This window comes from Vibrio penaeicida (genome assembly GCF_002933855.1).
Taxonomy (GTDB): Bacteria; Pseudomonadota; Gammaproteobacteria; order Enterobacterales; family Vibrionaceae; genus Vibrio; species Vibrio penaeicida_A.
In genome coordinates this window covers 1,058-58,607 of the sequence record NZ_BFAQ01000008.1, presented here as the reverse complement: position 1 = coordinate 58,607, position 57,550 = coordinate 1,058, and the positions used below count along the sequence as shown (strand labels likewise).

Annotated in this window: 56 protein-coding genes and 2 pseudogenes (1 of these 58 only partly in view); 27 read left to right on the top strand and 31 right to left on the bottom strand. The window is 43.8% G+C overall.

The window, feature by feature from the left end:
• Positions 1-63 carry the beginning of a TIM barrel protein gene (locus tag VPNCDNU1_RS02135; RefSeq protein WP_104398829.1) on the bottom strand. Its footprint begins 828 nt before the window's first position, so only the first 63 of its 891 coding nucleotides appear in the window; it begins with the start codon at positions 61-63; its stop codon lies beyond the left edge, outside the window.
• A gap of 237 nt (positions 64-300) precedes the next feature.
• Here VPNCDNU1_RS02135 and iolD point away from each other — a divergent pair, with 237 nt between their 5' ends.
• The 6 genes from iolD (at position 301) to VPNCDNU1_RS02105 (ending at position 7,411) form a co-directional block, all read left to right on the top strand.
• Positions 301-2,157 (top strand): 3D-(3,5/4)-trihydroxycyclohexane-1,2-dione acylhydrolase (decyclizing), encoded by a 1,857-nt coding sequence (iolD, locus tag VPNCDNU1_RS02130; protein WP_104398828.1) that lies wholly within the window; start codon positions 301-303, stop codon positions 2,155-2,157.
• Positions 2,158-2,167: 10 nt separating this feature from the next.
• Positions 2,168-3,349 (top strand): Gfo/Idh/MocA family protein, encoded by a 1,182-nt coding sequence (locus VPNCDNU1_RS02125; protein WP_104398827.1) that lies wholly within the window; start codon positions 2,168-2,170, stop codon positions 3,347-3,349.
• Entirely contained in the window at positions 3,336-4,430 is a 1,095-nt protein-coding gene (iolC, locus tag VPNCDNU1_RS02120) for a 5-dehydro-2-deoxygluconokinase (RefSeq protein ID WP_237324069.1), read from the top strand. The genes VPNCDNU1_RS02125 and iolC overlap by 14 nt, the downstream gene beginning before the upstream one ends.
• Entirely contained in the window at positions 4,423-5,280 is an 858-nt protein-coding gene (locus tag VPNCDNU1_RS02115) for a 5-deoxy-glucuronate isomerase (protein ID WP_104398825.1), read from the top strand. The genes iolC and VPNCDNU1_RS02115 overlap by 8 nt, the downstream gene beginning before the upstream one ends.
• 17 nt (positions 5,281-5,297) lie before the next feature.
• Entirely contained in the window at positions 5,298-6,128 is an 831-nt protein-coding gene (locus VPNCDNU1_RS02110) for a class II fructose-bisphosphate aldolase (RefSeq protein WP_104398824.1), read from the top strand.
• Positions 6,129-6,250: 122 nt separating this feature from the next.
• A complete protein-coding gene (locus tag VPNCDNU1_RS02105; protein ID WP_104398823.1) occupies positions 6,251-7,411 on the top strand; it encodes a Gfo/Idh/MocA family protein in 1,161 nt (386 codons plus the stop codon).
• 102 nt (positions 7,412-7,513) lie between these two features.
• Here VPNCDNU1_RS02105 and VPNCDNU1_RS02100 read toward each other — a convergent pair whose 3' ends face one another.
• Complete coding sequence (locus VPNCDNU1_RS02100) at positions 7,514-7,729, bottom strand: helix-turn-helix domain-containing protein (RefSeq protein WP_101112259.1); 216 nt, start codon at positions 7,727-7,729, stop codon at positions 7,514-7,516.
• Between the two features lie 9 nt (positions 7,730-7,738).
• Entirely contained in the window at positions 7,739-8,287 is a 549-nt protein-coding gene (locus VPNCDNU1_RS02095) for a DUF2975 domain-containing protein (RefSeq protein ID WP_104398822.1), read from the bottom strand.
• Positions 8,288-8,537: 250 nt separating this feature from the next.
• On the opposite strand from VPNCDNU1_RS02095, the gene VPNCDNU1_RS02090 reads away from it, so the two are divergent.
• Positions 8,538-9,749, top strand: coding sequence for a hypothetical protein (locus VPNCDNU1_RS02090; RefSeq protein WP_104398821.1), 1,212 nt, complete (start codon positions 8,538-8,540; stop codon positions 9,747-9,749).
• A 195-nt stretch (positions 9,750-9,944) separates the two neighbouring features.
• Here VPNCDNU1_RS02090 and VPNCDNU1_RS02085 read toward each other — a convergent pair whose 3' ends face one another.
• Positions 9,945-10,550 (bottom strand): HD-GYP domain-containing protein, encoded by a 606-nt coding sequence (locus tag VPNCDNU1_RS02085; protein ID WP_104398820.1) that lies wholly within the window; start codon positions 10,548-10,550, stop codon positions 9,945-9,947.
• Positions 10,551-10,998: 448 nt separating this feature from the next.
• Here VPNCDNU1_RS02085 and VPNCDNU1_RS02080 point away from each other — a divergent pair, with 448 nt between their 5' ends.
• Positions 10,999-11,814 carry a MurR/RpiR family transcriptional regulator gene (locus VPNCDNU1_RS02080; RefSeq protein ID WP_104398819.1) on the top strand — a complete coding sequence of 272 codons (816 nt, stop codon included), beginning with the start codon at positions 10,999-11,001 and terminating at the stop codon, positions 11,812-11,814.
• Between the two features lie 20 nt (positions 11,815-11,834).
• Here the strand turns inward: VPNCDNU1_RS02080 and iolG are convergent, their stop codons facing one another.
• Both iolG and iolB read right to left on the bottom strand, forming a co-directional pair.
• Positions 11,835-12,821, bottom strand: coding sequence for an inositol 2-dehydrogenase (gene iolG / locus VPNCDNU1_RS02075; RefSeq protein WP_104398818.1), 987 nt, complete (start codon positions 12,819-12,821; stop codon positions 11,835-11,837).
• Positions 12,822-12,824: 3 nt separating this feature from the next.
• Positions 12,825-13,649: a 5-deoxy-glucuronate isomerase gene (gene iolB / locus VPNCDNU1_RS02070; protein WP_104398971.1), complete on the bottom strand. Its 825-nt coding sequence runs from the start codon at positions 13,647-13,649 to the stop codon at positions 12,825-12,827.
• A gap of 267 nt (positions 13,650-13,916) precedes the next feature.
• Between iolB and VPNCDNU1_RS02065 the strand changes: the two genes are divergently transcribed.
• The 4 genes from VPNCDNU1_RS02065 (at position 13,917) to VPNCDNU1_RS02050 (ending at position 17,575) form a co-directional block, all read left to right on the top strand.
• Complete coding sequence (locus VPNCDNU1_RS02065; protein WP_104398817.1) at positions 13,917-15,089, top strand: phytanoyl-CoA dioxygenase family protein; 1,173 nt, start codon at positions 13,917-13,919, stop codon at positions 15,087-15,089.
• Between the two features lie 160 nt (positions 15,090-15,249).
• Entirely contained in the window at positions 15,250-16,131 is an 882-nt protein-coding gene (locus VPNCDNU1_RS02060; RefSeq protein ID WP_104398970.1) for a DMT family transporter, read from the top strand.
• Between the two features lie 180 nt (positions 16,132-16,311).
• On the top strand, positions 16,312-16,989 hold the full coding sequence (locus VPNCDNU1_RS02055) for a spondin domain-containing protein (protein WP_104398816.1): 678 nt from the start codon (positions 16,312-16,314) through the stop codon (positions 16,987-16,989).
• A 121-nt stretch (positions 16,990-17,110) separates the two neighbouring features.
• Positions 17,111-17,575, top strand: coding sequence for a DUF302 domain-containing protein (locus VPNCDNU1_RS02050; RefSeq protein ID WP_104398815.1), 465 nt, complete (start codon positions 17,111-17,113; stop codon positions 17,573-17,575).
• Positions 17,576-17,674: 99 nt separating this feature from the next.
• On the opposite strand, the gene VPNCDNU1_RS02045 is transcribed toward VPNCDNU1_RS02050, so the two are convergent.
• The 5 genes from VPNCDNU1_RS02045 to VPNCDNU1_RS02025 form a co-directional block, all read right to left on the bottom strand.
• The gene (locus tag VPNCDNU1_RS02045) at positions 17,675-18,622 is read right to left on the bottom strand and encodes a polysaccharide deacetylase family protein (RefSeq protein WP_167404700.1); all 948 of its coding nucleotides are present in this window, start codon (positions 18,620-18,622) and stop codon (positions 17,675-17,677) included.
• Positions 18,623-18,806: 184 nt separating this feature from the next.
• Complete coding sequence (locus tag VPNCDNU1_RS02040; protein WP_104398813.1) at positions 18,807-19,331, bottom strand: lipocalin family protein; 525 nt, start codon at positions 19,329-19,331, stop codon at positions 18,807-18,809.
• Between the two features lie 72 nt (positions 19,332-19,403).
• Positions 19,404-19,865, bottom strand: coding sequence for an OsmC family protein (locus VPNCDNU1_RS02035; protein WP_104398812.1), 462 nt, complete (start codon positions 19,863-19,865; stop codon positions 19,404-19,406).
• 144 nt (positions 19,866-20,009) lie between these two features.
• On the bottom strand, positions 20,010-20,357 hold the full coding sequence (locus VPNCDNU1_RS02030) for a hypothetical protein (RefSeq protein ID WP_104398811.1): 348 nt from the start codon (positions 20,355-20,357) through the stop codon (positions 20,010-20,012).
• 214 nt (positions 20,358-20,571) lie between these two features.
• The gene (locus VPNCDNU1_RS02025) at positions 20,572-20,874 is read right to left on the bottom strand and encodes a Dabb family protein (RefSeq protein ID WP_104398810.1); all 303 of its coding nucleotides are present in this window, start codon (positions 20,872-20,874) and stop codon (positions 20,572-20,574) included.
• Between the two features lie 252 nt (positions 20,875-21,126).
• Between VPNCDNU1_RS02025 and VPNCDNU1_RS02020 the strand changes: the two genes are divergently transcribed.
• Positions 21,127-21,882 (top strand): 3-hydroxybutyrate dehydrogenase, encoded by a 756-nt coding sequence (locus tag VPNCDNU1_RS02020; RefSeq protein WP_104398809.1) that lies wholly within the window; start codon positions 21,127-21,129, stop codon positions 21,880-21,882.
• 16 nt (positions 21,883-21,898) lie between these two features.
• Here the strand turns inward: VPNCDNU1_RS02020 and VPNCDNU1_RS02015 are convergent, their stop codons facing one another.
• A complete protein-coding gene (locus VPNCDNU1_RS02015; protein WP_104398808.1) occupies positions 21,899-22,363 on the bottom strand; it encodes a GNAT family N-acetyltransferase in 465 nt (154 codons plus the stop codon).
• Positions 22,364-22,444: 81 nt separating this feature from the next.
• Positions 22,445-23,362: a permease gene (locus VPNCDNU1_RS02010; RefSeq protein WP_104398807.1), complete on the bottom strand. Its 918-nt coding sequence runs from the start codon at positions 23,360-23,362 to the stop codon at positions 22,445-22,447.
• Positions 23,363-23,468: 106 nt separating this feature from the next.
• Here VPNCDNU1_RS02010 and VPNCDNU1_RS02005 point away from each other — a divergent pair, with 106 nt between their 5' ends.
• Positions 23,469-23,765, top strand: a complete 297-nt coding sequence (locus VPNCDNU1_RS02005; protein ID WP_101112231.1) for an ArsR/SmtB family transcription factor — start codon at positions 23,469-23,471, stop codon at positions 23,763-23,765.
• A 110-nt stretch (positions 23,766-23,875) separates the two neighbouring features.
• Here VPNCDNU1_RS02005 and VPNCDNU1_RS02000 read toward each other — a convergent pair whose 3' ends face one another.
• From VPNCDNU1_RS02000 to VPNCDNU1_RS01980, 5 genes are all read right to left on the bottom strand, one after another.
• On the bottom strand, positions 23,876-24,877 hold the full coding sequence (locus tag VPNCDNU1_RS02000; RefSeq protein ID WP_104398806.1) for a FecCD family ABC transporter permease: 1,002 nt from the start codon (positions 24,875-24,877) through the stop codon (positions 23,876-23,878).
• A gap of 6 nt (positions 24,878-24,883) precedes the next feature.
• The gene (locus VPNCDNU1_RS01995) at positions 24,884-25,837 is read right to left on the bottom strand and encodes an ABC transporter substrate-binding protein (protein WP_104398805.1); all 954 of its coding nucleotides are present in this window, start codon (positions 25,835-25,837) and stop codon (positions 24,884-24,886) included.
• Entirely contained in the window at positions 25,837-26,649 is an 813-nt protein-coding gene (locus VPNCDNU1_RS01990) for an ABC transporter ATP-binding protein (protein WP_104398804.1), read from the bottom strand. The genes VPNCDNU1_RS01995 and VPNCDNU1_RS01990 overlap by 1 nt, the downstream gene beginning before the upstream one ends.
• 277 nt (positions 26,650-26,926) lie before the next feature.
• Positions 26,927-27,427, bottom strand: coding sequence for an SLATT domain-containing protein (locus VPNCDNU1_RS01985; RefSeq protein WP_104398803.1), 501 nt, complete (start codon positions 27,425-27,427; stop codon positions 26,927-26,929).
• 443 nt (positions 27,428-27,870) lie between these two features.
• Positions 27,871-28,422, bottom strand: a complete 552-nt coding sequence (locus tag VPNCDNU1_RS01980; protein WP_201797103.1) for a GNAT family N-acetyltransferase — start codon at positions 28,420-28,422, stop codon at positions 27,871-27,873.
• A gap of 505 nt (positions 28,423-28,927) precedes the next feature.
• On the opposite strand from VPNCDNU1_RS01980, the gene xthA reads away from it, so the two are divergent.
• Positions 28,928-29,734: an exodeoxyribonuclease III gene (gene xthA, locus VPNCDNU1_RS01975; protein ID WP_104398802.1), complete on the top strand. Its 807-nt coding sequence runs from the start codon at positions 28,928-28,930 to the stop codon at positions 29,732-29,734.
• Between the two features lie 73 nt (positions 29,735-29,807).
• On the opposite strand, the gene nhaA is transcribed toward xthA, so the two are convergent.
• The 5 genes from nhaA to VPNCDNU1_RS01950 form a co-directional block, all read right to left on the bottom strand.
• On the bottom strand, positions 29,808-30,977 hold the full coding sequence (gene nhaA, locus VPNCDNU1_RS01970) for a Na+/H+ antiporter NhaA (RefSeq protein WP_104398801.1): 1,170 nt from the start codon (positions 30,975-30,977) through the stop codon (positions 29,808-29,810).
• 327 nt (positions 30,978-31,304) lie between these two features.
• Positions 31,305-32,423 carry a lipocalin-like domain-containing protein gene (locus tag VPNCDNU1_RS01965; protein WP_104398800.1) on the bottom strand — a complete coding sequence of 373 codons (1,119 nt, stop codon included), beginning with the start codon at positions 32,421-32,423 and terminating at the stop codon, positions 31,305-31,307.
• Between the two features lies 1 nt (position 32,424).
• Positions 32,425-34,878, bottom strand: coding sequence for an ABC transporter permease (locus VPNCDNU1_RS01960; protein WP_104398799.1), 2,454 nt, complete (start codon positions 34,876-34,878; stop codon positions 32,425-32,427).
• Positions 34,859-35,530, bottom strand: a complete 672-nt coding sequence (locus VPNCDNU1_RS01955) for an ABC transporter ATP-binding protein (RefSeq protein ID WP_101112216.1) — start codon at positions 35,528-35,530, stop codon at positions 34,859-34,861. Before VPNCDNU1_RS01955 ends, VPNCDNU1_RS01960 begins: the two co-directional genes overlap by 20 nt.
• Positions 35,531-35,658: 128 nt before the next feature.
• On the bottom strand, positions 35,659-37,038 hold the full coding sequence (locus VPNCDNU1_RS01950) for an MATE family efflux transporter (protein ID WP_174715123.1): 1,380 nt from the start codon (positions 37,036-37,038) through the stop codon (positions 35,659-35,661).
• A 253-nt stretch (positions 37,039-37,291) separates the two neighbouring features.
• On the opposite strand from VPNCDNU1_RS01950, the gene VPNCDNU1_RS01945 reads away from it, so the two are divergent.
• The gene (locus VPNCDNU1_RS01945) at positions 37,292-38,743 is read left to right on the top strand and encodes a DUF2867 domain-containing protein (RefSeq protein WP_104398798.1); all 1,452 of its coding nucleotides are present in this window, start codon (positions 37,292-37,294) and stop codon (positions 38,741-38,743) included.
• A 251-nt stretch (positions 38,744-38,994) separates the two neighbouring features.
• On the opposite strand, the gene VPNCDNU1_RS01940 is transcribed toward VPNCDNU1_RS01945, so the two are convergent.
• The 3 genes from VPNCDNU1_RS01940 to rsuA form a co-directional block, all read right to left on the bottom strand.
• Entirely contained in the window at positions 38,995-39,654 is a 660-nt protein-coding gene (locus tag VPNCDNU1_RS01940; protein ID WP_104398797.1) for a DUF2913 family protein, read from the bottom strand.
• A complete protein-coding gene (locus VPNCDNU1_RS01935) occupies positions 39,654-40,844 on the bottom strand; it encodes a Bcr/CflA family multidrug efflux MFS transporter (RefSeq protein ID WP_104398796.1) in 1,191 nt (396 codons plus the stop codon). Before VPNCDNU1_RS01935 ends, VPNCDNU1_RS01940 begins: the two co-directional genes overlap by 1 nt.
• A 111-nt stretch (positions 40,845-40,955) precedes the next feature.
• Positions 40,956-41,651, bottom strand: a complete 696-nt coding sequence (gene rsuA / locus VPNCDNU1_RS01930; RefSeq protein WP_104398795.1) for a 16S rRNA pseudouridine(516) synthase RsuA — start codon at positions 41,649-41,651, stop codon at positions 40,956-40,958.
• A 71-nt stretch (positions 41,652-41,722) separates the two neighbouring features.
• Between rsuA and VPNCDNU1_RS01925 the strand changes: the two genes are divergently transcribed.
• Positions 41,723-43,459 carry a DEAD/DEAH box helicase gene (locus VPNCDNU1_RS01925; RefSeq protein ID WP_104398794.1) on the top strand — a complete coding sequence of 579 codons (1,737 nt, stop codon included), beginning with the start codon at positions 41,723-41,725 and terminating at the stop codon, positions 43,457-43,459.
• A 44-nt stretch (positions 43,460-43,503) separates the two neighbouring features.
• On the opposite strand, the gene VPNCDNU1_RS01920 is transcribed toward VPNCDNU1_RS01925, so the two are convergent.
• Entirely contained in the window at positions 43,504-43,875 is a 372-nt protein-coding gene (locus VPNCDNU1_RS01920; protein ID WP_104398793.1) for a YybH family protein, read from the bottom strand.
• A gap of 107 nt (positions 43,876-43,982) precedes the next feature.
• Between VPNCDNU1_RS01920 and VPNCDNU1_RS01915 the strand changes: the two genes are divergently transcribed.
• The 5 genes from VPNCDNU1_RS01915 to VPNCDNU1_RS01895 all read left to right on the top strand — a co-directional run bounded on the left by VPNCDNU1_RS01915 (position 43,983) and on the right by VPNCDNU1_RS01895 (position 47,917).
• Positions 43,983-44,876 (top strand): LysR family transcriptional regulator, encoded by an 894-nt coding sequence (locus VPNCDNU1_RS01915; RefSeq protein ID WP_104398792.1) that lies wholly within the window; start codon positions 43,983-43,985, stop codon positions 44,874-44,876.
• 257 nt (positions 44,877-45,133) lie between these two features.
• Complete coding sequence (locus VPNCDNU1_RS01910) at positions 45,134-45,316, top strand: hypothetical protein (protein ID WP_104398791.1); 183 nt, start codon at positions 45,134-45,136, stop codon at positions 45,314-45,316.
• Between the two features lie 198 nt (positions 45,317-45,514).
• A complete protein-coding gene (locus tag VPNCDNU1_RS01905) occupies positions 45,515-45,913 on the top strand; it encodes a PepSY domain-containing protein (RefSeq protein ID WP_104398790.1) in 399 nt (132 codons plus the stop codon).
• Positions 45,914-45,918: 5 nt separating this feature from the next.
• A complete protein-coding gene (locus VPNCDNU1_RS01900) occupies positions 45,919-46,578 on the top strand; it encodes a response regulator transcription factor (protein WP_104398789.1) in 660 nt (219 codons plus the stop codon).
• Entirely contained in the window at positions 46,568-47,917 is a 1,350-nt protein-coding gene (locus tag VPNCDNU1_RS01895; RefSeq protein ID WP_104398788.1) for an ATP-binding protein, read from the top strand. The genes VPNCDNU1_RS01900 and VPNCDNU1_RS01895 overlap by 11 nt, the downstream gene beginning before the upstream one ends.
• Here VPNCDNU1_RS01895 and VPNCDNU1_RS01890 read toward each other — a convergent pair.
• Positions 47,914-48,369, bottom strand: a complete 456-nt coding sequence (locus tag VPNCDNU1_RS01890; RefSeq protein WP_104398787.1) for an Lrp/AsnC family transcriptional regulator — start codon at positions 48,367-48,369, stop codon at positions 47,914-47,916. The two genes, VPNCDNU1_RS01895 and VPNCDNU1_RS01890, sit on opposite strands and share 4 nt — an antisense overlap.
• 134 nt (positions 48,370-48,503) lie before the next feature.
• Here VPNCDNU1_RS01890 and VPNCDNU1_RS01885 point away from each other — a divergent pair, with 134 nt between their 5' ends.
• The 4 genes and pseudogenes from VPNCDNU1_RS01885 to VPNCDNU1_RS29380 all read left to right on the top strand — a co-directional run bounded on the left by VPNCDNU1_RS01885 (position 48,504) and on the right by VPNCDNU1_RS29380 (position 53,951).
• On the top strand, positions 48,504-50,315 hold the full coding sequence (locus tag VPNCDNU1_RS01885; RefSeq protein ID WP_104398786.1) for a trans-sulfuration enzyme family protein: 1,812 nt from the start codon (positions 48,504-48,506) through the stop codon (positions 50,313-50,315).
• Between the two features lie 342 nt (positions 50,316-50,657).
• Positions 50,658-51,038 (top strand): annotated as a pseudogene (locus VPNCDNU1_RS29390) (hypothetical protein); the annotation flags it as partial.
• Positions 51,039-51,335: 297 nt separating this feature from the next.
• Positions 51,336-52,388 (top strand): annotated as a pseudogene (locus VPNCDNU1_RS29385) (M4 family metallopeptidase); the annotation flags it as partial.
• A gap of 3 nt (positions 52,389-52,391) precedes the next feature.
• Positions 52,392-53,951 carry a GlyGly-CTERM sorting domain-containing protein gene (locus tag VPNCDNU1_RS29380; RefSeq protein ID WP_442758989.1) on the top strand — a complete coding sequence of 520 codons (1,560 nt, stop codon included), beginning with the start codon at positions 52,392-52,394 and terminating at the stop codon, positions 53,949-53,951.
• Positions 53,952-54,001: 50 nt separating this feature from the next.
• Here VPNCDNU1_RS29380 and VPNCDNU1_RS01875 read toward each other — a convergent pair whose 3' ends face one another.
• Positions 54,002-55,291, bottom strand: coding sequence for an LssY C-terminal domain-containing protein (locus VPNCDNU1_RS01875; RefSeq protein WP_237324068.1), 1,290 nt, complete (start codon positions 55,289-55,291; stop codon positions 54,002-54,004).
• A 5-nt stretch (positions 55,292-55,296) separates the two neighbouring features.
• Positions 55,297-56,022 carry a glycosyltransferase family 2 protein gene (locus VPNCDNU1_RS01870; protein ID WP_104398783.1) on the bottom strand — a complete coding sequence of 242 codons (726 nt, stop codon included), beginning with the start codon at positions 56,020-56,022 and terminating at the stop codon, positions 55,297-55,299.
• A 274-nt stretch (positions 56,023-56,296) separates the two neighbouring features.
• Here VPNCDNU1_RS01870 and rplY point away from each other — a divergent pair, with 274 nt between their 5' ends.
• Entirely contained in the window at positions 56,297-56,575 is a 279-nt protein-coding gene (gene rplY, locus VPNCDNU1_RS01865) for a 50S ribosomal protein L25 (protein ID WP_104398782.1), read from the top strand.
• A 135-nt stretch (positions 56,576-56,710) separates the two neighbouring features.
• On the opposite strand, the gene VPNCDNU1_RS29040 is transcribed toward rplY, so the two are convergent.
• Positions 56,711-57,550 (bottom strand): chitinase (locus VPNCDNU1_RS29040; RefSeq protein ID WP_237324067.1); only part of this gene is annotated, 840 nt, incomplete at its 5' end.

The window sequence follows — 57,550 nt, the reverse complement described above, 5'->3', positions numbered from 1 at the left end:
ATCAGGATTATCTGGAAATTCTATTCCCCATGAACACGGGGCATTTGCAAGTTTCAATTCCACAATGTCACTCTCTATACAAAATTCACATTCGATTAACAATTGAGTCACAATAATGGAAATGTTTTCATTATGTCAATACAGACAGAGCAAATATTAATCATATTTGTTTGCTTAGATCTCAAATACGCATAAATTGAGCTCATTTCGATCAAAGAATCAACAAATGTATTGAAAACATTTTCAGGGCGAGGTTATTATTTGGTCAATACGAATAGTGAGTAGACAAGGAGTGTACAAATGACAACGGTAAGACTCACAACAGCTCAAGCGCTCGTTCGCTACTTAGCAGCGCAATACATAGAAGTTGATGGTAAAGAAGAATCCTTATTTGGGTGCGCGTTCGCTATTTTCGGCCATGGGAACGTGACCTGTTTGGGGCAACAACTCTTAGAGAATCAAAATGTGTTTCCCACTTGGCGCGGACAGAATGAACAGTCGATGGCGCTGGCGGCGATAGCCTATGCACGTGCTAACAAGAGAAAACGCATTGGTATTGCTACATCGTCGGTCGGACCGGGTGCCACGAACATGATTACCGCCGCTGGCGTTGCTCACACCAACCGACTCCCACTATTGCTTCTATCAGGCGACACCTTTAACTCGCGCTTACCAGACCCGGTACTGCAACAAACGGAGCATTTTAACAACCCGACCCTCACGGTTAACGACGCATTCAAACCTGTGACTCGTTACTGGGATCGCATTACGAGCCCCGCACAATTAGTCGCTTCTCTTCCACAGGCGATGGCAACTTTGCTGGATCCTAGTGATTGTGGCCCCGTATTTTTGGCTCTACCACAAGACGTTCAAGGAGATGCGTGGGATTTCCCATCGGTCTTTTTCGAAAAGAAAGTACATCGAATTCGACGTCCTCAACCTGAGTTTGAAGACTTGGAAGCTGCAGCAACCCTTATTAAACAAAGCAAACAACCTGTAATAGTGGCAGGAGGCGGCGTTTTTTACAGCGAAGCCCAACAAGAGCTTCAAGAGTTTGCAGAAAAGTACGATATCCCCGTAATTGAAACCATCGCGGGTCGAACACTTTTACCTGCCTCGCACCCCTTAAATTGTGGACCAATTGGTGCAACAGGCTCCGACAGTGCAAATAACATCGCAGAACAAGCAGATTTAGTTTTAGCCATTGGCACACGATTACAAGATTTCACTACAGGATCTTGGACCGTTTTTCGCGGTGAGAGCATGAAACTGATCAGTGTTAACACGTGCCGTTTCGATGTCATTAAGCACCTTTCATGCCCGATTCAAGCCGATGCCAAAGCGGCACTAGAACAACTAAACCCCATGTTAACTCATTGGAAAGTAGATAAAACATGGTCTCTCTTCACTCGTCAAGAGAGACAGAAATGGTTGGATATTGTGGCAGAACGTACCCGACCTTCAGAAACAGCAACACCATCCTATGCGCAGGTTATCGGTAAAGTGAATCAGCTGGCTTCGCCTGACGATAGGGTCATAACCGCAGCAGGTGGTTTACCTGCAGAACTCAATATGAACTGGCAAGCGAGCCAGCCAGGTCAATTGGATATCGAGTTTGGTTTCTCTTGTATGGGGTACGAAGTGGCGGCCGGTTGGGGTGCCAAAATGGCGCTAGGTAACAGTGATGCCATTGTTTTAGTCGGTGATGGTTCTTACCTAATGCTCAATTCAGACATCTACAGCTCGGTTTTAACTGGTCACAAAATGATTGTGATTGTCTGTGATAACGGAGGGTTTGCGGTCATCAATAAGCTTCAAAACAACACAGGTAACGAAAGCTTCAACAATCTATTGAAAGACTGCACTTCGATCAGAGAAGAGTCAGAGCTTCCTAGAGTGGACTTTGTAAAGCATGCACAGGGGTTAGGAGCAATTGCGGAAAAGGTCGATAACCTCACGCACTTTGAAGACGCGTTTAATCGTGCAAAAGAAGCAAGCCAAACTTACGTTCTTGTGGTTGATATCGACCCAACCCTCTGGTCGTCGGTTGATGCGTGGTGGGAAGTCGGACTGCCAGAAGTAACCGATCGAGAAGAAGTTGTTAAAGCAAAAGAAACTTGGGATGAAGGTCGACGTCACCAACGTCGAGGCATTTAGGAGTAGCCAGATGTTTAATGAAGAAAAACACTTTGATACCCCCATTCGTTGGGGGCTCATTGGGGGTGGGCGAGGCAGTGAAATTGGTCATTCGCATCGTGCAGCAGCCGCTCGGGATCGTCTGTTTCAATTTGTCGCCGGTGCATTAGATATCGACCACCAGCGCTGCATAGACTTTGGTACCAACCTGGGCTTAGCAAAAGACCGATGCTACGCCAACTATAAGGTGATGTTCGAGGAAGAAGCCAAAAAAGAAAATGGTATTCAAGCCGTCTCCATTGCGACACCAAACGCAACGCATTACGAAATAGCCAAAGCCGCATTAGAAGCTGGGTTGCACGTAATTTGTGAAAAACCGGTGACTTTTCATGCCACTGAAGCGGAAGAGCTCAAGGCGATAGCCCATCAAAATCATCGCATGTTGGCAGTCATGTATGGCTATACCGGCCACGTGATGGTTCAGCAAGCGCGTGAGATGGTGCAAAGAGGTGATATCGGTGCGGTTCGTGTTATTCAAATGCAGTTTGCTCATGGGTATCACAACGTAGAAGTAGAAAAGAATTCCCCCGGAGCGAAGTGGCGCATGAACCCTGAAGTTTCAGGACCAAGCTTTATCATTGGAGATTGCGGCACTCATGTTTTTTACCTAGCAGAGCTGATCACTGGATTGAAGGTGACGTCTCTTTTATGCGCTAGGCAATCATTTATTGAATCGCGCTCGCCGCTCGAAGATAACGCGCACGTCATCATGAATTTCGACAATGGTGCGACAGGCACTATGTGGGCAAGTGCAATTAACGCCGGCTCGATGCATCAGCAAAAAATCCGCATTGTTGGTGAAAAAGCCAGTATCGAATGGTGGGATGAATACCCGAACCAACTGCGCTATGAGATTCAAGGGCAACCTTCACAAGTCATGGAGCGTGGAATGCCCTACCTTCACAATGACGCCGCTGGCGTGAACAGTTCGCGCATTGGCGGCGGGCATGGTGAAGGGTTCTTTGAATCGTGGGCTAACCTTTACCACCGTTATGCTGTAGCTATAGATGCTTTTGAACGTAAAGATACCGACTTCCTTTCCACCCATTGGTACCCAGATATTGAGGCGGGGATCAGTGGCGTCAAGTTTGTCGAATCCTGCGTAGAGTCTGCCGACAAAGGCGCAATATGGGTGAATTATGATGACAAATAATACCAACACCCAGACTGAAATACAGTTAAGTGATTGGGGCGAGCATTATGATCGCCCTATCGACGCACTCTGCCTTGGTCGAGCTGGAATGGATCTCTATGCCAATGACTTCGGAGCAACTTTAGGAAGCACATCAACCTTCCATAAAGCTGTAGGCGGATCCCCTGCGAATATTGCTTTTTCACTATCTAAACTTGGGGCGCATTCTTCGGTTTTAAGTTGCGTCTCAGAAGATGGTGTTGGGCATTACGTAAAAGACGCGCTAAATGCACACGCCATCGGCACAACGTATCTGTTTACCGTTCAGGGAGAATATCGAACCAGTCTTGCGTTGGCAGAGTTTGATCCTAAACCTGAAGTGGTTATATACCGAAACTTAGCTGCAGACCTCGCCCTGAATTTTGATCACGTCGATGCCGTTGATTTCTCAGCCATTCGAACTTTGGTTGTATCTGGCACGGCGCTATCCCAATCCCCTTCCCGTGAATCGACTTTACGAGCGATGAAATTAGCCAGCGCCCATGGTTGCAAAGTCGTGCTTGATTTAGATTATCGAGCTTATTCGTGGCAAAGCGCAGAGGAAGCCGCCGATTGTTATCAAAAAGCCTCGGCAATGAGCGATCTCGTTATCGGGAACGAAGAAGAATATCAAGTCATGCAAGGCAGTGCCCTTCATCATAAAGACAGCGAAGAGATGGCACTTATTGCAGCCCAGATTTTATGCAAACAAGCTGAATTAGTGGTTGCGAAAGCAGGTGAAAATGGATGCAAGTTTTTTGGTACAGATAACAGCCAGAATCTCACTAGCGCGGCCCAAGGCATATTTAACGTTATTGCGAAAAAGCCTTATGGAGCGGGAGACGCTTTTGCTGGCGCATTGATATTTGGGCTATTGCATGGGCAACCACTGCAAGACTGCATCGCCATGGGCAGTGCAAACGCCGCCATTAATGTAACTGGGAATACCTGTTCTGACGCGATGTCGACGTTGCCTAAACTGCTTGAATTCATGCAATCACAAGATCACCCATTTTCCCCTCAATTTTCACTGCTAACCAACAAGGAGTCGTGTCATGGGTAAGCATATTCCACCGTTTGATAACAAAAACGAACCAATTATTGATATTAATGATGACACAACCCCGTTGTGTTACTTCAACCCTGTTTCGCTAAAACAAGGCGAATCCTACCAATACAGCTTAGATAACTATGAAAGTGTGGTGGTGTTAGCGGGAGGAACCTGCGACATCTCGGTAAACGAGAAGCCGTTTCCGGGTATAGGAAAGCGAAATTCGGTTTGGGAAGGCGACCCTTCCGCAGTCTATGTACCCGTAGGTTCAACAGCCAACATTACCTGTGTTTCCGACTCTGCTGATGTATTGATTGCTGGTGGATATTACGGTGATGAAGATCGCCCAGAACTCGCGCCTTTTGCTGTCACGCCTGACGACGTAGACAAAGTGCAATATGGCAGCGACGACACAAAAACTCACCGAAAAATAAAACACATTCTTGGACAAAAAAACGCCGATAATCGAGGACGATTGCTCGTAAGCGAACTCTTCACCGTCGGTGCTGGTGGCTGGTCAGGGTTTCCGCCACACAAACACGATGAAGATAGACTGCCAACTGAAAGCCGTTATGAAGAAGTTTATCAATTCCGCTTCAACCCTGGGCATGGCTTTGGTGCGCAATTTTTATATGAGCACCACGACGATCAGGGACCTGTTTATCATGTTAAAACAGGCAGTGTTATCGCGATTGATAAAGGCTATCACCCAAGTGTGGCAGCTCCGGGTTACGAAATGTATTACTTCACTATTATCGTGGGCGAAACCAGCAAATCTTTGATTCAATTTTTCGACCCTAACCACGAATACCAAGTGGAAACCATTCCAGGTATTAAAGACATGGTCGCGAAGTTCAAATAAAAGGGAGAGAAAATAAAATGCTCGTATCACTCAATGAGATACTTCCTCATGCGGCCGACAGTTCAGGCGCTATCGCCTGCTGTAATGTTTTCGGAATCGAAGAAGCTATGGCGATTGTTCAGGGGGCGGAGGCTATAAACCGCCCCGTTATCCTCGCCGTTAATAAAGACATGGTGGATCTTGCTGGTGTCGAAGTGATGGCAGGAATGCTGGTTCCTATCGCCAAGAAAAGCCAAGTTCCCGTCGTTGTTCATCTTGATCATTGCTACGAAGAGTCGATCGTGTATCAAGCGATGTATGCAGGATTCAGCTCCGTTATGTTTGATGGCTCTCAATTGCCTTTTTCAGAGAATCTGGTGCGCACTCGTCAAGTAGCGCAAGTGGCTAAGTCACTGGGTGTATCTTTAGAAGGAGAGCTGGGATCCGTACCTTACGAAGAAGGTCGAGACCATATTCAATCAATTCTCACCTCGGCGAAAGAAGCTTGGCAATACGCCAAAGAAAGTGGCGTCGACGCGTTAGCGGTATCCGTTGGAAACGTACACCGTAAAACACGAGCGGACAGCCCTATTGATTTTGAGCGTTTGCAAGAAATTGAAGAAGACATGCCAATTCCTTTAGTGATCCACGGTACATCGGGAATTCACTCTGACGACCTACAAAAGCTCAAAAGGACCCGAGTGGCCAAATTTAATGTAGGAACCACGCTTAGGATGGCAATGGGGAACAAAGTTCGTGCTTTGATGGAAGGAAATTCAAATTTCGATAGAAGCCGATTTGCTCTGGCTGCAATGCCTACACTTCAAGAAGAGGTCGTGCGTGTTTTGTCACTTCTTGCTCCAGATTAATTTCTTCTTGCACTAGATTAAACTCTTTTGCACCAGACTAAACTCATTTTGCACCAGACTAATCTCTTTTGTACGAGACTGGGGTGCACAGGCCTTTCTCCTATCAAATAAAAGGAAAGAACATGAGCCTCTCGATACAAAAACTTGGGCGAAGGTTAAGACTTGCTGTAATCGGCGGAGGTCCTGATTCGTTTATCGGGTCTATTCACCGAAGCGCCGCCACAATGCACGAAGAATTTGACGTGGTAGCCGGCGTTTTTTCTTCGAATCCAGACCGTTCTGTAAAAGCAGCGGAATCTTTGGGCGTTCGAGGATACGCGTCACCTGATGCGTTATTTTCTCAGGAAAAAAATAGAACAGATGGCGCAGATGTAATTGCAATCATGACGCCCAACAACACCCATTACGCCTTGTCTATTCAAGCTCTAGAAATGGGTTTTCATGTAATGTGTGAGAAACCACTCACAATGAACGAAGAAGAAGCGAACCATCTTGTTGCAAAAGCCAAGCAAAGTAAGAAGTGTTATTGCGTTGCTTACGGCTACACGGGCTATGCTTTGGTGCGTCAGGCACGCGCCATGATAAAGAATGGTGTCATTGGCGACATAAAAATGCTTCAAAGCAACTATATTCAAGGGCATTTGGCTGAGCTAACGCCCAGCGAGCTTGATGGGTCTAATTGGCACATGAAACCTGAGTTAGCAGGTCCTTCATTGATACTGGGCGATATTGCCACCCACAGCTATCACTTGCTTAATTATGTGTCAGGAATGATCCCCGAAAAAATCAGTGCTGACGTCACCGCTTTGGTGGATGGGCGTCAAGCAGACGATTATTGTGGAGTGCAATTGCGATATTCAAATCGTGCGCGAGGTCAGCTATTTGTCACCCAAGCTGCCGCAGGTGGCGTGCATGGTTTGAGTTTCAAGATCTATGGTACAAAAGGGGGCATAGAGTGGAATCAAGAACAGCCCAATGAGTTACTTGTTAGACCGTTAGATGCACCTGCATATGTATTAACCAAAGGTGGAAAGGGGCTACTACCTGAAGCAGAAAGGGTATCTCATGTTGCTATCGGGCACCCTGAGGGCTACCGAGAAGCATTTGCTAATTTGTATTTTGATTTGGCGAATCACATTGTGGCACTGGAATCAGGAGAGGAACCTAACCCGCTGTGCCTTGAATATCCTCGTGTGGAAGAAGGTGCTGAAGGTATGGCTTTTGTGTTTGCGGCATTAAACTCAAGAGATTCAGACAGCCAATGGGTTGCGCTAACCTCCTAAGATGTTTGTCGCGCTGAATGGCGTATACCCATTCAGACACTAAAGGCGTGAATATCCCTTCACGCCTTTATTCTTGTCCCACCTTCCTGCGACCTTAGAAAATCACTCTGATTGTTCTGCTTGATACTCCAAGATATCACCCGGTTGGCATTCGAGTACTTCACACAACTTTTCTAACGTTGAAAAACGTACGGCTTTTGCTTTGCCATTCTTTAAGACCGACAAATTGGCTTCGGTAATCCCAACTTCTTGAGCCAGCGTTTTTAAGCGCATTTTCCTTTTGGCCATCATTACATCTAAATTAATACAAATCGTCATGATAAGCCCTTAAATGGTGTGGCGGTTTTCGTCTGCAAGTACATGACCTTCTTTCATTACCCAAGAAATGATCACTACGATAAAGCCAAACATAAGCGTCAGCAAATCTATACCTTGGAAAGTAACAGAAAGCATCCGTTCACCGGGAGGATTGTTAAATGACAGAATCACTGACGTTACTGCGCCATAGATGACCGAGCCACCTACCCAGTAAAACAGACTGTAGCCTAGCTTTTGGTAATAATTGGCATTTTCCAACGAAAAAATTTCATCACGCTCGTAGTTCTTGAACAGCCGAATTAACAGCGTCAGCGCATACATAATAATGCTGCACAACAATAAACTCGCAACCATTGCGAACAGCCGAGTGCTAAGCGACAAAGGCAGAGAGGTGAAGTCGTTAGCTTTGAAACTCATTTCAATGATGCCCATTGAGGTTAAAAAATCATACGTCGTATCCACCGTTAGCCAGTAGTAACACACCAAAACAGGTGTAAGTGCAAACAAACATTGAAATAGAATTCGCACGCGGCGGCTTTGATTTTGGATCTTAGACATTAGGTCACTCTCATCTGATTGGATAAGTGCATACTAAATTGTAGAAAACCGAAGATCAATATTAAATTATCGTAAAACGATAATTTAATATTCTTTAAGAATGATAAATACAGGAAAGAGAATTAGAATCCCCGTCCTTACATTCGCTTACCCAACATTCGATCAATTCATGAAATGCTAAGGTCTGCTGATATAAATAACCACTTAGCCAAAACTTCGCGTCTAACGAAGTACACTACGGGATACAAAAATGAAACGTTTCGTTTTCACTGCTGTGCTTGCAACGTCTATCACGTTTAATTTAACTGCCTGTAATAGCACAAGTAATACCTCAGCCGATTTCGTTCCTCTTTCTGAAGAAACAAAAAGCTTAGGAATTGAAGATGTACCCGACACACTTTCAAAGACCTACAGCGTTGAAATGAAATTCAATCGTTATACAAAAGTACTTGCGCCAAATGGAAAGGCAATACACCTGATCGCGCAAGACAAACTATCGGACAATCAAATTGTTCGTGCGCGATCAGTGTTAGAACATTACTTAACCCCTCTTCCCAATTCACAGTTCGGATCAGACAAAACCCAAGTCGCCAACAAAATGGCAGATAACAACGCCATACTTTTGCTCCTCAATGGCGAGGACGATGGCTCTAACCCTGCTACAGAACTCGATGGTCAACCCTTGTACCAAAATGAAATCCAAGTTGAAGGACACAAATGGTATATCAATCAAAATTACGATCACCGCGACGCGACATTTGAAGAAATTCTGCACTTGGTACACGACTACGGAATTGGCGTGGATCAAGTTGAGGTTTTCATGGGGTCACTGCCAGAGTTTCAAGCGAAAGTCCGACAAGCACAATCCCATGCGTTAGCCCATCAATTATGGGGTGGCGGAGCGGAATATAGACGCTGGATAAAAGAGCTCACGGAAGAAAATAGCTTGTCGCAAGAATATCTCGCTTCAGTTATCGATTCTTACTACGGCTTATGGGGGGCTTGGTCGAAAAGCAATACGCATGGAATGTGGGGGATTTATACCGCCAAAAGTCGTAAAGAAATTGCTCTGGAAGACACCCTTGGTGCTGAATTAATGAACAATAAATTCTTCCACTCTTATCTCACATACAATGCTCGAATTGATGAAAGTTTTGCAGGAGATTTTAGTTTACGTTTTAACGAATCCGTTCCCTATACTCACCATTCTCAATACCTTAAAAGCATTACATTAACGGGGTCGAACCCTTCGAATGTTATCGTCAATTCTATGGACAATGACATCACTGGAAACGAAGCAACAAACAAAGTGTTCTTTTCAGGACACGCTTCAGCTTACACAATCGAAAAGCATAGCGACGGATCCATTATCGTTAAAGACAAGCAACAACGCCGAGATGGTACAAATTACTTAAGTCATGTAGAAAAACTCGTCTTCAAAGACAAAACAATCATTCTTTAAGACAAATTAAGTAGGGATAGCTCGATCCGGCATGAGCTCTCCCCCTTTATACTCGTATTCTCATTATGCCCAAAGGTCTCTAGAGCTATAGCATTTATAGAGCTACAGCAATGCAGGTATGCCATGTAACTGCTCAACCGAACATGGAAATGTGATGATAAAATCTGAAATTCAGCTAATAAATAACCACGGAAACTATTTGTCCGTTTTAAACTCGCTATTCTCTATTATTACACTGAATATATTAAAGACATCGGGGTCATACTTTAAGCCCGTTTCTTGACGTAATATTTCCATAATTTCATCATGAGTTCGGGCGAAATGGTAAACCCGAGTGATCGACATCGCCTCATAGCTATCCGCTATACTGATAATTCGAGATGAAATAGGAATATCATCCCCAGCCAAACCATCGGGATAGCCATTTCCATTATAATGTTCATGATGGTGACGGATAAGTTTGGCGACATACTCAGCTCCTTTTAGCTCGGTGGAAGCCAGTATTTTCTCGCCAATTTCAGAGTGCGTTTTCATGATCTCCCACTCTTCTTTTTTGAATTTTCCCGGTTTCATTAGCACGTCATCAGGAATGCCTATCTTTCCAATATCATGGAACGCCGCAGCGATGCACAAAGCATTGAGCTCTTTGCCACTCAGACCATACTGACGCCCAAGCTCTGAAGACAATTTTTGAACGCGACCTGAATGCAGATATGTCGAAAAGTCACGGTATTTGAGGGAGACCGATAATGCCTTAGTGTACATTTGCAAAGTAGCAAGAATTTCATTCTCTAAGCCCATAAAGTGACCACCCTAAGAATGTTATACTTTTTGTGAAGGCTCCTATCGTCTACAGCTACTAAAAAGAAGCATGAAAAAGCAAACTCGTAAATAATCCTATTAAAAGTGAGGAATTAAGCAGTTGTCGCTTTTTGATTTATTCATCAATTAGCTTATCTTCCCCAAAAAAAATGACCGGATAGATTTGTCATTGTTGGTTCAAAGTCACAAATTTAAGTCGAGCTACCGACTCGCGGTTAAATTTTACGTTTGTATTGATGCCTTGTTTGAAAGCCGGTTAATTCTCGCTGAACCCAGCACCTTGTGATCATTTAGGTATAAAGATATTTGGGTATAGAGGCAGCTCTCACGAATCTGACACGTAATATTGAAATGTTTATTCCAAATGAAGTAATCTCGAAATAAAGAAGGGCGTTTTCCTTCTCATTTTCACTTATCTGGACGCTACATGAAACCCGTAACAACACTAAATGAGTTGCAAGATCGTATCCGAAAAGAATACGGCAGTTTAAGCAAACGTCTTCAACAAGTGGGTCAGTATCTACTGGATAACCCTGATAATGTGGCATTTGATACGGTTGCCGTTATCGCTAACAATGCAGATGTTCCCCCTTCAACACTCATTCGATTTGCGAGCGCATTGGGCTTCAATGGTTTCAATGAAATAAAGCAGTTGTATCGCCAAAATATGGTGGAAGAAACCAGCAATTATTCCGATAGAGTTAAGCTTGTAAAAGCCATGTCTCCCGACGAAGCTAAGCCAAGCACACCGATTTCCCGTTTGCATTCCTTCGCGCACGCTAATGCTCACGCACTGGAGCAGCTGGCGAACAAGATCGAAGAAGAGGATTTGAATCAGGCAGTCAAACTGCTGGACAAAGCAGAGTGCGTTTATGTTGTAGGAATGCGCCGCTCGTTTAGCGTGGCATCGTACTTTGTGTACGCCCTTCGCCATTTAGGTAAGCGTGTCATATTGATTGATGGATTAGGTGGGATGTATAACGAACAGCTTGCCATGGTGACAGAAAAGGATGCCGTTATATCGATAAGCTTTACCCCTTACGCTCAGGAAACACATGATTGGGTAAGCTCTGCCAAACAGAAAGGAGCAAAACAGGTCACCATTACAGATAGCCAAGTCAGCCCCATTGCAGAGATTTCCGATGTCAGCTTCGTAGTAAACGAAGCCAATGTAGACGGATTTAGAGCTCAGTCTGCAACACTGTGTTTAGCACAAACCATTGCCGTTTCATTGGCTTCGTAGTATTTACCTTAACGACTCTCTTATAGCGAAACAGGCTGCCCTGACCGCATGGATTCGGTGGCAGCTTCAGCAATCACTAAGGCAATCTCACCGTCGTATCCACTGCATAAAGGCGCTGTCTTTCTTTCGAGTACATCCACAAAGTGCTGCCATTCAATTTGATAGGCTTTTTCATATCTTTCTAGAAAAAAGGGCTGAGGCTTCGCTGATTGCACGCCAGACTCATCCCACTGCTGAACTAAATTTTCCGGCAAATTTACAACGTTTAATACGCCTTCGCTTCCGTGTAATTCTACTCGTTGATCGTAGCTGTAACCCGACCGACGGCTGTTGATGATTGTTGCAGTAGCACCTGAAGGGAAAGAGAGAACCGTTACCGCCGTGTCGATATCACCTGCTTTTCCGATCTCTTCATCCACCATACAACTGCCATGGGCCATCACAGAAATGGGATCCTCTCCCAGTATGAATCGCGCCATATCAAAATCGTGAATTGCCATGTCTCGAAACAAACCGCCAGAGACTTTGACATACTCAACTGGCGGTGGAGCGGGATCGCGAGACGTAATCACTAACGACTCAGCTTTACCTATCGCCCCCTTAGCATACTGTTGCTGGAGTGCAGAAAAATGAGGATCGTAGCGGCGATTGAACCCCACCAATATCGGTACTTGATGGGTAGAAACAGTCGCAAGACATTGACGTACTCGCGCTAGGCTTAAATCAATTGGCTTTTCACAAAAAATAGCTTTGTTCGATTTCGCTGCAAGTTCAATCAAATCAGCATGGGTATCCGTTGCCGAGCCAATACAAACCGCGTGAATACTCGGATTTTCCATCGCATCCTGTATCGACATAACTTGCGCGTCGTATTTCTCTGCCAACATACGAGCGCCCTTTTCATAAGGATCGATAATCGCCGTAAAGTTAGTTTTTGGGTGTGAAGAAATGTTGGCAGCATGCACCTGACCAATGCGTCCAGCACCAAATAGAGCAATATTAAACATGTTTTAGTCCATCTTTTTATATTCGTCAGTATTGACCCACTGATGGTCTTTTTCCCATGTAAACAACCACTGTCTTACTGGGCCAGCCATCACGTTTAAATAGTAGCTGTCGTAACCGGCTACGGTCGCGACAGGGTGATAACCTTTGGGTACCTGAACGACATCGCGGTCATACACCGCCATAGATTCATCTAAGGTACGGTCATCGGTGTACACTCGCTGAAAACAAAACCCTTGCTCCGGATTTAACCGGTGGTAATACGTTTCTTCCAGCAAAGTTTCATTCGGTGGATTATCTTGATCGTGCTTATGACTAGGATAGGAACTGGTGCACCCTTCTTCGGTATACACTTCAACGACCAACAGGCTATCTGCTGGCTTATCGTCTGGTAAAATGTTATGCACAAACCTTTGGTTTCGCCCATTGCCTCGATGCTCCGCATCGATGTCGTTTGGGGAAATCAACCGGGATGGATACGTCCTTTTACTGGGTGCGCGGCATATAGCCAATTCCAAATCGCTTTGGGCTTCGAACGAACACGCCTCTCCAGTGGAAACGTAAACCGCATAAGGTTTTATCTTGTCGAATGGCGACATTCTCTCGCCAATCTCTCCTAAGCTTTCTCCAGCTAATGTCGCCTTTGCCTTGCCGGAAACCAGTACAATACAAACTTCCTGCCCTTCCGCGGCTTCAAAGCTTTGAGCTTGACCAGTAGTGAGCTGAACAACTTCAAACCCAATGTAAGTCCAACCTGCCGATTTAGGCGTAATGTGCTGGATACGATTCTGTTCGTCCCGAATTTTCCGTTTAGAAAGTAAATCAGACATCCATTTGTTCTCCACATTGCTGCACAACTTGATGGTTATGTGCTGGGTTGATCTTGTTGGAAATAAATATTTCACACAAAGAACAAATGAAACAGTTAATTCAAAAAGTGGTTTCCAAAAGTGTGATGATTGGCTAGAATTTAACCGCACATTTGCATAAGAACGCGGAATAACATCTGGCGAAAAATCGAAAATCAATGGGTTGCAGATACCCATCGGACACATCAAAACAACGGTAAGACACTACTTAGGGAAAAGGAGAACCCAATGTACTCGAACTCTAAATTTCCAATGTTTGCGAACAAAGACAACATCAGTTTAGAAGACTTTGTTGCCAGTCGTGTTCCCTCTTCAGAATTTGCACTGAAATGGCCATCTGAAGTGCATCAAGGCATTGTCATTTACGATGCCCATCAAATTGATTCTGAAAACTGGGAAACGATTAAAGATGAGTTAGCAAGTGTATTTCTGATGGGAGGCGGTATCGCGGTCATTAAGAACTTTTTCTCAGATACCCAAATCGTCGATACAATGAGCCATGTTTTTAATGACATTTTGGCATCGGAGCTAGGATTTGGTGAAGGCGATCATTTCGCCCAAGCAGGAGCGACAGCCAACGGGCGTATCTGGAATGTGTTTCAAAAAAGTGCTTTGGCGAACCCAGACGTATTCATCAATTACTACAAAAACCCGTTACTCAAGTTGGTTTCTGAATCGTGGCTTGGTGAAAACTATCAAGTCACCGCACAGGTAAATATTGTTCGTCCAGGCGGCCGCGCACAACAATCTCACCGTGATTACCATCTTGGTTTTCAACACGCAGACACATTAAGCCAGTATCCCGTTCATGCCCAGCAAATGTCGGCTTTGCTGACTCTACAAGGTGCTATTGCGCACAGTGATATGCCACTAGAAAGCGGTCCGACCAAACTTTTACCTTACTCCCAACATTACCCATTAGGGTATATCTCGTGCAGAGAACCAGTGTTTCAACAATACTTTGAAGATCACTGCGTGCAATTGCCGTTATCCAAAGGCGATGCCCTCTTTTTTAATCCTGCCGTCGTGCATGCAGCAGGACAAAACGACACGCAAGATATCCAACGCTGCGCTAACTTACTTCAAATTTCTTCTGCGTTTGCAAAACCGATGGAAACGGTAGATTTAGCAAAGGTATCGTCAACACTCTACGATTACCTCAGTGCACATTGGCAATCAGGAACACTGACCGAAATAGAAAGAGACGCCATTCTTACTGCATCTTCGGATGGATACTCTTTTCCCACCAATTTAGACACGGACGCTCCAATCGGCGAATTGGCTCCACAAACGATGAAGCAGTTGCTCAAATCGATATTAGATTCTAGAGGCTCAAAGCAAGAGTACTACGACGCATTGACGGCTCAATTAGAAAGGCGCAAAGCAGAACCCGAGAGGTGATAAGCAACGACACCAAAAGCGCTTGATTTGGCGTTAGCTTTAAATTCAGCCTTCATAAAATTCATTCAGTTTTTTTGAATAAGTTTGTCGTGTTACAAGCGTTGGCTTAATGATGAATAAAACGTATGATTTACAAACACAATTTTTATTCACCACTTTTATGCAAACTCAACAACATAACCCTTTACGCGGTGCGTCTTGGATGCTTACCGCCGGAATGGCTTTCGCTATTGTGAATAGCCTTGCGCAAGTCGCAAGCATTAACTTTGGCGTTCCTTCCACCACCGTTGCTCTGCTCCAATACGGAATTGCGCTACTGGTGATTCTTCCTTACCTAAGAACACTAGGTATACGCCAATCACTCAAAACTCAACATTTTGGGTGGCATGCGATGCGTGTTTTCCTATCGGTTATTGGTATCCAACTTTGGTTGTGGGCACTGGCCTACCCCGTTCCTATTTGGCAGGGTATCGCTCTGCTTATGACATCACCACTTTTCGCTACTGTAGGATCGGGCTTGTTCCTAAAAGAGAAAGTAGGTGCTGCTCGCTGGTTTGCGACATTAGCCGGTTTTGCCGGTGCAATGATAATTTTAGAACCGTGGGCAGACGACTTTAGCTGGGCAACCTTATTACCGGTAGGCGCTGCATTCTTTTGGGCATGCTATTCCATTATGGTGAAAAAGCTGTCGGTGAACGATCCACCGTCCACCATGGTGGTGTACCTTCTTCTGCTGATCACGCCTTTTAACCTGTTGTTGGCGCTACCCGACTTTTCAATGCCGAGCACATGGAATTTATGGGCAGTGTTAATTGCCGCAGGAGCGATGACAGCGCTAGCTCAATGGGCGATTGTTAAAGCTTACGCAGTCGCTGATGCCTCGTTTGTACAACCATTTGATCACGCCAAACTGCCTTTAAATGTGTTGGCAGGCTGGATGGTATTTGGCTGGGTTCCTCCAGGTCGGCTATGGCTTGGCGCGGCTATAATTATTGGTGCAGTCGCATTTATCACGCACTGGGAAACCAAAAAATCGAACTAGCGTTTTGCTTTGAGTGCTCTGTGATTGCAGTTGGGTGTACTTGCGATTAAACGTGCTCGCGCTTAAGAATGATAGCGCGAGCATCTTTTGTGATGCATTTGTGAGCTTTCTGTGAGTTATTCGAGCAAAGGCTGAGCGTATAGTCGTTATGACTTTAATAACGACACGCGAGGTTTTCGCATGAAAAACACAACCAAAACACTCATCTCTTTAGCACTGTTTAGCCTTTCTCCTTCATTGCTGGCCAACTCTTATTACTACCATCAAGAAAGAGTTTACGAAGTCACCGTAACTAACCTGACCAAAGGCATTTCATTTACACCTTTCCTTGGTGCGACCCATTTACCAAGACACCAGCTTTTTAAACTTGGGGAACCGGTCTCTGATAACGTTGAACGCGTAGCTGAAGGCGGTGATATCGCACCATTGCAAGCTCAACTTGATGACTCTAACTATGTCTCCTCTACCTCTTCTTCTGAGGGCTTGCTCAACAACGGTCAAAGTGTGTCGTTTGAATTAACTTCAACTCGACCACATAGCCGATTAAGCCTTATTTCCATGCTGCTCCCTACCAACGACACCATGGTATCACTTCGCGGAAAGCGACTGCCTAGATACATTGGTAAGTCGGTGACCTACCAAATGCACGCATACGACGCTGGCACCGAAGCCAACGATGAGTTATGCGCTAATATTCCTGGCCCTCAATGTGGTGGGTCGCCATTCTCTGCTGCAGCTGACAGTGATGAAGGCTATGTTTACCCGAGTCCAGGCATTCATGGAGAAGCCGACCTGGCACAATCTGCCTATGATTGGCAAGGCGCTGTCGCCAAAGTAAGAATTAAGCGAATTCAATAGGTTGAACCTTGGCAGAGCGTAAGCTCTGCCTTACTCTTCTAAATGATTGTTCTCTCTGAATGGGGAATTGGAGGAACGTCAATTCACTCAAAATATTGACCTGACTTCCAGAGGAATCACAATGAAAAAAACCATCGCTATGGGCGTGTTCTCTTACCTTTTGTCCTACTCAGCCATTGCTGACAATGGTCTTGTAACCATCAAAAGCAATCACAATGTCGATCAAACGACTCAAAATCTTGTTGCTATTTTAGAGAAAAAAGGCATGACCGTTTTCACCCAAATCAAACATGATGAAGGTGCAAAGAAAGTAGGAATAGAACTCAGGCCCACTCGACTAGTTATTTTTGGTAATCCAAAAGTTGGTACACCACTTATGAAGTGCAACCAAACTGTTGCTATCGATTTGCCACAAAAAATGCTCATTTGGCAAGACGAAGCAGGAGACAACTGGTTGGCATACAATAGCCCCGATTACCTCAACACTCGCCATGGCTTGGACATGAATTCAGAGAACAAATGCGCAAAAGTTATCGGCAAAGTAAAACAAGCACTAAGCAATTTTGCTAAAGCAGCAACTCAGTAATTACAAGCTCTCAAGTTATCGGTAAAAAACAATACGCCCATTGATTCAATTCAATGGGCGTATTGCATATAAGGTTCTGTTCACTTATCAATGAAAAGGCTACTTTAAGCAGTCACTCTCTTCCGTCATCAATCGTTTTAACTCTCGATAATCCGTAAATTTAATGTTGTTCTCTTTTATTGCTTTATTAAGCGAACCATCGGTCCAAACGCGATATTCATCAAACCGAAATTCAGCGTCTCTGAATTGCTGCTTGGCACTGTCGGTTCGAAGTGCAGGATGAATCGCGACGTGATGAAGGGCTGGCTTGGCATCTTCAAACATCTCTTGATATTGGGCTTGGCTTAACCCTTCATCCATTAACCTATCTGTTGGGTTGTAATACATCCAAAAAACATCTGGAGAGAAATATCCTTTCCATTGCAGAGTCGCCGTGCGGCTCCGTTGTTCACGCTGACTCATCCAGTGGTGCTGAACAATAATAGGCAGTTTGTAGTGCTTAGCGATGCTAAGGGTGACATCCCAGAAATCTTCTCGATATGCCCAATACAGCATGTGAAAGTCTAGGTGAGTTACATTGAGCCCCATTGCGAGTGCAAGGTCGATTTGCGCTTCTAATTCCTTACGCACTTCTTTGATGTTGGCGTACTCTGCGAGCTCATCTCCCGTTGGCCACATGAAACCTTTTTTGTTGTATAGCGAAGGGACCTCTTCTTGACTGAGTAATGGCGTCCAACTATTGGCTTCTTGCCACTCGTTGGTCAGTGTTAGGTGCAACCCAACTGGTACTTTATTGCTGATAGCATAACGTGCAGAGAAATTGAAATTTGGTGTTGGAACCATTAAAGAAAAGGTTTGAACAATGTCTTGCTCATACATTTCAAACACAGCCTTATCCATATCGGGATGCATCCCAATGTCGTCAGCGTTAATCACAAAAACTGTGTCTTGCGAATCGAAACCGAGGCACTGATTTATTTTGCTGGCATCGGAGCACCCACTCAGCAATAGTGCTGCTCCTAACGCACTGACCCATAACTTAGCCATTTTTCGCCTATACATATTCTGGTTTGAACAAAAATATGCCACAAATTCAATATGTGTAGTTTGACTTGTGTTTCGATTTTATGAGCTTATTGAGCGGCTTGAATAGAACATCCGAGCCATCTCGCATTTATACCCAAATCAACAGACCCAAGGTATAAATGCTTTGAGACTGCATTAGATAGGTCTATTTGAAAGGTTGCTGATTCACGAATATCAGCTCATTGGTGTTAAAACCTTTTGCTTTAGAGATCTCTACAAACTTGTCCTTAATCTCTTGGCTGACTTCAGGTGTACGAGACAGCAACCAAAGGTAGGAGTTATCTGGTCCTGAAACGAAAGCGTAGTCGTAGCCTTCTTTTTCCAGTTCAAATACCACGTAAGAACCGTAAAACGGACCAAAGAATGAGACCTTCAAGTAACCTTGATCATCGCCTTCTACAAAGTACGCCTTACCTTCCGCTTGGCTCCACTCGTTGTCTTCAAGAGAATAACCACGATTGATAACGCGAATACCGCCATCGTCGCGCCAAGAATATTCCGCCGTTACCTGCTCTAATCCACGCTCAAACGAATGATCCAATCTCGCGATTTCATACCATTTCCCTAAATATCGCTCTCCAGCAAATTCTTGCACTGGTTGTACTTTGTCTGGCATACCTAAACAGCCACTCAAAAATAATATGGATAAAGCCATTCCGATAATTTTCATTGATTCCCCGACACTGTATTGGAAAATAAATAACCTCAAGGCTGAGGCTACATATAAAAATAGCCTTAGTTTTTACGAATGGATTTCGATTTTGGATTTCACTGAATTCGCAATAAAGCAGTTTTTGTGAGCCATGGCGTGCAGCTTTTGAAGTTGTTCTGGAGTTGGGATTTTATCGCCGGAAAAAGCCACAATTGGGTTTAATGACACGTTACTGATCCACCGCTTTCCGTCTTCACCTTCCGACAATGTCCCGAACGCTTTGTCTTCGTAATGCTCCACTACATACCTCCGCTTAGCGGCAATCGCTAAAAATGCCATCATATGGCAGCTCGAAAGCGTCGCGACGTACGCCTCTTCTGGATCAACAGCCGATTCATCTGACAATGGAGGAGGAATAACTAAGGGAGAAGAAGACGCTTGTAGGGATATTCCACCATCGAATTCCCAAGAATGTGTGCGGCAAAATTGGCTATCAGTAAACGTTTGACTTTCCAGTTTTTGCCAACGGATTGTTGCGTGATGAATCGTCATTCTTGTGAGTACACCTTGAGAAAAAACAAAGTGTACCCAAACTCTTGGATGGTTTCGCGGAGATTCTTAACGATTTAGGCGGCCGACTATATTTACCAAGCAAAATCGGTAGGCACAATACAGATTGAGGACGAACACCCTTTCTTAATCATTCTCGTATATGATGCAATCATTGGCCTCGCGGCGGGCACAATCGTTTCTTTTTTCATTCAGTACCTTATCTTCAATATCCATCGCTTCCCAATCATTGTCAGCTGGAGAACGTCCTCGGTCAGTAAAGGTGATAAGCGGCTCGTCAGTTTCATCACTTTTCCATATGGAATCTTCGTATTCAAAGCCACTTTCTTTCTTCGCATCTTCATTGCAGTTGGCACTGGAAAAAGCATGCGAATTTCGGTCACAAGAATCATAGAGAATGGAATTAGCGTGAACAAGTGAAGGTATTTGACTGCTGAGCACCAGCAGTAAGGCAGCAAAAAGATTTCGATTCATTCGATTAATTAAAATTATCAATACAACGTAGGGAATGCATTTTATAAACAACCACGTTTTGGTCAATGTTTTTTAACGTTACTGTCTTCGCGGTTCAAAAATGAAAGTTTCCCTGAAAATTCTTGCGCCCATAAAGGAACTTTTTTGAGGGCTGAGCTGGTAATGTAACAATACCAAGCTCCACCTCTTTACTCATACAGGAAGGGTCAATGGTTTAACATTGTGGAATGTAATCAAGCACAATAATGTCTTCTAAGATTGGGTGAAATTGAGCCTTTAAAGATTCATGCTCTGGGTGTTTTAAATAGTTCTGACGCCCCTCTTCATCTGCAAACGTCATAAAAATACAGTGCGTATAATTTTTGTTTTTTCCTTCTGGGCTATCATTTTTACCCCACTCAACAGACGCGACACCTTTCACTGCATTGGGTATCTCCAAAAATAACCCAAGCAATGATTGGATCTGGTCCTGTTGTGCTGATTCTTTAAACTCTACAAGCAGTAGATGCCTTATCATTGTGTTCCCCTTCAATTCGCTTAATTTCTATACATCATACTGATCACTGAAAAGGTTTCCGCGCACCAAATTGGGTTCTGCGAACTTCATTCCATGCAATGATGATAAAGTCCCAAAATTCTGAACCTGTATCGACAGCAAAGTCTCACGTACCAATTTCAATTACACTGTAATTTCGGTTAGTTTTTGTTCTACAAACGTATCAAATTAATCTACGGCCGGGTTATTCAACAACAGAAAAGGAGAAACTGAATGGATAAAGTGGCAATCGTGACAGGTGGAGCAAGCGGCATAGGATACGCCATTGCGAAATCTTTAGCTTCCGAGGGCATCCGAGTGGCTATCGCTGATTTGAATGAGAGCGAAGGCAAACAAGCGGCTTCTGAACTTGGGTGCGAGTTTTTCTGTGCCGATCTCTCTCAGGAGTCGAACAACAAAGCGCTTGTCGAACAAGTCCTTTCCAAGCTTGGTAGAATCGACATTTTAGTGAACAACACAGGGTTTCAGCATGTCAGCCCAATAGAGACTTTCCCTGAAAACGTGTTATCTAAAATGCTTTCTGTAATGCTCACCTCCCCTTTTCTGCTCACTAAGTACTGCTGGGCACCAATGAAAGCTAATCATTGGGGAAGAATTATCAATATTGCCTCTATTCATGGTCAAGTTGCTTCGCCGTATAAAGCCGCCTACGTGACCGCAAAACACGGGTTGGTTGGGCTGACTAAATCTTCCGCACTAGAAGGCGGCGAATGTGGCATTACCGCGAACGCTATTTGCCCCGCGTATGTCAAAACACCTCTAGTTGAAAAACAAATTGCAGACCAAGCTGCTAACCATAATTTGGATTACGACTCCGTAGTACAAGAGATCATGCTGAAAAACGCCGCCATTAAAAGAATGATAGAGCCCGAGGAGGTCGGTGCCATGGTGAAGTATTTGGTCAGTGATGCAGGCAGATCCATAACAGGATCAAGTTTATCCATCGATTTAGGGTGGACAGCGCAATAAATGGATTGGGTAGGAACTACTGTAGCTTTTTTCCTAAGCACACGGAAACCGCCCTTCCAACGTATTTCCCGTAAGCTGGAATATCGTGGTATCCGTGTTTTTTGTAGAAAGAAACCGCTCTTGTATTTACTCGCCTCGTAGACAGCAAAGCCGAACGATACCCTTTGCTGAGTGCGTATGACTCCAGTTCACTCAGCAGCAATGACCCTAGCCCTGGTTTCGCGGAGTACATACGTTTTATTTCGCAGGCGGATTCTGAATGATAACGAAATCCGCCGCATACTGTGGGTTCACCATTTAAATAACCCACCAGATACCCATCTTTTTCCGAGTTAAACGCTTCTGCTTTGAACGAACTCTCACCGCTATCACTCGTAATAGAAGTTAGGCTCTTGTTTAGTTCCTTCACTAAAAATAGAAAATCGCGATCGTCCGGAGCGACATGTTTGAAGCGAAGTCTTTCTGGTGTTCCAGTATTCATTATGCTTCCATCCGTTTAAACACTTGATTGTACACAGTTCGCCTTTCTCAGGATGTTCTGAAACTAAAAGTCCACTGATAGCTAAAACAGAACATTGTGGAGCAGCCCTGCACCGATAGCCATAGACAAAATTACAGCGATAAAAGAGACAACCAGAGTATTTTTAAACATCGATTTTAACAAAATGACTTCCGTTAGGCTGGCACCTGCACTCCCGATTATTAACGCCATTACCGCGCCAAGCCCCATGCCTTTGGCAGCAAGTGCGGCACTGAGTGGAATCACCGCTTCAGCACGGATGTAGAGCGGAATGCCAATGACAGCCGCAACGGGAATAGCCAAAGGGTTATCCTTACTCGCAACACTCGCGATGAATTCTGTTGGCATAAAGCCGTAGATAATCGAACCAATGGCAATACCACCAATCAAGAAGGGTAAAACCTTTTTAAAATCGTTCCAAGTACTATGCCAAACCTTAACCCATTTGCTTTCTGGTTTCTTGCCCTCACTGCACGTTGCTCCACACCCTTTTGCAATTGGTGCATCATAAACTTCAGGCTTGATGTACTTTTCAAATCCAAGTTTTTCGAGGGAATACCCCGCTAACACAGATACCCCCATGGCTACTGAGAAATACAATATTGTGACTTGATAACCAAATGTGATCGCAAACAATCCAATAATGATGGGGTTCAATAACGGGCTAGCAAATAGAAATACCATCATGGTTCCAAAGCCTGCTCTTGCTCTTAATAGCCCCTTCAAGAATGGGATCGTTGAGCAAGAGCAGAAAGGAGTGACTGCGCCTAGAAACGCGGCTACCACATAACCTTTGCCATTTTTGCTACTCAATATGCTCTGGATTTTTTTTGGCGGAATATACAGTTGAATAACACCCACCACATAGCTAATGGCTAGAAACAGTATGGTTAGCTCAACCGCTAGAAAAGCGAACATGGATAACGTGTCTTGCAGAGCGAGTGTATTTGTATCGAACATAATAAAAATCTCTATATTTCTAGAATATTCGAAATATATTCTTTACCAATAGAATGATCAAGATATTTCTAGTAATATCGAAATATAAAATTAGAGAGGAAACTAAATGGACATCGAAATCGTCGCGAAGTCTCTGAAAGAGTTAGGTCACCCAACAAGGCTGACTATTTACAAAAGTGTTGTGAAAGCCGGATTTAGAGGTATCGCTGTTGGAGGGCTGCAAGAAAGCCTCGCTATTCCAGGATCGACACTATCACATCATATATCGGGGTTGGTTTCAGCAGGTTTACTGACACAGCGCCGAGAAGGGAGAACGCTTTTTTGTGTCGCTGAATATGAAAAGCTTCGAGGTGTGATCAGCTTCTTGCTCGACGAGTGCTGCGCCGACGAAGAAGAAGAGTGATGCATGATGGAAAGGGAACACAAATAGAAGCTTAGCCCTTCAAAAAAAGGCACCTCAAACCTAAGGCACCTCAAACCTAAGGTACCCCAAAAAATAGGGTACCCAGCCTGTTACACAGTTTTCTTCCACACGAGATACAACACAAATACCCCACCAAGCGCGGCGGTAATAATACCAACGGGCAGTTCTTGTGGCGCTAAAATGGTTCGGCTTACAACATCACCAGTGGTCAGCATCACTGCTCCCCATAGCGCTACCAATGGCAATAATCTACGGTGGGTCATGCCGGAAAAAGGCCGTACCAAGTGTGGCACCATCAAGCCAATAAAACCTACGACCCCTGTAAGTGCAACAATGGATGCCGTGCAAAAGGCACTGCATATAAAAATTTCACTTCTTAACCTGTGAACATTAATGCCTAGCGAGTGGGTTGTTTGATCGCCCACTAGCAGCGTATCTAAATCTCGGTAGCGTTTAAGAATCAACGCTGTCACGCCAAGTACGCCAACGAGTGCAAAGAATAAGTTGTCCCAGCGCGCTAATCCTAGCCCGCCCATGGTCCAAAAAAGAATCGAACTGGCTGCTCTTTGATCCCCTGAGTAGATGAGAAAGCTTGTCACCGCACCAAATAGAAATGAAATGGCGAGACCACAAAGAACTAAGTTGTCATTTCCGCGCTTCTTTTGAATGGAGAACAGAATGATCACCGCCGATGCCGATACAATGCCTCCGGCAAACGCTGCTATAGGCAAAGACCAAGTCCCTAGTGCATCGCCAAGACGGGTTATCACTAATACTGCCCCGGCAGAAGCACCTGAAGACAAACCAAATAAAAATGGGTCTGCTAAGTCATTTCTTGTGGCAGTTTGCAACAATGCACCTACCAACGCTAACCCCGCTCCACCAATTACGGCAAGCAGCGCTCTTGGTAATCGTAAATCCATCAGTATCCGGCTGGTCATGGATATGTCATCGTCGCCAAACGAACGTAATCCAATAAACAACTCGTCCATAGAAAGCGTTGTGGAACCGAGCACGAGACTTAATGTAAATACCACCAGAAGAGCTGCTCCACCGAGCAGCCACATAACTGAGTAAGAATACACCTTCATTTAGCGCTAGTTATTTGGAAACAACGCACGTGACAGTTTTTCAATGGCATCTATATTGGCAGGACCTGGGGTAAGCTGTTCATAGCGAAGCTTTACATACCGCTTGTCTTTAACCGCTTTTGTGTGCTGCATGAGTGGATGTTGCTCTAAGAAATTTTTCAAAGCATCCGCACCGCTCGCGCTTTGGTAATCCAAAAGAATGATCACGTCAGGGTTTTCTTTAGCAACATGTTCCCACGACGTCGTTGACCAGCTGGTTTCCATATTGTCTGTGACGTTATTTCCTCCGGCAACCCGAATAAGTGCATTTGGCATGGCATATTTTCCGGCGGTAAAGGGTTTATCTTCACCAGAGTCATACAAAAACACTTTAGGTTTAGCTGCATTAGGGTTCTGATTTTTTGATACAGCCGCTATTCTCTTTTGCCATTCACTGACTAACGATTTGGCCTTTTCTTGTCGATCAAATATCACTCCCAACTTCATGACATCATCATACAATAAGTTCATGTTCGCGCTCTGCTCTAACTTATTGGTATGGATACAACTCTCAGACAGGATTAAGGTGTTAGTGCCATAAGGCGTTAAAGTCTTCGGCGTCACCTCCCCACCAACTTTCATGCCGTAATTCCAACCCGCAAAGAAGAAATCCGCTTTGGAGGTAATTAGAGTTTCTAATGAAGGGTATTTGGGCGCCAGTTCTTTAATACTTCCCAGCTTTTCTTCAAAGCTCGGGGACATCTTGTACCACCCTGAGATACCCGTTACACCAGCCATACTCTCTTGTAATCCCAGAGAAAACGCCATCTCCGTCATATTGATATCGTGAAATACAGCTCGACTAGGGCGTTCTTTAATCACGAGCGGGGTTCCACAGTTATCAACGGTAACTGGGTATTGAGTATTTGCAGCTTGCGCCCAAACAGGTAAAAGAACCGTCAGAATGACAGACCATTTCATTAAGCAACTCCTAAAGATGATTGTACACGTGAGCCAGCCGCTTCAAAGTGGTGAACGACATTGGTCAAATGCGGGTGGTTAAAAGTTAAAACACGCAGCCCAAAAACAGGGGTAATGTGCTTGTCTTGTAAGATTTCTTCAGCGGTATCGCACTTCACTATTTTTTGCTCTGACATCAAAATCACTTTATCGGCAAAAGGGGCGACCAATGGCAAATCATGCAATACAGCGATTGATGCCATGTTTCTGTTTTTTATCAATTCCAGTAGTTCTAATCGGGCTAGAGGATCGAGATGATTGGTTGGCTCGTCAAGCAGCATTAACTTGGGTTCTTGAGCAAATGCTCTCGCTATGTTTGCTCGCTGCTGTTCTCCACCTGACAACGCGCCCATCGGGCGGTCGGCTTTGTCGCTGAGATTGACGTCTTGAATGGCATTTTCCACAGCTCTCTCATGGGTACTTTTAGAACAGCAAAAGGTATGGGGAACCCGACCCAGCCAAACATATTCTCGGACCGTAAGTCTTGGATCAACATGATCGTTTTGCGCAACAACAGCAATGGATTTGGCTTTTTGTTGCGGTGACATCTCACTAACAGGGACGCCCTCTACAAACAGGCGACCTTCTAAGGGTTCATATTCCCCTGATATTGCTTTCAGCAAGCTCGACTTACCGCAGCCATTTGGACCAATAATAGCCACACACTCACCCTGAGAGACGGTAAAAGTGGCTTGTGTTAACACCTTCCACCCTAACGAGCTTTTGGCACATAACTTTTCTACATCGAGGATGAGCGTAGACTGTGTGGACATTGTGAAACCATAATTTAAAGATATGTTATAACATAACACAATTATAGATATACATGTCAATAGCTTGCACGTTAGTTGACCTCAGCTTTGGACAAGAAACAGCATAACCCATCGAATTAACTGAAAGTTGTACTTTATGTCCTTTCTAGTTAGAGGTTTTTGTTGGTAACAAGGCGAATTAACGCGTCAATAGCGAGCCTATTGCAAGTGAATTCAACGCAGTTAGCAGCACAAACAGCGACTAGAAAGATGTTCTGTTATCCAAAGCTGAGGTTAGTTATAAGCGCGTCATTAATCTTGCTGCCTCGTTTTCTGTATGCGTTTCTTTTTTGGCTTTACTCCAGCGATGGCTAAGAGCATGGGGGGCATCTGATGCTATCTCATCTTCTTTCTGCCGAATGGCATCAATATGCGTACCTAAGTCTTTCATAGGCGCACGAAAATCAACCACGTACTCAATCCGTTTTTTTAACGCACCATAGCGTCTTGCAACTTGCCGATGGGTGTCTGCTTTTTCTGAAAGCCTTAAAAAGGTTTGTAAATAAGCAAACAAAGCGGCCGACGTCCCAACGACTGGTGATAACCAAATGGGCTGGACATCACTGGCGAAAATCAAAACAGAAGATGCCGTCGTTAATACAATCAATACAACACCGAGCAGCAAATGATAGCGCCCATAGGAAATTGCCGTGTAGCTATGAGCCAGTTGAGCCCTTTTGCACCTAGCCCGCCATTTGATCAATGTTGCCATTTGACCTTCATTTAAATTCTTCGCCATAACGCCACCTGAACCATTCCGAGCATTCAGCTTCCTTGCCCACAACAACTCCATTGCAACTGGTTTTGAGATAAAAACCCTGATACGTATTTATTTTTCATCAAACTAGGAAAGGAGAACAGCGACAATCATCAAATCATAATAAAATCAATATATTAAAACATCATCATGCATAAAGCCCATTCGATTAATTCAACTATTTAACGCATCAAATCCCATATTATTAATGAGAAATATACTGTATATACAAACAGTATTCCACTGGTGATTTTCGCTGTTTATTCACGGTGTGAACACTTTCAAAGTACAGAAAAGACAAAGTTCCCTCTGTAAGGAGATAGAGATAGTGGTATACAAAAGGTAAAAATAAACACGGTTAAGTGCACAAAATGGAGACAAAGAAGAGGTACGTGGAAGGACAATAACTATAGAAGTTGTTGATCTTAGCTATCGATATCGGGGAAAACATAAATATCGCGGCTTAAATCATCAGGGAATTTCTCTCTCCTAGATTTTACGCCACCTAACCGCTTAACTAAGGATTTCGCGGGCTTGTTGGCATCATTCATATAGGTCTCGACTTCTTGCCAGCCAAACTCGCGGTAGGCATACGAGATAACGGCAAGAGACGCTTCTACCGCGTAACCTTGTCCTCTTGAACTTGGCAACAACCACCAAGTTAGCTCTCTAGGCCAACCCAACCCTTGCCAAAATCCACAAACTCCAACGATTTTCCCTGAACCTTTTTCTTTGATAGCCCAAACGCCAAAACCATCCACGTACCAACCACCAATATCGCTTTTAAGGCGAACCCATGCCATTGAACGTGAAATAGGTCCTCCATACGCCTCTGACGCGACGCGATCGGTATAAAATGCCTCATAGGCTTCAAAGCAGCTTTCATCTGGTCCGACTAAAAGCAACCTATCGGTTTCAATTTCTGGGATCATGGCTTGTAACTTTGAGTAGGTTAGAGTGTGGAGATGAGTATTCATAAAAAAATCACCTACATATCGCTATGTAGGTGAAAAATGTACCACAAATTAAGGTTGCTTATACACCCCTGCAGGTGTGTACGGCAAGGCAGATACTATTAGACAAAACATCGTCACTCAACCCCTTTGATAGCACTTAATTCCATATAAAATCGACATTACCGTACATTGTCAAAAATCTAAGCATTTATGCAGCATGATATCAAAGATACAAAACTAAAACGTTGACAGATCACATCGTTTAACATTACGGAGTTCTGTATGATTTTCATACAATCAATTAGATTTTATGAACAAACGCAGACGAAATGAGCTCCAGTAGAGTTAAAGCTGTATTGGAGAAAACGTCTAAATTTAGGACATTTGAATTCAGGTGAGAGTGTCGAGGTAGAGATGCCGAAATAAACATGTTTAAATTAGCGTAGAAATGAGGGTTCGTTGTAGCGAAGCCTATGAAAATAGATACCTTATGTCGCACAAGGTCTCACTAGAGGATAGAAAAATAATGAAAGTGATCAGCTTCAACATAAATGGTCTTCGAGCTCGCCTTCACCAACTGCAAGCATTAATAGACAAGCATCAGCCAGATGTCATCGGTCTTCAGGAAATCAAAGTTCATGATGATGCGTTTCCTTTGGAAGACGTGGAAGCGATGGGATACAAAGTTTACTACCATGGTCAAAAAGCGCATTACGGTGTCGCTATGCTGTGCAAACAAGAGCCACTTGAAGTCAGAAAGGGCTTCCCAACGGATAATGACGATCATCAAAAGCGCATGATCATGGCAACCTTTAAAGATGAAAATGGTGAAAAAGTCACAGTGCTCAATGGCTACTTCCCACAAGGTGATAATGTCGAACACGAAACAAAATTCCCGTATAAAGAACAATTCTACAAAGACTTGATGACCTATCTTAATGATCACCATACAAATGAAGAACAGGTCATTGTTATGGGCGACATCAACATTAGCCCTATTGATTTGGATATCGGCATCGGTGAACCGAATCGTAAGCGATGGCTAAAAACGGGAAAATGTTCTTTCCAACCTATCGAACGTGAGTGGCTACAAACGTTATTAGATTGGGGCTTTGAAGACACATTCCGTAACTTGCACCCTGATGTCGAGGATAAGTACTCTTGGTTTGACTACCGCTCTCGCGGGTTTGATGATAACCGAGGTCTGAGGATTGACGTGGTATTAGCTACTCCTAGCCTAGCGAAAAAGTGCGTTGAAGCCGATATTGATTACGAGTTGCGTGGAATTGAAAAACCATCTGATCACGCGCCTATTTGGTCTGTTTTCAAATAAAAATTTGAATCGATAGACACTAAAAAACCCCGCTATCTCTAGCGGGGTTTTTATTTGATTGAAACGGTTTTAATTAGTGCTGTACTTCTTCTACAGGTACAGGCTCTTTAGGTAACGAGAAGTGAAGCAGCAAGTAGCCTAGTATTGCTGAAGTCGTCGACCCCATCAGGATACCCAAGCGAGAATACGTATCAAATTCTGCGCTAACATTAACAAACGCCAATCCAGATATGAATATCGACATGGTAAAACCAATACCACACAGTACCGAAACTGCAAATATGTGTTTCATGTTGATACCTTCTGGTAACTTAGCCACGCCCATCTTCACGGCAACCCAGCTGAAGCTGAAGATACCAAGAGGTTTACCGACCAATAGCCCCATCGCAATACCCAGCGGTAGCATTGAGGTTAAGCCTGACATGGATACGCCTGCCAACGAGATACCTGCATTTGCAAAAGCAAAGACTGGCAAAATAAAGAACGCGACATAAGAGTGCAGTGCATGTTCAACGTGCTTGAGAGGCGACCGCTCCCCTTTGTTGCCGTTAAGCGGAATAGCGAAGCCTATTACTACACCAGCCAACGTTGCGTGCACACCAGATTTCAATACCGCTACCCACAGAATAAAGCCGACTATGAGGTACCATCGAATCTTACTGACGTGTCGACTGTTCATAAAGAACAAGACGGCAGTGGCAACAAAGCCTATCAAAAGCGCAGTGGTCGAAAGATCGCCAGTATAAAACAGCGCGATAATTACAACGACACCTAAGTCATCGATAATAGCTAACGCAAGTAGGAATACTTTTAGGCTTACCGGTACGCGCTTTCCAAGAAGCGCCATAATACCTAAGGCAAATGCGATGTCGGTTGCCGCAGGGATCGCCCATCCTTGCATTGCTGTTGGGTCACCGCTATTGAATGCGATATAGACAAGTGCAGGTGCAAGCATTCCGCCAACAGCTGCAATAGCTGGGAAGATTGCGGTTTCTTTGGATTTTAAAGCGCCTTCTAGTAGTTCACGCTTAACTTCTAGACCAATGAGAAGGAAGAAGACAGCCATCAAGCCATCATTGATCCAGTGAGAAATGGACATGCCCAATACATAGGTGTGTAACCCTGCTTGGTACATTTCATTGAGTGGGGAGTTCGCGACGAACATAGCAATTGCAGCCGCAATTACTAGGATGATACCACCCGCGGATTCCATTTTAAAAAAGTGTTTAATGACATCATTCATGATATCGCCCTTTCATCTACTTTGTTAATAGAATGCTAACAAACAATAATTCAAAGTTTATAGTGTGATGTCGCTTGGGAAAAATCGCTTGTTTGGAGCTCAAACATCGGTTTTTCCGAAACTTATCAAGTTTTAATCAGAGTATTCCTTACTGTTATTTAGACTAAGTTTATTATGACTTCCCTTATTGTATAGCCGTTCACAGTTTATAACGCTAAACGTTGCAACTAATTTAGTATTTATACCCACAAAAAAACCGCGCTACAAGAACACGGTTTTTTAAATATTTCATAATGAGAGTGATTACTAATTTCTAAACTTAAGTCATCAATACCCTGTCAATTGCATTAAACCTACTGCTTCGTGGCTGCCCGTAGCCACAATAGGACCTTCCCAATAAGGAATAGCGAATGGCAACCATTGTTCGGATTTCATTACTCGAGTAGTCAGGTTAATGTTGTACTTTGGTACGTTGATAACCCATTGCAAAGGCAATTTACGTCCATTCCTCAATTTAGCTGTGCCAATCGGAACGATCTCGACATCTTCGCCCTTTAGAATGACAACATCTCCCTTTCTGTCTGCAATGGTTCCGAAAGTATAAGAGGGTTGCCTTACGTGTCGATATTGATTAACCATTAATGTTCGTCCATCTGTCAGACGCAGTGAGAATTGGTCCCAGCCTTGTTGCCCTTCAGCAAGTAAACCACTGCCCCACTCTTTGTTAAACCACGCTTCCCCTTGTACACGGTAAGTTTTACCACCTAGAACAAGTTCACCTTTGGTGCGAATAAACGGTGCAGCTACGCTGAATGAAGCGACAGGAAGAAGATCATGCTTAATCTGATAACCGAAATCGCCATTCACCACATATGGACCAATGGTAGAACTATGGAGGTTAACCTTAAACTCATCGGTTTCTATGTTCAGAGTACTAGGAAAAGGCGCATTGCTGGTTGTGCTCCAACGCCAGTTATCGATCCATAAGCCAAATGGCGCGTCTTGCACACCTGCTTGCCCGATCCCGCCACGAGCGACCCTCTGCTCTTTAATGCTTGTTTGGTTAGATGTAATAACAACATGCGACAAGTACGTCTGTGGGCTTTGCCAGCCGCCTATTTCACGCTCATCGCTAGCTATTCGGAAAAAGCTCCACTGAATACCATAGTGTTCATCATTCTCATCTTGGACATTAGCAAAAAAGTGCCACCACTCATGCTGAAAATCAGGGTGTTCCTTGAAATCTTCAGGTATTGCCACTGGGTCATCTGGCAACACTGGTTCAAATACCGCGTCTTTGCTACCAATCAACACCGTATTGACTTCATTTTCATGCTCCCCTGTTACAGAGCCATAAAAAGAGTCATAGAAAATCCACGATATGCCGCTCAGAGCAACAATAGAGAATAGAACTGGAAATATCTTAGATTTGGATGGACGACTCATACTATAACGCGTCCCGCAGTGACTTCATTGGGGTTTTCCGAACCATATTAAAGACGGGCCAAGCGCCGGCAATAATGAGCGCACCAAATGACCAAGCGAACGTTGTTCCATACTCCCAAGGGATCACTTCCAGCTGCATGGTCCATCCGAAAGATTGTTTAAGGACAACATCGATCATGAGATCAGCCAGTACTAACCCTAATGGAATGGCGATCATCGCTGAGAAAATACCTATCACCAGAAGCTGTAAGCCACCCAATAGAACGAGTTCCTTAGCGGATAAGCCAAAACACCTGAGCAATGCAAAGTGCCGCTGACGAGAAGTTTCACCGGCTAGCGTAGAGAAGAACAATCCGAATACAGCGATAACGAGCGTAATATTGCCTAAGGTTCCTGCGATGCCAAAGGTACGGTCAAACACTTTCAACGCTTGATCATGCACTTTATTGTTATCGTAGATCCGCTCAGGTGAGAGCTTAAATTCTTGATTAAGTTTTCGAAGCAACTGGCTAGAGGCGAAACCATCTTTCAGAATAATACCCAATCCGGCTTCACCTTGATTAGCAAAATGTGTCAGCCAGTTTCTATGTGACAACATCACTTGGTTATAGGGGTTACCGTAATCGTAATAAACGCCAACAACTTGCCAATTGCCATCTAAGGGGGCTGGTAACGCAATGTAATCACCCGCTCGGATTCCCGCTTTTATTGCCATAGATTCACTGACCATCACCCCTTGGGAATGTTGTAAATGGAACCAATAATTGGGAATGGCAACTTTAAGGGTAAGCGCTTCTTTTTCACCTGCTGTATTACCAGTACTGACTGCTTGCATTGTCCCTGAAATACTGCTTATTTCCTTTTCCCAACGCCACCATACTTCTTTCACTTCATCTTGATCAGATAGCCAGGTACTCATTCTCTTTGAAATATTATTGGTCGGCATCACATATACGTCTGCCGCTAAACGCTGAGTTAACCATTTATCCGTTGTTTCACGGAAGCTTCCCACCATGGTTTCAACACCAATGTTGGTTGCAAGTGCAAGCATAAAGGCCATTGCAGCCACTCCACGATAGCTCATGCTGGCAGCACAGTCGGCGAAAAACCATCGAGCTTTCACCCATTTCAGCGAGAACGACAAACCATTAAAGATTTTCCATACAATAAAGGGCATAAAGAGCCCGACGCTTATCAACAATAGCGCGATCAAAGCAAAACCGGACTCTTGAGTTTGATTCGCTTGATGAACCGCAACAGCTGCCACCACGAATACACATGCCAGCATAGCCTGAAAGGTAAATTCCTTACCCGCAAAGCGCACAATAGACAGCTTTGCGCTTAATCGGACTGGTTGAGTTCTAAGCAGTCGGAACAACGGAAAGCTACAAGCGAGCAGCGTCCCCAAAATTGAAACCAGTAAGCTCTTCTTACTCCAGTCCCAGCTCCATTGAATATCCAACCCAACATTGGCTTTATACAAATCTTCTAAGCTCGCAGATACACTAGGCATCAATTGATTCGCTAAAAACAGCCCAAAAACATTGCCGCAAAGCCAAGCAATCACGATCCAAAAAATCAGCTCATAAACGAGTGCTAAGGTGAGCTGCCACATGGATACACCCGTTTGACGCAACACGCCAACCAATGGCTGACGTTGCACAAAGGAGAGCGTCATCGCTTGGTAGAAAATAAACAGACCAACAAAGAAAGAAAGCATGCCAAGTGCGGTCAAATTGGTATGAAAAGCCAACGTTAGCGAATCAAGTTCAGCCCGAGTATTTTGCGAAAATTTCATACCATTAGGTAAAAGCTCTTTTAGTGTTTCCACTTTTTCTGGAGGCATCTTTCCGCAGGCAATAAGATCAAACCCCGTTCGCTGGCTTAGCATCCGAATTAGCGCAATGTCCGCTATTACCCGTGTGCCCGAAAGCAAATTTTGCTCATCTACCAATAGAGGACCAAGTAACGAGCCATCCTCAAGGGTAACGTAATCCCCATCATGCCAACTCAAATGGCCAGCAAGATCCGAACTCACCATAATCGGATAAGGTGGTTCTTTTAACTTAAGGGTATTGATGTCTCGAAGTGATGCACCTTGCTGTAATTCAAGCATGGCGACGGGATCAAGCCCCGTAATAGTAAGTTCCAGGCCGCTTTGAGTTGAGATTCGGTGCGCATCAAAAGGCATACATTGATGAAAACCTTCTCTTCTTAACTGGATATAGAACCCTTGAGGGATCTTATTAGCGCTGTGGACAGGACGAATACGGTAAGGCAGAGGGTTAGAAAAAAGTTTTTCGCCAGCACTGTAGCTTTGTTTTGCATGGTGATTGATGGCAAGTACACCAACAAGAAGGGAGACGCCTAAAGTCAATCCTAGCCAGACGAGAACAATCTGCAAGGGGTGGCGCTTATAGTGACCAAGTAGTGCCTTAACTACGGGCCATAACATGCAGTTGCCCTCCTTGCAGGCGAATGCAACCTTCCATGTGTTGCGCCACTTTTTCACTGTGTGTCACGAGCAATAACGTACAGTCGAGCTGTTTTGTTAAGCTAGTAAGAAGTCGCATGACGGCTTCTGCATTTCTTTCATCTAGACTTCCTGTTGGCTCGTCCGCCAAAAGAAGTTTTGGTTCCATATACAGAGAACGTGCAATCGCAGCTCGCTGCTGCTGCCCACCAGACACTTCTTCAGGGTATCGACCAAGTAAAGGCATGAGATCAAGCGCCGAGAGTATTTGACGCCATAAGCCTCGGTCTTCTGGAAGCCCTTTGAGCTGCCTACAAAAACGTATATTGTCTGCAATATTTAGAGTGGGAAGCAAATTGAACTGTTGGAAGATGTGACCAATGTTATTTCTGCGATACGCTGTACGCTTATATTCAGGTTGCGCATGCATAGAAAATTTTGAAAACCAAATTTCGCCGGAATCGACTTGATCGATGCCTGCAATCAAATTGAGTAAAGTGCTTTTTCCTGATCCGCTTTCCCCCATTAGGGCAAGCTGCTCACCTTGCTTCAATGTCAATTCAGCCCCTTGTAGTACGGGGTGAAACTCTCCACCATCCACGTACCCTTTACATAGGTCTGAAAGATTTAACATTCACTTACTCAACTGGCTTAGTTAGAAATTAGGTATGAGAATCTACACTAAAACAGGAAGCCTAGGAAGTATTTTGACGCAGAGATCACAATATATGCACACCGTTACATGACAAGAGAGACTTATGTTCAATTTTCAACCAAATTTCTAATCCACTTCTTGCTTTTTATACGGTACGTTGATCCAAACCACTTAATGAGCTCTTCAAGCAAAAATAGTGCATAAATATATTCAGGTTTCCACCCAAGAACAATGGCACAAAACGCTGTAACCGGAATGCCAATTACCCACTGAGCAACCAGGTCTTGATAGAGGCAAAAATTTACATCCCCCCCCGCTCTCAGTACACCAACAATCGCCATCATAGGTAAAGAGCGGAGAACGATCCCAACACTTAATACCAACATGAATTTCTGGCTGAGTTCTCGTGTTTCATCAGACAATGCAGTAAATGCGTCCAAGATGTATATCTGACACAAATAAAGAAGTGTCGCTGTAACAATCCCCACTCCTATGTTCACCACCACTAAGCCGATAGCGCGATAATAAACTGACTCTAAATCCTTTGCCCCTAATTGATTACCGATGAGAGCGGCTGAGGCAGTAGAGATACCAATCATGACGCAAAGGGAAATGGATTCCACGGGAGTCATCACAGAGAGTGCAGCAAGACCCTGAACACCTGTTTGCCCCATGATTGCGTGATATACGAATAAGCCTCCAGCCCAAGCAAGAAAGTTAAATGTTGTTGGCATCGAAAGTTTCAAGAAACGAATGACGGTTTCTCGATTCCAAACGGTTACCATTTCATGGAAGCCAAAAGACAATAAATGTTTTTTGGAGTACAGATAACCGTAAAGACAGCACACTTCAATGGCGCTGCTTATCAAGGTGGCAATGGCCGCGCCTTTTATTCCCATTGCAGGTGCGCCTAAATTTCCGAAGATGAAAACCCAGTTCAGAAACACATTAGAAACAATACCAATACCACTAAAGAAAGTACTCAGACCGGGCTTTTGAATTGAACGTAGACCCACTGCCATACTCGCTACACACGCCACACCAAACATGCTAAAAGCAGTAAGCACAATATAATCAGTTCCTAAAGCAATCACTTCGGGTGAGTCGGTTGCGAGGCTCATCACTTGAGTTGGAAATAGTGAGAAACCAACAACGGTTACTGCAGCAATAAGGCTCGCTATCATCCACGTAAGCGCCGTACTTTCCTTCACACCTTTGTGATTGCCAGCTCCCCAATACTGTGCAATGAGCATGGAACCACCAGTTGTAATGCCCACCAGCATGATCGTGGTGACAAACATGGCACGTGACGCGATGCCTACTGCCGCAATGTCTGCTTCTCCGAGTTGACCTAGCATTAATACATCAACCAACCCACGGCTCGAAAACATCACACTTTGCAACGCAATAGGCAAAGCAATTGCAAACAGCTTCCGAATAAAATCCCCTCGAGTATGGTGAAATACAAGATGCATTGCTGATGTCATACGACCCTCTTGCCATCGGTTTATATTGGAGTAAGACTTTTGAAGTAAAAGTATTGGGAGAAAAAATTGGGTAGAAAAAGTATAGAAACACGTTTCCTTAGCTCTATACCCGAGCCATTTTTTGTACCTAAGTGACCTAATGATGCTTAGGTATACTAATCTATATGAATAATAAAAATAAATATACTCAATATGTTAGGGTTTCTAAATGAATAGGGGCTGTTGACCTTTCGGGATAGGTATTAGAGGTTTTATGGCTTTAAAACGAGTATTGGTACTTGGGGCATCCGGCTATGTCGGCTCACAGTTGATTCCTCTTCTATTAAAAGAGGGATACGCCGTAACGGCGGTCGCTCGCCAATTTGAACACTTAAAACGTCGTGTGCTAGAGCATCCAAACTTAACAATACAATACCTTGATTTAGCCGATCGTGAATCTACGTTAAATTTTGTTAATCACTTTGAACTCGCGTTCTTTCTCGTACATGGCATGGCACATGGGTATGACTTCATTGATTATGAGCTGTCACTGGCAGAAAATTTTCGCCAAGCCTTGGATAAAAGCCAAATCCAGCACGTTGTTTACCTGAGCTCACTTCAACCTCAGACTGGCGACTCTAAGCACTTACAAGCAAGGCGAGAAACAGGTAACGTACTAAGGCAATCTCATGTTCCTGTTACCGAAGTTCGTGCTGGTGTCATTATTGGTGCGGGCAGCGCTGCGTTCGAGATCATGCGAGACTTCGTCTATAACCTCCCTATCTTAATTACACCGAAGTGGGTAGGCTCCAAAGCTAACCCAATCGCACTGGATAATTTAAATCATTACCTGTTAGCACTCGCAAAAGATACTCCGAGTGAAAACCAAGTATTCGAAGCAGGCGGCCCTGATATTTTAAGCTATCGAGAACAGTTTCAGATCCTTTGCAATGTAACGTCGAGAAAACGCCCGATTTTATCTACTCGATTACTTACACCCAAGATGGCGAGCTATTGGTTAGGTATGGTAACTTCTGTTCCTTCCAGTATTGGGAAGGCATTATTAGCAGGGCTCACACACGATTTTATAGCCGACAGCCAAGCACTAGAACGTAAATTCCCTCAACCTTTAATACCGTTCAAAAAAGCCGTTGCATCCGCTATTTCAAGTGAAGGTGCTTATTTGAAATCCAACGTATGGGGTTTCGATCCTTCAGCGCTTAAGAGATGGCAGCCAGGCTTTGGCTACTACCCAAAAAAGACGGGTGCTAGCATACAAACCGAAATGGATGCGCAAAGCCTCTGGAAAGTGGTTAAAGAAATTGGGAGCCATGACAAAGGATACTTCTTTGCTACATGGATGTGGCGACTTCGAGAGTGGATGGATGTGTTAGTTGGCGGATCGCTTCCAGTAAGGCAAAAGCCCAGCGATTCTGTATTAAAAGAAGGCGACTATATCGATTCTTGGAAAGTCATTAAACACGAAGAAAACGCCTTTATTTCTTTGTTGTTTGGAATGAAAGGTCCTGGACTAGGGCGGTTAGAATTCTCCCTAAAAGACCACGGAAACTACCGAGAGTTGAACGTCACCGCTTGGTGGCACCCTAAAGGCTTTTTAGGATTGCTCTATTGGTTTGCAATGATGCCTGCACACCTATTTGTTTTTCAAGGAATGATCAAAGCCATTGTTCAACAAGCAAAGCTTGAGAATAAGGCAAAAAAATAGGAAGCCACTTGGCTCCCTACTATACCTATCTGGATCTATTTTCTATCTAACCTGAACTCGGGATAAGGGGTTAGCTAATCTATTCAAATACAGGTAGATTTCCAACATATGAATTCTAATGAGCCATTTTTGCTTAAGACAAGGCGAAGCCACGAACCAATAACGGGTTATTGGGAGGGGGTTCAACGAAGTAATAAGTAAAAAGAGCCATTAGAAAGCAATCTGTTATCCCGAGTTCAGGTTATCTAGGTCTATTTATCCATACCATAGCCAAGTGGAATTTCGGCTAACTGCGGCCCCTGGTTATTTGGGTACACCAAATACTCACCATGGTATTTCACCTTCGATTTATAATCGGTAACTTTATGAACCAAAAATCCTTGCTCCGTCGCCAAGCGAATAAATTCCGCGTGGTTGCCACGCACATACCAGCTCATTGGCTTGATTAAATCAGCGCCTTCAAAACAATCATCGCATTGATGTGAACAGAGCAAAAATGAACTGTCACCTTCTGTAAAGACTTGAATCTTCTCTCGGGCATCATATTCAGTACACACAGCCCAACCCTTAGCTTCCATGAAATCGATAAAACCTTCAATTTCGCTATCTAAAACAGGAGTCGCGTCTTTATCTACTGGCGTAAATTCAGCGTATAACTGAGAAATTTGACGAAACAACAAAAGCAGATCGAGTTGCGTACCTTTGCTTCGACCTGATTTTTGCCAGCGAATTAAATCTCCACTGACAACACGATGAAAACGCTGACCTTTAATCGCACGTGTAATCCAGCGAAGAATAAAGTGTGTATTGCTCACCGGTGTATCAGCTAAACGCCCTTTATTGTGCTCTTCTGCCATTTCATCTAAAGCAGTATTAACAAGGTTTTGAATCTCAATATGGTATTTAGACATTACGCCTTTCTTCCTAACGTCCAGTAAAATAGTGCGGATAATACCGCACAGAGCGTCATCATCATAATCATTGGTACTTGTGTATTCGACGGCATAAAGGCAACCAGAGCCCCCATAAGAGATCCGATCCCAAACCTCAGCGTGCCCGCTAAAGAAGAGGCTGTACCTGCCATCTTAGGGTAACCGCTAAGCAGTAGCGCCATGCTGTTACTGCCGATTGTCGCAATAGTACCGACAAACAGCATAACAAAGGGAACAATACCCCATAACCCTAAATCAAATAGCCAGCCGAGAAAAAGCCCAACTCCTGCAATCAATTTAAGCGTTAACCCAAGTCTTAGCATCCAGTGTGAGCCCACTTTTTTTACAATCCGACCGTTGAGAATCGTCATCAGGATCATGCAGATAATATTCAATCCAAATAGATAACCAAATTGATCAGGAGTGACATGATAAAGATCGATATAAACAAAAGAGCCAGCAGTTAAAAAGACAAACATGCCAGAAAATGAAAACGCACTTGAAAGAATGAGACCTAACGCCAGTGGATTGGTACACAATTTAGCGTAGTTCCTCAAACTTGTTCTGAAATTTAATGGCTGACGGTTCTCTGGTGCCAGTGTCTCTGGGATTTTCCATAAAACAGCAGCGATAACGACAGCAGAAAAGATGGCCAATGTCCAAAAGATCGAACGCCAACCAAACCAGACGGCGAGGTGACCACCGATCATTGGTGCAACCAGCGGAGCAAGCGTAACCACTAATGTAATAAAGGACATCGTTCGAGAAAAGTCTTCTCTATCGAACATATCCCTGACCACAGCCTGTATAACAACCGCTGCCGCAGCTCCGGCAAACCCTTGCGCGACACGCACAGACATTAATGCATCAATACCCGTTGTGGTGGCCGACACTATTGAGGCAAGCGCAAATAATACGACACCTATAAGCAGCACTGGTCTCCTGCCATAACTGTCTGCCAATGGACCATGCAGCAGCTGCCCAAATGCAAACCCTAACGTATACGCGGTTAATGTAATTTGCACTTCACCCGCGGTTACTCCTAGATCTTTTGCTATCGCAGGCATTGCAGGCAAATACATATCGATCGCGAGCGGTGTAAGAGCCCCGATGGCTCCTAAAATAATGAACAGCAATAAGCTGAGTTGAGGTGTCTTTTGAGAAGACATAACTCTCCTAGAGAAAAGATGAGAAAAAACTGTCAGTAATAGATATATCAATTCCAACCTATAGACACGAAAATGCCTAAAGGTTACTGGCTTTGCGTCCCTTAGGCTTAATCAAGAATAGACAGAATCAATTTCTTCTTGGGTTAGATAACGGTATTCACCAGGTTCTAGGTCTTCATCCAAATAGATGTCACCGATGCGCTCTCGGTGGAGCCCTTCTACTTTATTGCCAAGTGCCGCAAACATTCGCTTAACTTGATGGTACTTACCTTCATGAATCGTCAGCAGTACTTCTTTTTCATCAATAATTTCGAGCTGAGCTGGCAAAGTTGGCTCTTTTTCATTTCTGAGCTCAATTCCCTGTGTGAATCGGTCAACATACTCTTGTTGCACAGGATCAGCAAGCCACACACGATAGGTTTTTTCGCACTTATGTTTTGGTGAAGTAATACGGTGCGACCATTTACCGTCATCGGTAATGAGAACTAACCCTGTTGTATCCACATCCAGCCTACCCGCGAAGTGCAAATTTTCCATTTTCACTTCATCTAGTAAAACAAATGCGGTGTGGTTGAACCCATCTTCATGGGAACATACAAAACCATCAGGCTTGAATAACATAATGTATCGCGGACCTTGCATGGTGATAGTTCGCCCTTGCCATTCAACGTCGCATGCCTCGGTTACTTTGAAGGCACCGCTTTTTTGCATGGTGTCATTGACGGTTACATCGCCACTTTTAATGATCTTTGTGGCTTCTTTACGTGTTGCTCCTAGAGCATCACAGAGAAATTTGTCTAAACGCATGGATACCTCATAACTACTAAGTCGGGTATTATACCCAGCAAATAAAAATAAATGACGATTTTCATTACTGTATGTACACCCTTCGCCCCTACCAAGCCGATTCCGTTAAAGCGGTTGTGCATTATTTTCGTAAAAATAACTCACCTGCGGTAATAGTGCTCCCAACCGGTGCAGGCAAAAGCCTCGTAATTGCTGAATTGGCTCGCCTAGCAAAAGGAAGAGTGTTAGTCCTTGCTCACGTAAAAGAACTTGTTGAGCAAAATCATGCCAAGTACGAAGGGTATGATTTGCAAGGTTCCATTTACTCGGCAGGTTTAGGGCGCAAAGAGACGGATCAGCAAGTTGTGTTTGCCTCTGTCCAATCTGTCGTCCGAAACCTTGACGCCTTTGCAAACCAATTTTCGTTACTGGTTATCGACGAGTGTCATCGTGTTCCCGACAATACCAGCAGCAGCTATCGCAAAGTCATCAGCCATGTTCAATCCATTAACCCTGGAATTAAAGTACTTGGTTTAACCGCCACACCTTACCGCTTAGGAATGGGTTGGATTTACCAGTACCACACTCGAGGGTTGGTCCGCAGTGAAGAACCTCGTTTCTTCCGCGACTGTATTTTCGAACTTCCGATTCGCTACCTACTCGACGAAGGCTTTCTAACACCGGCAAAGCTTATCGATGCACCAGTATTGAGTTACGACTTTTCTCAGCTCAAGCCCGCTTCCACCGGACGATATAAAGAGTCCGAGATGGACTTGGTGATAGAGCAGTCAAAACGAGCGACACCTCAAATTGTCCAACAAATTATTGCTCAAGCTCTAGACCGACACGGCGTTATGATTTTTGCCGCAACAGTCAGACATGCCCAAGAAATCCTTTCCATCTTGCCAGAAAATGAATGCTCTCTCGTCATCGGTGATACAGAAACTAAAGAACGTGACCGTATTATCCAATCTTTTAAAAATCGCGAGATCAAATTCCTTGTTAATGTATCAGTTTTGACCACTGGTTTTGATGCACCTCACGTCGATTTAATTGCAATTTTACGCCCTACCGAATCTGTGAGTTTGTACCAGCAAATCGTTGGGCGAGGGCTTCGTCTTTCGAACGGAAAAACAGAATGTTTGGTGCTCGATTACGCCGGAAATAGTTACGACCTTTATCAACCTGAAATAGGTAACCCAAAACCAGACTCTGATAGCGAAATCATAACCATACCTTGCCCATCTTGCGGCTTTAACAACAGCTTTTGGGGCAAACTTGACGCAGCCGGCTTCTTAATCGAACACTATGGCAGGAAATGCCAAGGCTACTTCGAAGAAGAAGATGGCACGCGAGAGCACTGCGACTACCGCTTTCGCGCGAAATACTGCCCTGACTGCGGCGCTGATAATGACATCGCCGCTCGTATCTGCCATGAGTGCGACGCCACATTAGTAGACCCCGACAAAAAGCTGAAAGAAGCGTTGAACCTGAAAGATGCGTTAGTTTTTGAATGCACGGATATGCAGCTCTCTGTTCATAAAAACGAGAAAGGCAAACCGCAGCTTAAAGTCACTTATTACGGTGATAACAATGCTCAGGTCCATCAGTTTTGGTCGCTGACGACTAAAAAACAGAAAGAGACATTTCAAAAAATGTTTGTTCGCCCTCATCTAGCGGACCGCCATCGCCCATTCGAAGAGAGCTCACCCACAAAGGTGGTCAACCACCAGCACCGATTCCGCTTGCCTCAGTTTGTCATTGCAAGAAAATCTGGGCGATTCTGGACAATGCGCGACAAGATTTTTGCAGATGAACTCACGCAATAAAGCTTTAAGATCTATGCGATGAGCTCTGAGCTTACCATTCAGATTTAGCGTTCACCGAGCACTTCAAATTCATCGTAAACCAATCTTGCTTTTCCGTCGGCTTGAAGCTGCCAATGCTCACGATGAACCACACCATAGGCTTTGTTCATCTGCCATTGGGCACTCAAAATGTAACCACCTTCGCCTTCTGGTTGCCAATCTATATTGGAATATTCGACCTCAGTAAAACCTTGGCCAATGAGATTTGCCCAAAACGTTTCTATCTCTTCTCTTCCTTTAAATGTGCCAAATGGCTTAGCCACCATTTCTGTGTTCTCGGCGTATTGAGATGCGCAACCTTCTGCATCTCCTTGATTGAACGCATTTTTCCAAGCCTCAATCCCAGCCTTACAAGCGTTAAGAGTTTCTTGCGACATTTTCGTATTTCCTATGTTGTATGGGTGAACAACAAGAAATTTACCGTTATGATTAGTAAAGAAAAACAAATCAATTAGAAATGACTGTTTAATCAGACAGAACAATTATGGATAGATTTCGTCAAATGACGCTGTTTATGAACATCGTCGAAGAAGGGTCAATTACCAAGGCAGCAAACCGCTTGGACTTATCCAAGTCGGTGTTAAGTCAGCACTTGAAACAACTTGAATCCGACCTTAAGACAACACTCCTCAAACGCACGACGCGAAAGCAAGTTCTCACCGTTGCAGGACAAAAATTCTATGATCACTGCCGTGAAATGCATTCCATTGCTAACTTGGCGTGGGAAGAGGTACAAGAACAGCAAACAGAACCTAGTGGAAAACTTACCCTAACAGCCCCCAACGCACTCATGGAAAGCGTTGTCGTGCCTGCATTAGTCGATGTATTTACCAGCTATAAGAACGTCTCATTAGATTTGATTTGCAGTGATCAACAACTCGACCTAATGGAACATGATATTGATCTGGCAGTTCGAGTCGGCTTTTCTAAAGACAGTAATTACAAACAAAAAAGAATCGGGGAATTTACTGACATCTTATGCAGATCTAAGAAAACGATAACTCAATCGCACAAGCCCCCTTACATAGCCAACCATTGGCAGGGGCAAAAAATTGTTCATCAAATGGCTCACAACCAAACTGGTGTATCCAAGGAGATGGCGTTTACACCTACACATCGCACCAATACTGTTTATCAAACAAAATCGCTGATATCGAAAGGAATGGGCATTGGTTTGATTCCCGACATTCTCATAGATGCTAAAGATGAACTCGTCCCAGTGATAGAAAATTATCATTTGGCCCCGACTCCAGTTTTCGTACTCCATCCCTTTAAATCCGCAGTTCCCATTAGTGTTTCCGTAGCAATGAACGCCATAGAAACCTCGTTGCATATGAGAGATAAGTATGATAAAAATTACGTCTGTAAGAAAGTGTAAGATTCATAAACAATTGAGCCGATGAGTAAGGACTCAATAGTCTCCTGCATGTAAAATGACCACACTTCCATCATCCGAGTAGTCAATCTGAATTGATTGCCCTTCTTGTTTAATCGGATTGATTGAATGGTAAAAAGAAACTAAGCAATATACCGCTAGGCACGCTTTTCATAGGCGTCCTGCGATTATGATTGAAGTATCTTTTTTTGCCCGCCATTCGCGGGCTTTTTTGTAATCTGTTTTCAAAAGAGGGTGCTTTGAGCCAATTTATTAATCTTTTCAGAAAGCTGGCTGCTTTTATTGCAGTCGCAATTGCATTTGCTTTTGTATACGGAAAGATACCAGAAGAGCAGGAAATGCTCGCGCTTAATGCTCTCATCATTTTTGCGGTTATCGCTTATAAACGTAAACGAGTGTACCAAGCTAAAAAAGCTCGCTAGCCTTGTCCCTAAGAGTCAATTAACATCAATCAATTAAAATCAGCCCATTACCTCAACCCTTTCTTGCTTCGCGCTTCTCTTCAAAACTCGTCATTTATTCTCAAGTTTGGCAGATTGTTGTTGTCATGCCTAAGTTCACTTTCTATTCATTTTTACTTGTTTATACTCCTTTACAGTTATCGCTTTTAAGGTAAGTCTATGTTTCGACATCCTATTGCAGCTATCGCTCTGCTTCTGCTCCCACTTGGGGTAAGTCAGGCCTATGCTTTTCAAGATGAATCTCCAAATTCAATTGTGATCGACGTTCCGCACGATGGGACTCGAATTGAAATCGATGAAGATCAGGATGATGTCTATGAAGCTGTTCAAGCAGGACGTATTCAGCCATTTTCCGCTTTGTATCAGGCGGTTGAAAATCAACTAAATGGTCGGGTAATTAAAGTCGAGCTAGATGAAGATGATGACCAATGGATATATGAGCTCAGGCTAGTACACGACAACAATGTCATCAAAGTCGAATACGACGCCAGCACACTTGAACTCATGCAGATCAAGGGCAGAAACCTTAATCAAGTCATAAAACAAAATAAGAAGTAAACAAAATGAAAGTACTCGTAGTAGAAGATGAGCCTCGTTTAGGCGAGCAAATTATTGAAACTCTTGAGCAGGCTGGCTGGGTTCCCGAATTATCAGAAGATGGGATTGATGCCTTGTATAGAGCCACGTCCGAAGAGTGGGACATGATCGTACTGGATCTTGGGCTACCAAAATTGGACGGTTTAACAGTACTTAAAGGGATACGAGATGAGAATATAAATACCCCTGTCATTATTCTTAGTGCTCGCGATACCCTATCTCAGCGTGTTGAAGGCTTGAATGCTGGCGCAGACGATTACTTAACGAAACCTTTTGAAATGGTTGAATTGATTGCACGTATACGCGCCCAACTGCGCCGTGCTTCTGGCAATGCATCGCCTATTATGCAGGTCGGTGATTTAAGCTTAGACACGCGCACCTCCAAAGTATTATGGCAAGGACAAGCAATTAGCCTTACCGCGCTCGAATACAAAGTAGTTGCCTACTTTATGCACAATGCGGAAAAAGTAATTTCCAGAACAGAACTGGTAGAGCATATATACAAACAAGATTTCGATCGGGATTCTAATACCATCGAAGTGTTTATTGGACGAATTCGCAAAAAAATCGCGCCAGATGTGATTAAAACAGTGCGCGGACTTGGATATCAACTGAATGCTAATTAAACCCGCTTTTGTACGGCACTTAAGCCTAAGAAACCGCCTTCTTGCTGGGGCGGTTATTTGGTTAGGGTTAATGGTATTCTCGGCTGGTCTTCTTATCCCAAATTTAATCAAAGATTATCTAGAAGAAGACATTCGGCAGCAACTCAGCCTGTCTTTGGACGAGCTCACAGCCAACATTGATGTAGATGGTCAAGGTAGAATGGTCATGCCTTTTAGGTTATCCGACCCTCGGTTCAACCGCCCCTACAGCGGGCTATATTGGATGGCAGTCACCGAAAACCAAGTCATGCGATCACGTTCGCTATGGGACCAGTTAATCACCTTTAAGCGCTTCAAAGGAGCTAGAGGCGCGAATGGTGAAAAGCTCGTTTATATTCAAAGAAATATCTACTTGCCCGATTTTTCTGAACCTATAACTATTACTGTGGGGTTAGATGAACAACCTTTGGAAGATACACTCCACGCTTTAATGGGTCAGATATCTCTGGTGCTTATGTTGCTTTTTGTCGGCATCCTAATCCTAATTGGGCTTCAAGTTTCTTGGTCGCTTCGACCTCTCGGGAAAATGCAGAAAGAGTTACATAAGCTGCGATCAGGAGAGCAAAGCGCCCTAGAAAACAACTACCCTAAAGAGGTTCAGCCTCTGACTTCGGATTTGAATGCCTTGCTTTTCCATTATCAGGAATTATTGCAGCGCGCTCGAAATCACGCAGGCAATTTATCTCACGCTTTAAAAACACCCATTTCCGTTCTTAAAAACGAAGTATCCCAACTCGATGTGGATACCAAAGGAAAACTTGAACCTTCCCTCATCAACTTACAGCAGCAAATTGATTACCATTTAGGACGCGCTCGAATGGCGGGATCAATGCATATTTTGGCTGTCAGTTGCCAACCGAGCGATCAAGTTGATGCGATTTCCATCGCGTTTGATAAGGTATTCGCAGACAGAGAAATCCTACTCATCAACGAGCTAGACTCGGATTTGAAAGTCGCGGTTGAAGCGACAGATATGGATGAAATGCTGGGTAACTTACTCGAAAATGGTTACAAATGGGCGAAATCTCAGATCCGCGTCTACTCAGAGCCCGTTTCCGAAACTCAAGTAGCATTGGTTGTTGAAGATAATGGTCCGGGCATTCCGGATGAAAAGAAAGATCTCGTAATGAAACGAGGAGTTCGCCTCGATGAAGAAACACCAGGTTCAGGACTGGGTTTAAACATTGTTCAAGAAATGGCGCACAGCTATCGAGGACAGCTTATTTTGGAAGACAGCGATTCAGGCGGCACCAAAGCCAAACTGATCATTAACTTGTGTACAAATCAGAAAAAGCGCTAGCGAATAGGCAGGGCAAATTGCTTTTTAACCTGTCCAAACGCAAAGCTAGACTCTATCGACTCAATATGCGGTAAGCAAGTCAACTCTTTACGGATAAACCTTTCGTAAGTCTGTAAAGAGTGGCTGACCACTCTAAGGAGATAATCGTGGCTACCTGTCATTAAGAAACACTCCATTACTTCCTCCATATCTTGCACCATTACCTCGAACTGATGAATATTATCTTCCGTCGGTTTTTCTAGCTTTACCAACACAAAAACATTGATTGGTAACCCACACTTTTCTTGGTCTACATGAGCATGATACCCCTGTAGTAACCCTTCTTTTTCAAGTGCTCTTACCCTTCTTAAACATGGGGAAGGCGATAACGATACCCTATCTGCCAGTTCTTGATTTGTTAGCCGACCATCTCTTTGCAGTTCATTCAATATCTTTTTATCAATGTTATCCATAAGTTGCTCAATATCATTCTGAATTAAAAAATTCTGCTAAATAATGATTAATTTAGAGCATATATTGCAATCATTCACCCTGAGCTTGCACTTAAAATTAACAATATCTTAACCAAACCGTGCAAGGATGCTTTATGAAACCTGAAAAACAACTTAGTCCTCTAAGAAACTCCACGTCCGAAGACAGTGCATTTGCGCTTGCCATAGAACAAGCCGAGCACTTTGGTATTGATGTCGAAACAGATTACGGTCGTACATTAGTAGAACTTGCTACAACCTTATATAACGCAAACAGCAAAACCCACGACTTATGGGCTATTACCATGGATGGGTTAACCGAATTGGACAAAAGCGACCGAATTGCATGGTTTAACGCTAAAAGGTTTCTCTCATTTCAGTTAGCGAAAATCCTAGATAACCTTCAAAACCCGATGCGTGCCACTTATCAATCCATTGCAACCAATAAAGGCCATTTTTCCCCTAAAGGGGCATACCCAATCTTTGACAATGTTGCCGCCATATTTTCAGCAAGCCCCGTTATTACTCGAACGGCAACTTATCTATTTGCCTGTACCGAATGGGTCGAAGATGCGTTCAATGGTAGAGAGCCATTACATGAAATTTACTCTCGCCTACTCAATCCAACCTCTATCAGCTTGGCGAATCACATCGTAGATATCGAAACCGGAACAAATGCAGATCAATATCTAGCTTGGAATTTTAACTCCGGAATGGCTGCGATTGATGGACTACTTAGCCATACTCTCGGTCGAGAAGACATCGTTATCGCTTCCCGAAATATATATGGCGGCTCATACCAGTTATTACACGATTGGTACCGAAAATCTTCTAATCTGGATGTCGCTATTGAGTGGGTAGATGGCTATGAAGCTAGCGACTTTTCCGCAGCCATGGATACGGTGGCAGAAAAATATTCAGACAGAATCCAAACTGGTAAGCAAATTTATATTTACTTAGAAAGTCCATGTAATCCCCACGGCTACGTGCTTGATGTTGCTGGTATATCCAAAGCCGCTCACCAACGTAACTGGATGGTGATGGTCGATACCACTGTTGGAACACCTTTTTTACACCCCGTTTTAAAGAAAGATGATCCCATAGAGCGACCGGATTTTGTTATCCATTCCTACACGAAAGAACTCGCAGGCTCAGGAACAACAACGGCTGGTGTGGTCATTGGTCGTAATGAAGAAATGTTCATTCCCAAAGGCGATTCTGTTAGCTACAAGGCGGCCAATGGTAAAATTCGCCAACGCAACTGGGATGAAACCCTTTTTTGGAATGTTTACTATGTAAAAGGCGCTTTTCTCGATGCTGATAAAGCATTTGAAGTCTTGAACGGTATGAAGACATTTGAGCTGCGAGTGATTCAAAAATCGGTGAATACACTGGCATTAGCACGAGTATTTGATGCTCACCCTGATATTAATGTGTCATGTCCTGGGCTAGAAAGCAGCCCTAATTACCCTGTCCTTAAGGAGAATATGCATTTATCGTTACCCGCCTCCTTATTTACTATCGATATGGAAGGAAGCGGAGGTCGGGAAGCTATAAACCAAGACGTCTATAAGCAGTTTTTCGATATGTTAGAACCCGCGATAGGGATGCAAGTCAGCCTTGGGCAGACGAATACGGTGGCGCTCTGCCCCGCCATGACTACGCATTCAGAGCTCTCAGAAAAAGCTCAAGAGGACGCAGGCATAACCCCCACCACCATGCGTATTTCGGTCGGCTTAGAAGATCCAAGAATGTTCCTTGCTCATATCGTAAATGCAGCAAAACTATCGATAGACTTGGCACACTCAGATTTTTCAACCCAATTCCCAAGTGCTGAAAAAATCGATGAGATTTATCTCAGTACGTACATGGAAGTCCACCAGAAATTTTCAATGAGTACACCTAGTTTCAATCAGTACTCTGAATAGGGTTTGCTCTAGCTTAAATCAAGCCAATAAGTACCAAAAAACACTTAAGTACTTATTGGTTTTAGTTCCAATATCCAATACTTGCCTGCTGAGATCACGAGTCGCCAATAAACTCATTGCTTTGATAAATGCAATGTCATTAAATAATTCACTTATAAAAACAAATTCGAAAACATTACTACAAAAACAATAAGTTATTCGATTAACAAAGATCCATACACATATATTTAATGTAAATTGCATCTAGAAACACATTCTTCGTGTTCTGCCCGTCAGGAAGACAAACTATATATTGGCTAGTTAAAACTGCATTTTCAAAATGCAGGAAAAGGATATTTCACCGTGTTTAAGTATGCTGGGCAAATCTCGCCTACAAAAAAGTTAAATTTGCGCCCTAATAAAATTGTTATCGCCCTTTGTGCTTCAATTTTACCCGCTTCCTACTTCCCTAACGCAATCGCTGCAAACTCTGTGTCTCTGAGCTTAAATCATTTACAGAAACAGAATGCTTTATCAAGTACTCAAGGAGTTCAACAGACGGTCAATGTCACGTCGAGTAGTAACGCTGTTTTATCTGAACTCAAAAAGGTTTACGCACTTTCGGATAATGAAGAGTTCCAACTATTAAAAAGTGTACATTCATCTTCCGGACAGCTTCATCAAAGGTACGTTCAAACGATTAACGGTGTGCCTGTATATGGCAAACAGGTATCAATCCATGTTGATGACCAAGGTGTCTACTGGTTAGGTGGGCAAGTATTAGTCGGGGCAAATCAAGATGTTCAATCAGGCGCACTTCTTCGTACTCTGACTGATTTAGAAGCAAAGAACTTAGCAAAAGCGTATTTTGATGCCAATTTTGCGAAAGGAAAGTTATGGACTTTTGAGCGCGAGAATAGCCTCGCCACCATTGCATTAAAAGAACAACAAGCATTCGAGGTTAAACATGTTACGTTCATCGCGACACCTTATGGTCACGTAGCAAACCCTATTCGTTTCAACGCGTTTGTAAATAAACAAGGAAAGGTTATCGAAGCGTGGAATTCCATGACACATGCCCAAGCAAGTGGTCCTGGCGGGAATCTAAAAACGGGGCGATACAATTACGGGACAGAATACAACCACCTAGAAGTGACTCAAAATGGAACTGAGTGCTTACTAGAAAACGATCGGGTTAGAACTCTTAACATGAACCACTCTAAATATGGAGGCTCGGTTCATTCTTTTACTTGTTCAACAAACAATGATAAAGAAATTAATGGCGCGTATTCACCATTAAACGATGCTCACTATTTTGGTGGGGTTGTATTTGACCTCTATAACGATTGGTTCCAACTTTCTCCATTAAGCCAAAAGTTAGAGATGCGAGTCCATTACGGCAACAGCTACGAGAACGCGTTCTGGGATGGTCAAAGAATGACCTTTGGGGATGGTGCCAGCCGCTTTTACCCACTAGTAAGCCTAGATGTCGTCGCACATGAAGTCTCCCACGGTTTTACCGAGCAAAACAGCGGTCTTATCTACTCAAACCAATCTGGAGGCATCAACGAATCGTTTTCAGATGTCGCAGGCGAAGCCGCAGAGTACTTTATGACGGGCAGCAATGATTGGCTGGTCGGAGAAACGATATTCAAAGCGACGGGTCAGGCACTTCGATATTTAGAAGATCCTACCAGAGATGGCAGCTCTATAGGTCATGCCGATAACTATTACGACGGTCTTGATGTTCACTACAGCAGTGGGGTATTCAACCGGGCTTTTTACTTACTCACAAACTCGACTGGATGGAATATTCAAAAAGCATTCACTGCCTATGTGGATGCCAATCGATTTTATTGGACCCCCAGTACCACATATGTCGAAGGCGCATGCGGAGTGATTTTAGCAGCACGAGACAAAGGGTATGACTGGCAAAAAGCCTTTGAATCATTTCAACAGGTAGGTGTCGTTTGCGACGATATACCAATTGATACAGACGGCGATGGTATGCCTAACACATGGGAAATCACTTATGGGTTGGATGAAACGAGTGCAAGTGATGCTGAACTGGATGGTGACAGTGATGCCTTAACAAACTTGCAAGAGTTTTCATATAAAACTAACCCACTAGTTCCAGACACTGACGGTGACGGTATCAATGATGGTGAAGAGGTCAGAATTGGAACAAAACCAACCGATGTCGATTCTGACTCCGATGGTTTACCTGACGGCTGGGAAAAAAATATCGGTCTGGATCCATTAGACTCTGCCGATGCAATTTTAGATTTAGATTCCGATGGCTTTACAAATAGCCAAGAATATCAAATGGGTACTAGAGCAAACGATGCCTACTCTTACCCACCTTTACTATCAACCCTCCATGAATCTTTTGAAAATGGTTCACCAATTGGTTGGAGCACACCAACCGAGGCAACCAAAGGCTGGATTATTTCAAATTCCAACAACACTCATGGAGTGGCAAGTTTTGTCTCTGCTGACATTGAAGATAACCAATCATCGCAGGTTACATTTTCAAATATCTTTGCTTCGGGCATATTAACATTTGATTATAAAGTCGAATCTGAAAAATATTTCGACTACTTTGAAATGTACTTAAACGATAGTTTGGTGATTAAGACATCGGGTTATCACTCAGAGAGTGTAACTATTGCCGTTCAGGAAGGATTCAACACTCTTCACTTCAAATTCTCTAAAGACTACTCCCTGTCTTCTGGGTTTGATTCTGCATGGATTGATAACGTTAAATTTGTTGCGACCGACTCAGACTCTGATGGGATGAGTGATTCATGGGAAAACAAATATGGTTATGACCCGCAAAACGCAGGCGATGCTAGCTTAGATGGTGACAATGATAATTTAACCAACCTAGAAGAACATAATGTTGGCACAAATCCGAATTTATCGGATAGCGACAATGACGGTCTTTCAGATTATATAGAAATCAATGATTCCCATAGTAATCCAACAATTCATGATACCGATAACGACGACATTCCAGATGGTTGGGAATATGAAAATGGTTTAAATCCAAACGATCCATCCGATCGAGATTCTGATGCCGATTCTGACACGCTATCAAACTATGATGAATACGTTCACCAAACAAACCCACAAAATTCCGACAGCGATAGTGATTTACTCAGTGACGGTGAAGAGATTAATACTGTTGGTTCAGATCCACTGAACTCCGACACTGACTCTGACCACCTTCCAGATGGCTGGGAAATGGAGCACAACCTAAACCCTCTTTTAGAATCCGATGCCACTTCCGATGAAGACAATGACGGGTTAAATGCATTGCAGGAATTTGAGATAAAATCCAACCCTAACAAGTCTGATTCTGATGGTGATAGCATGCCAGATAAATGGGAGCACGATAATAATCTCGATCCAACTGATGCGGCTGATGCTGCTGGGGATGCTGACGGAGATTCACTAACAAATTTGGGCGAATACATCGCGAAAACCAACCCAATGGACCCTGATACTGACAACGACGGCATGCCAGACGGAAGTGATTCGGCTCCAACCCAAAAACAAGTTGAAACAGGTGGTTCCAGTGGAGGCTCTACTTCAATGCTCGCTTTGTTTGGATTGTTCTTACTTGCTCTAACACGTCGAAAAAATAGAATCTAGTCAGCAAAAGCCCTTGAGAATTCTCAAGGGCTTTATCATTCCAATTCAGATCAATCCGCATTAGGTAGCAGTATATGAGCAGTTGCCAAGTTCAAAGATTTCGGCTGAATAACCGAAACAAACCCGTCGGAGTAATAATCTTGTGATTCATTAATTACGCTAGGAGACGTTACTTTTAAAGGAACCGATTCCCAATGCTTCGTTTTCAGTTCGACTTCCTCCGCAAAGCGATCACGTTCTTGATCAACATTTGGGTCGATTTTGTGAAGTAGCGTTACGATGCCATTATAATGAGAAATTTTAAGCCCTGCGTCATAGCTTATTGCTCCCAACCACACGGGTTGGTTTATATCTGAGTTAACACCAATATTCCACCAACGCACATGGCTTCTGTTCAGTAAGTCACCTGGTAGCTGATACGCAAGCCATTGAGGTTCACCTTTCCAATACAGATCAGATACAGGAGGAACCCTTTTATCCAGCATCGACAAATAGTCTTTTACTTTGAATTGATTTCGGCTAAATGTACGGTTCTTTATCCACCCCATCTTGTTCATCAAAATGTGGGGGGACTCACCGATAAAGACAAGATTTATCGCTTGTGCGTCGTACACATCGGCTCTTCCCGGATACACATTAAAGTCAGTCCTTGCAAGACTGCGATGATTTGATGGTATAGGTTTATTTGCAGGGTAACTTTGAATAAAAAAGTGATAATAATTCAGACCCAATAATCCTATCGCTCCAAAAACTAACACTCTGGATACTGATTTTCTAACTCCAAACTTTCGGATCCAATAGACGCTGAATACAAAAACAACAGATAATAGGGAAATTAGCGCTATATGTTCTTTTACAAAAACTTGAATTTGGGTGAGTAGTTCAAAAGATTCCAGTCCATAAGAAATAAGATAACCCCAGAATACAAATTGACCCACTCCTATGAAAACGCCGATGGAATCATAAAGAGTAAAACGGCGCCAACTTACCCTGCTTCCTCCAGCAATAAATGGGACAACCCAGGCAACAGGACCAAGTAGACGAGCGAAAGTAATCACCCAAGCACCTTTTCGATGCATCAAAAGCCGAGCTCGTGCAAATACCCTACGTAAACTTGGTTTTGTGTGAATTAGTTTACGCTGAATGCGATAACCGAAGTTCCAACCAATGAAGTAACTGCATTGATCACCAACCAATGCCCCTAAAAGCACGGCTAGTACCCCAGCAGGACTTCCCTGCTGAAGCAAGTAGCCTGCACTCAGCAGGAATGGCTCCCCCATCACAATTAAATTCGGACCTATTAACCCATCCAATAATGCACCAAGGAATAACGTAAGCATTTCCATTAGCGAGTGTAATGCCCGAATTTATACTCCATTTCTTGATTACGCATCTCACCAAAGAAAAATCGCCTAACATTCGCTTTCAGATACACCCATCCTGTTGCGGCAAAGCCGTCTTGATCTAAGCGTCGAGGGTCGAATTCAAACGTCATAGGCAGGAAACGAAAACGCCATGTTTGGCTTGCACGTTTCACATAGTCACAGTCTTCACACAACGTAATTTGCTCATCAAACCCATCTAGATCGGCATGAGCTCTTTTGGTCGAAAAGATACAAGCTCCCACTGCTGTTGGAAACACAAACTGAGTAGCAAATAATCCTATATTGAACAGCCCGTATCCCGCCTTATGCGCTAAGGGAAGATCTTTTGATCCCATGTAGATGCCAGCAACTTCTAGCTTCGTTTCTGATAGTTTTTCTATTGCATTTTGTAGGAATGATGGTCTTAGCCGAACATCCGCATCCAAAAATAGCAGTCGATTATGTTTAGCTTTTGAAGCACCAGTATTCCTGCCCAAGCTGACACCTCTTTCCCCCATGTTGTATACCGTGAGGGCTGGTAAGTCGTCACCAAACGAAGACGCTACGTTGATTGTTTCATCATCACTGTTAGAATCCACCACAATCACTTCAAAGTTTCGATAGCTCTGCTGGCTTAAATCTTTTAGCAGATTAGCTATTCGGGCTTCTTCATTTAATGTGATCACGATTATGCTGATAGGTTCCATAAGTTCACTCTCTCTTCTGCTTGTTCGTCACGCTTAAACTATCAAGCTGAGGATTAACTCGCGGTGAGGCTAAGATTCACTTTCCATTCATCGTACTGTAAAAATAGTGTTCTTACTTAATTGAGCATGAATTTGCTTGCTCCAAGAAAGCCAGAATGGTAGTATCCGCGCTCGCTGTTGATTGACTTGTATAAGCTAATCCAGCGCTAGCATCATCGACTAGGTCGCTATGTTGATGGTGAACTTTAAATTTTACTATTTGAGAGTAAATCTTATGAAATTCGAAGCAGTAGTACGTACTGAACAAGGTAAGGGTGCGAGCCGCCGCCTACGTCACGCTGGTCAATTCCCAGCAATCGTTTACGGTGGTGAAGCAGCGCCTGTTTCTATCGCTCTAAACCACGACGAGCTAATCAACCAAATGGATAAGCCTGAATTCTACGAAGCAATCACTCTTGTGATTGACGGTGCAGAAGTTAAGGTTAAGCCGCAAGACGTTCAACGTCACGCGTTCAAGCCAAAAGTTGAGCACATGGACTTCATCCGCATCTAATTCCTCACCAAGGAATTAGCCGGATAAATCCAGCCTTTTGCATATAAAGATTCTCGGATTTACCACCCGAAAAGTCTAAAAAATTAAAAACCCCAGCTGCTACCAACAGCTGGGGTTTTGCTTTTTCTGATGTTTTTACTTAACTGGGCAAGTCACTTCTTCCCAGAACCAGTTGTTCTGAGTAGGTGTTTCCCAAACACCGGGATCATTTTTAGCAACAAAGCATTTACCGTTATGCGTCACTTTCGCTCCAGCGCCTACATCCGTTTTTCCTGCTTCCCAAACAATAAATCCATTTGGATCTGGGTTTGGACCCGGACCTGGTCCTGGAGTAGGCACAGGATCTAACTTATCCACTACACGCACTTCTGGCCAACTTTGATGCGACAGATAGAAATTAGTCACACATTTTTCATAGTCACCTGGGACAAGTGCGGAATAGGCGGTTTGGTAACCAACAAGTTTACACTCATAAGAGATACCTTCTGGGCGATCAGCATGATAAGAAAAGTCCGCTTCCCAGTTAGTGTAAAGCACGTCTGTCGCACCATTCAGGTTCAAACTTCCATAAGGTGTTTGCTGCCAGCATGTGTTTGACTCATCCGCTTCGATTGGGATGTTGTAGTGTGCTGCTAGCCCTTCCCAGTATCGGATTCGGTTAACTGGCTGACCTTTGTTTTTGTTTTGTTCACCACATTCAATACCACCGTTGATGATATTGATGGTTGTACCAAACCCATAACCGATACCAGCATCAATTTCTCGTTGAGAAGGCTTCCACGTGCGGTCGATAACGTGCAACATGGCAGGTTTTGGCGCTTGAGGCGTTAGGTAGAACCAAATTGCTGACGCAAGGTTTAACCACGTATCCGCAACTAGCGCTGGGTTGTTCAGCAATACTGTTGCATCGCCATCGTACATTACCTCAGAAAACGGTCCGTAGTTGAAGTGGTAAGAAAGCTGTTTAGCACCACG

Coding starts and splice junctions, on each gene's coding strand:
- iolD (WP_104398828.1), top strand. CDS start 301: ATGACAACGGTAAGACTCACAACAGCTCAAGCGCTCGTTCGCTACTTA.
- VPNCDNU1_RS02125 (WP_104398827.1), top strand. CDS start 2,168: ATGTTTAATGAAGAAAAACACTTTGATACCCCCATTCGTTGGGGGCTC.
- iolC (WP_237324069.1), top strand. CDS start 3,336: ATGATGACAAATAATACCAACACCCAGACTGAAATACAGTTAAGTGAT.
- VPNCDNU1_RS02115 (WP_104398825.1), top strand. CDS start 4,423: ATGGGTAAGCATATTCCACCGTTTGATAACAAAAACGAACCAATTATT.
- VPNCDNU1_RS02110 (WP_104398824.1), top strand. CDS start 5,298: ATGCTCGTATCACTCAATGAGATACTTCCTCATGCGGCCGACAGTTCA.
- VPNCDNU1_RS02105 (WP_104398823.1), top strand. CDS start 6,251: ATGAGCCTCTCGATACAAAAACTTGGGCGAAGGTTAAGACTTGCTGTA.
- VPNCDNU1_RS02100 (WP_101112259.1), bottom strand. CDS start 7,729: ATGACGATTTGTATTAATTTAGATGTAATGATGGCCAAAAGGAAAATG.
- VPNCDNU1_RS02095 (WP_104398822.1), bottom strand. CDS start 8,287: ATGTCTAAGATCCAAAATCAAAGCCGCCGCGTGCGAATTCTATTTCAA.
- VPNCDNU1_RS02090 (WP_104398821.1), top strand. CDS start 8,538: ATGAAACGTTTCGTTTTCACTGCTGTGCTTGCAACGTCTATCACGTTT.
- VPNCDNU1_RS02085 (WP_104398820.1), bottom strand. CDS start 10,550: ATGGGCTTAGAGAATGAAATTCTTGCTACTTTGCAAATGTACACTAAG.
- VPNCDNU1_RS02080 (WP_104398819.1), top strand. CDS start 10,999: ATGAAACCCGTAACAACACTAAATGAGTTGCAAGATCGTATCCGAAAA.
- iolG (WP_104398818.1), bottom strand. CDS start 12,821: ATGTTTAATATTGCTCTATTTGGTGCTGGACGCATTGGTCAGGTGCAT.
- iolB (WP_104398971.1), bottom strand. CDS start 13,649: ATGTCTGATTTACTTTCTAAACGGAAAATTCGGGACGAACAGAATCGT.
- VPNCDNU1_RS02065 (WP_104398817.1), top strand. CDS start 13,917: ATGTACTCGAACTCTAAATTTCCAATGTTTGCGAACAAAGACAACATC.
- VPNCDNU1_RS02060 (WP_104398970.1), top strand. CDS start 15,250: ATGCAAACTCAACAACATAACCCTTTACGCGGTGCGTCTTGGATGCTT.
- VPNCDNU1_RS02055 (WP_104398816.1), top strand. CDS start 16,312: ATGAAAAACACAACCAAAACACTCATCTCTTTAGCACTGTTTAGCCTT.
- VPNCDNU1_RS02050 (WP_104398815.1), top strand. CDS start 17,111: ATGAAAAAAACCATCGCTATGGGCGTGTTCTCTTACCTTTTGTCCTAC.
- VPNCDNU1_RS02045 (WP_167404700.1), bottom strand. CDS start 18,622: ATGGCTAAGTTATGGGTCAGTGCGTTAGGAGCAGCACTATTGCTGAGT.
- VPNCDNU1_RS02040 (WP_104398813.1), bottom strand. CDS start 19,331: ATGAAAATTATCGGAATGGCTTTATCCATATTATTTTTGAGTGGCTGT.
- VPNCDNU1_RS02035 (WP_104398812.1), bottom strand. CDS start 19,865: ATGACGATTCATCACGCAACAATCCGTTGGCAAAAACTGGAAAGTCAA.
- VPNCDNU1_RS02030 (WP_104398811.1), bottom strand. CDS start 20,357: ATGAATCGAAATCTTTTTGCTGCCTTACTGCTGGTGCTCAGCAGTCAA.
- VPNCDNU1_RS02025 (WP_104398810.1), bottom strand. CDS start 20,874: ATGATAAGGCATCTACTGCTTGTAGAGTTTAAAGAATCAGCACAACAG.
- VPNCDNU1_RS02020 (WP_104398809.1), top strand. CDS start 21,127: ATGGATAAAGTGGCAATCGTGACAGGTGGAGCAAGCGGCATAGGATAC.
- VPNCDNU1_RS02015 (WP_104398808.1), bottom strand. CDS start 22,363: ATGAATACTGGAACACCAGAAAGACTTCGCTTCAAACATGTCGCTCCG.
- VPNCDNU1_RS02010 (WP_104398807.1), bottom strand. CDS start 23,362: ATGTTCGATACAAATACACTCGCTCTGCAAGACACGTTATCCATGTTC.
- VPNCDNU1_RS02005 (WP_101112231.1), top strand. CDS start 23,469: ATGGACATCGAAATCGTCGCGAAGTCTCTGAAAGAGTTAGGTCACCCA.
- VPNCDNU1_RS02000 (WP_104398806.1), bottom strand. CDS start 24,877: ATGAAGGTGTATTCTTACTCAGTTATGTGGCTGCTCGGTGGAGCAGCT.
- VPNCDNU1_RS01995 (WP_104398805.1), bottom strand. CDS start 25,837: ATGAAATGGTCTGTCATTCTGACGGTTCTTTTACCTGTTTGGGCGCAA.
- VPNCDNU1_RS01990 (WP_104398804.1), bottom strand. CDS start 26,649: ATGTCCACACAGTCTACGCTCATCCTCGATGTAGAAAAGTTATGTGCC.
- VPNCDNU1_RS01985 (WP_104398803.1), bottom strand. CDS start 27,427: ATGGCGAAGAATTTAAATGAAGGTCAAATGGCAACATTGATCAAATGG.
- VPNCDNU1_RS01980 (WP_201797103.1), bottom strand. CDS start 28,422: ATGAATACTCATCTCCACACTCTAACCTACTCAAAGTTACAAGCCATG.
- xthA (WP_104398802.1), top strand. CDS start 28,928: ATGAAAGTGATCAGCTTCAACATAAATGGTCTTCGAGCTCGCCTTCAC.
- nhaA (WP_104398801.1), bottom strand. CDS start 30,977: ATGAATGATGTCATTAAACACTTTTTTAAAATGGAATCCGCGGGTGGT.
- VPNCDNU1_RS01965 (WP_104398800.1), bottom strand. CDS start 32,423: ATGAGTCGTCCATCCAAATCTAAGATATTTCCAGTTCTATTCTCTATT.
- VPNCDNU1_RS01960 (WP_104398799.1), bottom strand. CDS start 34,878: ATGTTATGGCCCGTAGTTAAGGCACTACTTGGTCACTATAAGCGCCAC.
- VPNCDNU1_RS01955 (WP_101112216.1), bottom strand. CDS start 35,530: ATGTTAAATCTTTCAGACCTATGTAAAGGGTACGTGGATGGTGGAGAG.
- VPNCDNU1_RS01950 (WP_174715123.1), bottom strand. CDS start 37,038: ATGACATCAGCAATGCATCTTGTATTTCACCATACTCGAGGGGATTTT.
- VPNCDNU1_RS01945 (WP_104398798.1), top strand. CDS start 37,292: ATGGCTTTAAAACGAGTATTGGTACTTGGGGCATCCGGCTATGTCGGC.
- VPNCDNU1_RS01940 (WP_104398797.1), bottom strand. CDS start 39,654: ATGTCTAAATACCATATTGAGATTCAAAACCTTGTTAATACTGCTTTA.
- VPNCDNU1_RS01935 (WP_104398796.1), bottom strand. CDS start 40,844: ATGTCTTCTCAAAAGACACCTCAACTCAGCTTATTGCTGTTCATTATT.
- rsuA (WP_104398795.1), bottom strand. CDS start 41,651: ATGCGTTTAGACAAATTTCTCTGTGATGCTCTAGGAGCAACACGTAAA.
- VPNCDNU1_RS01925 (WP_104398794.1), top strand. CDS start 41,723: ATGTACACCCTTCGCCCCTACCAAGCCGATTCCGTTAAAGCGGTTGTG.
- VPNCDNU1_RS01920 (WP_104398793.1), bottom strand. CDS start 43,875: ATGTCGCAAGAAACTCTTAACGCTTGTAAGGCTGGGATTGAGGCTTGG.
- VPNCDNU1_RS01915 (WP_104398792.1), top strand. CDS start 43,983: ATGGATAGATTTCGTCAAATGACGCTGTTTATGAACATCGTCGAAGAA.
- VPNCDNU1_RS01905 (WP_104398790.1), top strand. CDS start 45,515: ATGTTTCGACATCCTATTGCAGCTATCGCTCTGCTTCTGCTCCCACTT.
- VPNCDNU1_RS01900 (WP_104398789.1), top strand. CDS start 45,919: ATGAAAGTACTCGTAGTAGAAGATGAGCCTCGTTTAGGCGAGCAAATT.
- VPNCDNU1_RS01895 (WP_104398788.1), top strand. CDS start 46,568: ATGCTAATTAAACCCGCTTTTGTACGGCACTTAAGCCTAAGAAACCGC.
- VPNCDNU1_RS01890 (WP_104398787.1), bottom strand. CDS start 48,369: ATGGATAACATTGATAAAAAGATATTGAATGAACTGCAAAGAGATGGT.
- VPNCDNU1_RS01885 (WP_104398786.1), top strand. CDS start 48,504: ATGAAACCTGAAAAACAACTTAGTCCTCTAAGAAACTCCACGTCCGAA.
- VPNCDNU1_RS01875 (WP_237324068.1), bottom strand. CDS start 55,291: ATGCTTACGTTATTCCTTGGTGCATTATTGGATGGGTTAATAGGTCCG.
- VPNCDNU1_RS01870 (WP_104398783.1), bottom strand. CDS start 56,022: ATGGAACCTATCAGCATAATCGTGATCACATTAAATGAAGAAGCCCGA.
- rplY (WP_104398782.1), top strand. CDS start 56,297: ATGAAATTCGAAGCAGTAGTACGTACTGAACAAGGTAAGGGTGCGAGC.